General features: G+C 51.3%; 53 protein-coding genes (2 of these 53 running past the window's edge). 25 read left to right on the forward strand and 28 right to left on the reverse strand.

Annotated elements, in window-relative coordinates; translation table 11 throughout:
* The 4 genes from shc to trmD all read left to right on the forward strand — a co-directional run.
* On the forward strand, positions 1–1,338 hold the 3' portion of the coding sequence (gene shc / locus L3556_RS12990) for a squalene--hopene cyclase (RefSeq protein ID WP_277867761.1). 579 nt of this gene lie to the left of the window's left edge; only the last 1,338 of its 1,917 coding nucleotides appear in the window; its start codon lies beyond the left edge, outside the window; its stop codon occupies positions 1,336–1,338.
* Positions 1,339–1,345: 7 nt separating this feature from the next.
* Positions 1,346–2,389 carry a DMT family transporter gene (locus L3556_RS12995; RefSeq protein WP_277867762.1) on the forward strand — a complete coding sequence of 348 codons (1,044 nt, stop codon included), beginning with the start codon at positions 1,346–1,348 and terminating at the stop codon, positions 2,387–2,389.
* 116 nt (positions 2,390–2,505) lie between these two features.
* Positions 2,506–3,339 carry a metallophosphoesterase gene (locus L3556_RS13000; RefSeq protein ID WP_277867763.1) on the forward strand — a complete coding sequence of 278 codons (834 nt, stop codon included), beginning with the start codon at positions 2,506–2,508 and terminating at the stop codon, positions 3,337–3,339.
* A complete protein-coding gene (gene trmD / locus L3556_RS13005; RefSeq protein ID WP_277867852.1) occupies positions 3,330–4,031 on the forward strand; it encodes a tRNA (guanosine(37)-N1)-methyltransferase TrmD in 702 nt (233 codons plus the stop codon). The genes L3556_RS13000 and trmD overlap by 10 nt, the downstream gene beginning before the upstream one ends.
* Here the strand turns inward: trmD and L3556_RS13010 are convergent.
* The 3 genes from L3556_RS13010 to L3556_RS13020 are packed head-to-tail and all read right to left on the reverse strand — an operon-like array spanning position 4,028 to position 6,784.
* Positions 4,028–4,936 (reverse strand): AAA family ATPase, encoded by a 909-nt coding sequence (locus L3556_RS13010; RefSeq protein WP_277867764.1) that lies wholly within the window; start codon positions 4,934–4,936, stop codon positions 4,028–4,030. The genes trmD and L3556_RS13010 overlap by 4 nt on opposite strands.
* A 13-nt stretch (positions 4,937–4,949) precedes the next feature.
* Complete coding sequence (locus L3556_RS13015) at positions 4,950–5,894, reverse strand: bifunctional riboflavin kinase/FAD synthetase (RefSeq protein ID WP_277867765.1); 945 nt, start codon at positions 5,892–5,894, stop codon at positions 4,950–4,952.
* A gap of 11 nt (positions 5,895–5,905) precedes the next feature.
* On the reverse strand, positions 5,906–6,784 hold the full coding sequence (locus L3556_RS13020) for an MBL fold metallo-hydrolase (RefSeq protein WP_277867766.1): 879 nt from the start codon (positions 6,782–6,784) through the stop codon (positions 5,906–5,908).
* A gap of 139 nt (positions 6,785–6,923) precedes the next feature.
* Here L3556_RS13020 and pgsA point away from each other — a divergent pair, with 139 nt between their 5' ends.
* Entirely contained in the window at positions 6,924–7,469 is a 546-nt protein-coding gene (gene pgsA, locus L3556_RS13025) for a CDP-diacylglycerol--glycerol-3-phosphate 3-phosphatidyltransferase (RefSeq protein ID WP_277867767.1), read from the forward strand.
* Here the strand turns inward: pgsA and L3556_RS13030 are convergent.
* Positions 7,456–8,067 carry a pentapeptide repeat-containing protein gene (locus L3556_RS13030; protein ID WP_277867768.1) on the reverse strand — a complete coding sequence of 204 codons (612 nt, stop codon included), beginning with the start codon at positions 8,065–8,067 and terminating at the stop codon, positions 7,456–7,458. The two genes, pgsA and L3556_RS13030, sit on opposite strands and share 14 nt — an antisense overlap.
* Before the next feature lie 92 nt (positions 8,068–8,159).
* On the opposite strand from L3556_RS13030, the gene L3556_RS13035 reads away from it, so the two are divergent.
* Together L3556_RS13035 and L3556_RS13040 are read left to right on the forward strand one after the other, a co-directional pair.
* Positions 8,160–9,743, forward strand: a complete 1,584-nt coding sequence (locus tag L3556_RS13035) for a bifunctional aminoglycoside phosphotransferase/ATP-binding protein (protein ID WP_277867769.1) — start codon at positions 8,160–8,162, stop codon at positions 9,741–9,743.
* An 81-nt stretch (positions 9,744–9,824) separates the two neighbouring features.
* Positions 9,825–10,556, forward strand: a complete 732-nt coding sequence (locus L3556_RS13040) for a glutathione peroxidase (protein WP_338405745.1) — start codon at positions 9,825–9,827, stop codon at positions 10,554–10,556.
* Between the two features lie 216 nt (positions 10,557–10,772).
* Here L3556_RS13040 and L3556_RS13050 read toward each other — a convergent pair whose 3' ends face one another.
* The 4 genes from L3556_RS13050 to L3556_RS13065 form a co-directional block, all read right to left on the reverse strand.
* Positions 10,773–11,159, reverse strand: a complete 387-nt coding sequence (locus L3556_RS13050) for a DUF1823 family protein (RefSeq protein ID WP_277867770.1) — start codon at positions 11,157–11,159, stop codon at positions 10,773–10,775.
* 11 nt (positions 11,160–11,170) lie between these two features.
* Positions 11,171–11,476 (reverse strand): hypothetical protein, encoded by a 306-nt coding sequence (locus L3556_RS13055; protein ID WP_338405746.1) that lies wholly within the window; start codon positions 11,474–11,476, stop codon positions 11,171–11,173.
* A 38-nt stretch (positions 11,477–11,514) separates the two neighbouring features.
* Entirely contained in the window at positions 11,515–11,880 is a 366-nt protein-coding gene (locus L3556_RS13060; protein ID WP_277867772.1) for a response regulator transcription factor, read from the reverse strand.
* Positions 11,881–11,979: 99 nt separating this feature from the next.
* Positions 11,980–13,746 (reverse strand): alpha/beta hydrolase, encoded by a 1,767-nt coding sequence (locus L3556_RS13065; RefSeq protein ID WP_277867773.1) that lies wholly within the window; start codon positions 13,744–13,746, stop codon positions 11,980–11,982.
* Between the two features lie 192 nt (positions 13,747–13,938).
* Between L3556_RS13065 and ilvN the strand changes: the two genes are divergently transcribed.
* The 4 genes from ilvN to L3556_RS13085 are packed head-to-tail and all read left to right on the forward strand — an operon-like array spanning position 13,939 to position 16,694.
* A complete protein-coding gene (gene ilvN / locus L3556_RS13070) occupies positions 13,939–14,457 on the forward strand; it encodes an acetolactate synthase small subunit (protein ID WP_277867774.1) in 519 nt (172 codons plus the stop codon).
* A gap of 1 nt (position 14,458) precedes the next feature.
* A complete protein-coding gene (locus L3556_RS13075; protein WP_277867775.1) occupies positions 14,459–15,673 on the forward strand; it encodes an ABC transporter substrate-binding protein in 1,215 nt (404 codons plus the stop codon).
* Between the two features lie 24 nt (positions 15,674–15,697).
* Positions 15,698–16,078, forward strand: a complete 381-nt coding sequence (locus L3556_RS13080; RefSeq protein ID WP_277867776.1) for a DUF6464 family protein — start codon at positions 15,698–15,700, stop codon at positions 16,076–16,078.
* Entirely contained in the window at positions 16,065–16,694 is a 630-nt protein-coding gene (locus L3556_RS13085) for a ribonuclease HII (RefSeq protein WP_277867777.1), read from the forward strand. The genes L3556_RS13080 and L3556_RS13085 overlap by 14 nt, the downstream gene beginning before the upstream one ends.
* A 46-nt stretch (positions 16,695–16,740) precedes the next feature.
* Here L3556_RS13085 and L3556_RS13090 read toward each other — a convergent pair whose 3' ends face one another.
* Complete coding sequence (locus tag L3556_RS13090) at positions 16,741–17,007, reverse strand: ssr2422 family thylakoid membrane protein (protein ID WP_277867778.1); 267 nt, start codon at positions 17,005–17,007, stop codon at positions 16,741–16,743.
* 246 nt (positions 17,008–17,253) lie between these two features.
* Between L3556_RS13090 and L3556_RS13095 the strand changes: the two genes are divergently transcribed.
* From L3556_RS13095 to recF, 7 genes are all read left to right on the forward strand, one after another.
* Positions 17,254–17,775 carry a hypothetical protein gene (locus L3556_RS13095; protein ID WP_277867779.1) on the forward strand — a complete coding sequence of 174 codons (522 nt, stop codon included), beginning with the start codon at positions 17,254–17,256 and terminating at the stop codon, positions 17,773–17,775.
* Positions 17,776–17,991: 216 nt separating this feature from the next.
* On the forward strand, positions 17,992–18,474 hold the full coding sequence (locus L3556_RS13100) for a GNAT family N-acetyltransferase (RefSeq protein WP_277867780.1): 483 nt from the start codon (positions 17,992–17,994) through the stop codon (positions 18,472–18,474).
* A gap of 120 nt (positions 18,475–18,594) precedes the next feature.
* Positions 18,595–18,759: a hypothetical protein gene (locus tag L3556_RS13105; protein ID WP_277867781.1), complete on the forward strand. Its 165-nt coding sequence runs from the start codon at positions 18,595–18,597 to the stop codon at positions 18,757–18,759.
* Positions 18,760–18,886: 127 nt separating this feature from the next.
* Positions 18,887–23,527 carry an EAL domain-containing protein gene (locus L3556_RS13110; protein ID WP_277867782.1) on the forward strand — a complete coding sequence of 1,547 codons (4,641 nt, stop codon included), beginning with the start codon at positions 18,887–18,889 and terminating at the stop codon, positions 23,525–23,527.
* Between the two features lie 53 nt (positions 23,528–23,580).
* The gene (locus L3556_RS13115; protein ID WP_422110787.1) at positions 23,581–24,459 is read left to right on the forward strand and encodes an ABC transporter permease; all 879 of its coding nucleotides are present in this window, start codon (positions 23,581–23,583) and stop codon (positions 24,457–24,459) included.
* A gap of 5 nt (positions 24,460–24,464) precedes the next feature.
* On the forward strand, positions 24,465–24,812 hold the full coding sequence (cutA, locus tag L3556_RS13120; protein WP_277867783.1) for a divalent-cation tolerance protein CutA: 348 nt from the start codon (positions 24,465–24,467) through the stop codon (positions 24,810–24,812).
* A gap of 73 nt (positions 24,813–24,885) precedes the next feature.
* Positions 24,886–26,016 carry a DNA replication/repair protein RecF gene (gene recF, locus L3556_RS13125; RefSeq protein ID WP_277867784.1) on the forward strand — a complete coding sequence of 377 codons (1,131 nt, stop codon included), beginning with the start codon at positions 24,886–24,888 and terminating at the stop codon, positions 26,014–26,016.
* Between the two features lie 110 nt (positions 26,017–26,126).
* Here recF and rpsN read toward each other — a convergent pair whose 3' ends face one another.
* Positions 26,127–26,429 (reverse strand): 30S ribosomal protein S14, encoded by a 303-nt coding sequence (rpsN, locus tag L3556_RS13130; RefSeq protein WP_277867785.1) that lies wholly within the window; start codon positions 26,427–26,429, stop codon positions 26,127–26,129.
* 304 nt (positions 26,430–26,733) lie between these two features.
* On the opposite strand from rpsN, the gene L3556_RS13135 reads away from it, so the two are divergent.
* A complete protein-coding gene (locus L3556_RS13135; RefSeq protein ID WP_277867786.1) occupies positions 26,734–26,919 on the forward strand; it encodes an NblA/ycf18 family protein in 186 nt (61 codons plus the stop codon).
* A 221-nt stretch (positions 26,920–27,140) separates the two neighbouring features.
* On the opposite strand, the gene L3556_RS13140 is transcribed toward L3556_RS13135, so the two are convergent.
* Complete coding sequence (locus L3556_RS13140) at positions 27,141–27,488, reverse strand: hypothetical protein (RefSeq protein ID WP_277867787.1); 348 nt, start codon at positions 27,486–27,488, stop codon at positions 27,141–27,143.
* 478 nt (positions 27,489–27,966) lie between these two features.
* Positions 27,967–28,623, reverse strand: coding sequence for an ABC transporter ATP-binding protein (locus L3556_RS13145; protein ID WP_277867788.1), 657 nt, complete (start codon positions 28,621–28,623; stop codon positions 27,967–27,969).
* A 23-nt stretch (positions 28,624–28,646) separates the two neighbouring features.
* Here L3556_RS13145 and L3556_RS13150 point away from each other — a divergent pair, with 23 nt between their 5' ends.
* The 3 genes from L3556_RS13150 (at position 28,647) to purB (ending at position 32,068) form a co-directional block, all read left to right on the forward strand.
* A complete protein-coding gene (locus tag L3556_RS13150) occupies positions 28,647–29,546 on the forward strand; it encodes a Sll0314/Alr1548 family TPR repeat-containing protein (RefSeq protein WP_277867789.1) in 900 nt (299 codons plus the stop codon).
* A gap of 59 nt (positions 29,547–29,605) precedes the next feature.
* The gene (locus tag L3556_RS13155) at positions 29,606–30,694 is read left to right on the forward strand and encodes an LOG family protein (RefSeq protein ID WP_277867790.1); all 1,089 of its coding nucleotides are present in this window, start codon (positions 29,606–29,608) and stop codon (positions 30,692–30,694) included.
* A gap of 78 nt (positions 30,695–30,772) precedes the next feature.
* Positions 30,773–32,068, forward strand: a complete 1,296-nt coding sequence (gene purB, locus L3556_RS13160; RefSeq protein ID WP_277867791.1) for an adenylosuccinate lyase — start codon at positions 30,773–30,775, stop codon at positions 32,066–32,068.
* 110 nt (positions 32,069–32,178) lie between these two features.
* Here purB and L3556_RS13165 read toward each other — a convergent pair whose 3' ends face one another.
* The 13 genes from L3556_RS13165 to L3556_RS13225 all read right to left on the reverse strand — a co-directional run bounded on the left by L3556_RS13165 (position 32,179) and on the right by L3556_RS13225 (position 52,008).
* Positions 32,179–35,685: an AAA-like domain-containing protein gene (locus L3556_RS13165; RefSeq protein WP_277867792.1), complete on the reverse strand. Its 3,507-nt coding sequence runs from the start codon at positions 35,683–35,685 to the stop codon at positions 32,179–32,181.
* 86 nt (positions 35,686–35,771) lie between these two features.
* Positions 35,772–36,644 carry a helix-turn-helix domain-containing protein gene (locus tag L3556_RS13170; RefSeq protein WP_277867793.1) on the reverse strand — a complete coding sequence of 291 codons (873 nt, stop codon included), beginning with the start codon at positions 36,642–36,644 and terminating at the stop codon, positions 35,772–35,774.
* A gap of 129 nt (positions 36,645–36,773) precedes the next feature.
* Positions 36,774–37,559: a pseudouridine synthase gene (locus tag L3556_RS13175; protein ID WP_277867855.1), complete on the reverse strand. Its 786-nt coding sequence runs from the start codon at positions 37,557–37,559 to the stop codon at positions 36,774–36,776.
* A 51-nt stretch (positions 37,560–37,610) separates the two neighbouring features.
* Entirely contained in the window at positions 37,611–38,141 is a 531-nt protein-coding gene (locus tag L3556_RS13180; protein ID WP_277867794.1) for a chemotaxis protein CheW, read from the reverse strand.
* Complete coding sequence (locus L3556_RS13185) at positions 38,131–41,337, reverse strand: hybrid sensor histidine kinase/response regulator (RefSeq protein WP_277867795.1); 3,207 nt, start codon at positions 41,335–41,337, stop codon at positions 38,131–38,133. Before L3556_RS13185 ends, L3556_RS13180 begins: the two co-directional genes overlap by 11 nt.
* 6 nt (positions 41,338–41,343) lie before the next feature.
* Complete coding sequence (locus L3556_RS13190) at positions 41,344–44,079, reverse strand: methyl-accepting chemotaxis protein (RefSeq protein ID WP_277867796.1); 2,736 nt, start codon at positions 44,077–44,079, stop codon at positions 41,344–41,346.
* A 60-nt stretch (positions 44,080–44,139) separates the two neighbouring features.
* On the reverse strand, positions 44,140–44,673 hold the full coding sequence (locus tag L3556_RS13195; protein WP_277867797.1) for a chemotaxis protein CheW: 534 nt from the start codon (positions 44,671–44,673) through the stop codon (positions 44,140–44,142).
* Positions 44,674–44,722: 49 nt separating this feature from the next.
* Positions 44,723–45,085: a response regulator gene (locus tag L3556_RS13200; protein ID WP_277867798.1), complete on the reverse strand. Its 363-nt coding sequence runs from the start codon at positions 45,083–45,085 to the stop codon at positions 44,723–44,725.
* A 73-nt stretch (positions 45,086–45,158) separates the two neighbouring features.
* The gene (locus L3556_RS13205; RefSeq protein ID WP_277867799.1) at positions 45,159–46,382 is read right to left on the reverse strand and encodes a response regulator; all 1,224 of its coding nucleotides are present in this window, start codon (positions 46,380–46,382) and stop codon (positions 45,159–45,161) included.
* 371 nt (positions 46,383–46,753) lie between these two features.
* Positions 46,754–47,677: a methylenetetrahydrofolate reductase gene (locus L3556_RS13210; RefSeq protein ID WP_277867800.1), complete on the reverse strand. Its 924-nt coding sequence runs from the start codon at positions 47,675–47,677 to the stop codon at positions 46,754–46,756.
* A 17-nt stretch (positions 47,678–47,694) separates the two neighbouring features.
* Positions 47,695–49,641: a hypothetical protein gene (locus L3556_RS13215; RefSeq protein ID WP_277867801.1), complete on the reverse strand. Its 1,947-nt coding sequence runs from the start codon at positions 49,639–49,641 to the stop codon at positions 47,695–47,697.
* Positions 49,642–49,679: 38 nt separating this feature from the next.
* A complete protein-coding gene (ftsZ, locus tag L3556_RS13220) occupies positions 49,680–50,873 on the reverse strand; it encodes a cell division protein FtsZ (RefSeq protein WP_277867802.1) in 1,194 nt (397 codons plus the stop codon).
* 157 nt (positions 50,874–51,030) lie between these two features.
* Positions 51,031–52,008, reverse strand: a complete 978-nt coding sequence (locus L3556_RS13225; RefSeq protein ID WP_277867803.1) for a cell division protein FtsQ/DivIB — start codon at positions 52,006–52,008, stop codon at positions 51,031–51,033.
* 165 nt (positions 52,009–52,173) lie between these two features.
* Here L3556_RS13225 and L3556_RS13230 point away from each other — a divergent pair, with 165 nt between their 5' ends.
* The 3 genes from L3556_RS13230 to L3556_RS13240 all read left to right on the forward strand — a co-directional run bounded on the left by L3556_RS13230 (position 52,174) and on the right by L3556_RS13240 (position 55,741).
* Positions 52,174–52,797 (forward strand): hypothetical protein, encoded by a 624-nt coding sequence (locus L3556_RS13230; RefSeq protein ID WP_277867804.1) that lies wholly within the window; start codon positions 52,174–52,176, stop codon positions 52,795–52,797.
* Positions 52,798–52,822: 25 nt separating this feature from the next.
* A complete protein-coding gene (gene hisB / locus L3556_RS13235; RefSeq protein ID WP_277867805.1) occupies positions 52,823–53,464 on the forward strand; it encodes an imidazoleglycerol-phosphate dehydratase HisB in 642 nt (213 codons plus the stop codon).
* Positions 53,465–53,599: 135 nt separating this feature from the next.
* Positions 53,600–55,741, forward strand: coding sequence for a polyribonucleotide nucleotidyltransferase (locus L3556_RS13240; protein WP_277867806.1), 2,142 nt, complete (start codon positions 53,600–53,602; stop codon positions 55,739–55,741).
* A 67-nt stretch (positions 55,742–55,808) separates the two neighbouring features.
* Here L3556_RS13240 and L3556_RS13245 read toward each other — a convergent pair whose 3' ends face one another.
* The 3 genes from L3556_RS13245 to L3556_RS13255 all read right to left on the reverse strand — a co-directional run.
* Positions 55,809–56,114: a hemagglutinin gene (locus L3556_RS13245; protein WP_277867807.1), complete on the reverse strand. Its 306-nt coding sequence runs from the start codon at positions 56,112–56,114 to the stop codon at positions 55,809–55,811.
* Between the two features lie 62 nt (positions 56,115–56,176).
* Complete coding sequence (locus L3556_RS13250; RefSeq protein ID WP_277867808.1) at positions 56,177–57,379, reverse strand: sensor histidine kinase; 1,203 nt, start codon at positions 57,377–57,379, stop codon at positions 56,177–56,179.
* A 113-nt stretch (positions 57,380–57,492) separates the two neighbouring features.
* On the reverse strand, positions 57,493–57,671 hold the final stretch of the coding sequence (locus L3556_RS13255) for a response regulator transcription factor (RefSeq protein ID WP_277867809.1). The gene runs 499 nt beyond the window's last position; 179 of the gene's 678 nt are visible here — the last part of the coding sequence; the start codon falls outside the window, past its right edge; the stop codon is at positions 57,493–57,495.

The following is a 57,671-nucleotide window of genomic DNA, read 5'->3' on the forward strand; positions in this document are numbered from 1 at the left end:
ATTACTCTTGATGAACTCTACGCAGAAGGGCGGGAAAATGTCTCCTGGAGTTTACCCCGCAAGGGGGACTGGACCGATGCCTTTATTGCCCTAGATCAGGTCTTTAAGTTCTGCGAGCAGATGGATCTAGTTCCACTACGGGAAGAAGGCCTGAAGGCGGCGGAAAAATGGGTACTAGAGCGACAGGAAGCCAGTGGCGATTGGGGCGGCATTATTCCGGCCATGCTCAATTCCCTATTGGCATTGCGGGCCCTCAACTATGGGGTCGATGATCCGATTGTGCAGCGGGGATTAGCCTCTGTGGATCGCTTTGCCATTGAAACCGAGACGGAGTACCGGGTTCAGCCTTGTATTTCACCGGTGTGGGACACTGCCCTCGTGATGCGGGCCCTGGTAGATTCTGGATTAGCTCCGGATCATCCGGCCCTGGTAAAGGCAGGGGAATGGTTATTGTCGAAGCAAATTTTAGACTATGGCGACTGGGCGGTAAAAAATCCAGGGGGTAAGCCGGGAGCCTGGGCCTTTGAATTTGAAAACCGCTTTTATCCCGATGTGGATGACACCGCAGTGGTCGTCATGGCCCTGGATGCCGTACAGTTGCCGGATGAAGCGGTGAAGCAAAAGGCGATCCATCGAGCCGTGGATTGGATTGTCTCCATGCAATGTCGGCCCGGCGGCTGGGCAGCCTTTGATATTGACAATGATCAAGAGTGGTTGAACCTGGTTCCCTATGGGGACCTCAAGGCAATGATTGATCCGAATACGGCGGATGTCACGGCCCGCGTCCTGGAAATGGTGGCTCGCTGCGATTTGACCCTAGAGAGCGATGTCATCGATAAGGCCCTGGCTTACCTGCGAACGGAACAGGAACCGGAGGGCTGCTGGTTTGGCCGCTGGGGTGTGAACTATATCTATGGAACCAGTGGGGTTTTAGCCGCCCTAGCCCTCATTGCCCCTCGCTACGATCGCTGGCGGATTCGCCGGGCCGTGGAGTGGCTAGAGCAATGTCAAAATACGGATGGGGGTTGGGGAGAAACCTGCTGGAGCTACAATGATCCCTCCCTCAAGGGCAAGGGTAATAGTACCCCCTCCCAAACCGCCTGGGCCCTGATTGGTCTTTTCGCCGCCGGGGACAGTATGGGCGAGTATGCCGAAGCGGCCATTGAACGGGGGATGGCGTATCTTTTGAGTCATCAACAGCCAGAGGGAACCTGGAATGAAGATTACTTTACCGGTACTGGCTTTCCCTGCCACTTCTATCTGAAATACCACCTCTATCAACAGCATTTTCCCTTGACGGCCCTAGGGCGATACCGGCGTTGGCAACAAACCTCGTGAGATATTCGTGAGATACCCTCGCCTATTGGCTGCCATTCCGGGTCGGGTTTATTTACTCGTTGCGGTCATTCTTTTTGCGGCCTCCAATTCAGTGGTGCGCTTACTGACGGACTTGGGCCAGGCCCATCTCATGGATGGCAGAAACCCCATTACCTTTTGCAATGTCCTATTTGTGGGTAATCTTTGTGCATTGCTTGCCCTAATAGCCCTTTACTATCCCCAATTACAATGGACTCAGATCAAGCCATTGACGAAAAAGGATTGGTTAGGGCTACTGGGGGTGTCTATCCTAGCTGGGGCGATCGCCCCGGCGTTGTTTTTTAAGGCCCTAGAACTGACGGACGTGAATAATGTTGTCCTCATTAGTCGGGTGGAGCCGCCCCTGGGGTTAGCTTTGGCAGTGTGGTTCCTGGGATCGCCCATTAATCGCTGGGTGGGGGTGGGAGCAGCAATTTCATTTTTGGGCGTTTTTCTAGCCATTGTCTGGCCCTCTGCCCAGGGGGATGGGATGCCCTGGCTGGAGATGACCATCGGCCGCGGTGAACTCCTGGCAGTCTTGGGGGCCGTTGCCGCCGCGATCGCCACGATCATTAGTAAACTGTCCCTCAATGCTATTTCCTTTGGCATCTTCAATGTTCTGCGTACCGCCATTGCCACGATTTTGTTCTTTGTTGTGGGAACAGTGCTTTTTGGCATTGAGCATTTTATGGATGCCTTCTCTCCCTTTGTTTGGCAATGGATGATGATTTATGGGTTGGTCATTGTTGTCGCAGGGCAGTTGAGTTGGTTTGAGGGTTTGAAGCGAACCACCGCATCGGATGTTTCCCTGATCAGTTCCTTTAGTCCCATTGCCGGAGTCTTCGCCGCCTATCTGCTTTTGGGTGAAGTCCCTACCCTGGCCCAATATATAGGGGGCGGAGTCATTATTTTGGGGATGATGATTAATCAGGTGGGTGTGGTCAAGCTATCGGAATCCCGCCAAGTGGCTCCATCCCTGGCATTTCAGAAAAGACTAGATGCTGATGCGGGGACGGGTTTTAAGGGCCTTTGATACCTTGTAAGCTCAGACTCTTCTTAAGCTAACCCTAATCTTAATCTGCATACACTGAACAAGACGCTAGGGTATAACCTCTCGTGTTCGTTGCGATCGCCTGTGAGGAGTTTGCTATGGGTCCGTTATTTTTTTCGCCCCTGAGTGTGGAGCAGCCCGTTGTCGGCATTCGAGACCTGCCCGCGGATCTGGCGGGGACGCGGATTGTCCAATTATCGGATCTCCACTTTGACGGTCAGCGGTTGAGCCTTAATCTGTTGCAGCAGGCTATTAACCGTGCCAATGAAGCAGAACCCGATCTCGTTGTCCTCACCGGAGATTATGTCACCGATGAACCGGAGCCAATCCATACCCTGGCTCGCCACCTCAAGGCCCTAGAAAGTCGCCTGGGAACCTACGCAATCCTTGGCAACCACGATCTCTACTTTCCCCAGTCCCAGGCCATGATTACCGATGCCCTAGAGCAGGCGGGGATCCATGTTCTTTGGGATGCGATCGCCCATCCCTTTGGGCCCCAGTTCCCCCTTGTTGGTCTGCGGGACTATTGGAGTTTTCGCTTTAATCCCGGCCCAGTGTTTGCCCAGCTATCGGCGGAGACTCCTCGGCTCGTTCTCTCCCACAACCCTGATAGTGCCCATGTTTTACGGCAATGGCGTGTTGATTTACAACTATCGGGCCATACCCACGGCGGTCAAATTGTTTTACCAGGCTACGGCCCGCTGGTGGCCTGCCTCAAACCCCTGCGGCGGAAAATCCCCAAGAATTTGCGGCCCCATTGGCGGAAAATGACCAAAGGCAGTGAGACCACGGTACAGTATTGGCAATGGGCCCAGGGCTTGCACCAGATTGATCAGAACTGGCTCTACGTGAATCGGGGGCTGGGAACCTACTGGCCGGGCCGGATTAATTGCCCACCCGAACTTACCATTCTGACCCTCGAATGCGCCTAGATATTGTCACCCTTTTTCCAGATTTTTTTAGTTCTGCCCTCACCTCTGGGTTACTCGGTAAAGCCCTAGCCCGGAATATTGCCCAGGTATACTTCACCAATCCCCGGGACTTTACGACCGATAAACACCATCAAGTGGACGATGAACCCTATGGCGGTGGTGTCGGTATGGTCCTAAAGCCGGAACCCATTTTTGCGGCGATCGCCTCCCTACCTCGACTGCCCGCCCAGGAAATCATTTACGTTACACCCCAGGGGGAACCCCTCAACCAACGCCATCTTTGGCATTGGGCCGAGAACCTAGAGCAATTAGTCATTCTCTGTGGTCACTACGAAGGGGTTGATGAGCGGGTTGTGGATCATTTAGTCACCAAGGAGATTTCCCTAGGGGATTTTATTCTCACCTGTGGTGAAATTCCCGCCCTGGCCATTCTCAATGGGGTGATTCGCCTGCTGCCGGGAACGGTGGGTAAACCCGAGTCTCTCCGCCAAGAAAGTTTTGAGACGGGCCTGTTGGATTACCCCCACTACACCCGCCCCCCGGAGTTTCAGGGTTGGACCGTACCCGATGTCCTCCGTTCTGGCCACCATGGGGATATTGCCCGCTGGCGCAAGGAGCAACAACTACAACGCACCCGCGATCGCCGCCCCGATCTCTATGCCCGCTGGTTAGCCGAGCAATCCGAATACTAGGGAATCATCACCGTATCCAGAAGCTCTTGGACAATGGCCCCATTTAACCGCCCCCCCGCCGTAATCAGACGATGGGCGAGAACCGATGGAGCCAACGCCTTCACATCATCGGGAATCACATAGTCCCGATTTTCTAAAAATGCCAGACTTTGGGCCGCCCGTTGCAGCATCACCGTCCCCCGGGGACTTGCCCCCAAGGTAATGCGATCTCTCTGGCGGGTGGAACGCACCAGGGATAAAATATACTTCTGTAAAATTAGCTCAACCCGTACCCCTAGGACATTCTGCCGCAGGTTTTCCACGTCCTCTAAGGATAGGCAGGGCTGAAGGGAACTCAATTGCATTCCAGACTGCACCCGTTGCAGCATTTGTAATTCTTCATCTTCGCTGGGATAGCCCAAACTCAAGCAAAGGGCAAAGCGATCTAGCTGCGCCTCCGGTAAGGGAAACGTCCCCTGGTATTCCACCGGATTTTGGGTGGCAATCACAAAAAAGGGCTGGGGTAATGGATAGGTGGTGCCATCGATCGTGACCTGATGCTCCTCCATCACCTCCAACAGGGCTGACTGGGTGCGGGGGGTGGCGCGATTAATTTCATCCACTAACAAAATGTTACTAAACACCGGGCCTGGACGAAATTCAAAGGCTGCCGTCTGGGGATTCCAGATATTAGTGCCGGTCAAATCCGTGGGCAGGAGGTCTGGTGTCGCCTGAATCCGCTGAAATTTACCATCAATGGAGCGAGCCAGAGCTTTCGCCAGCAGAGTTTTGCCGACCCCTGGCACATCATCTAAGAGGACGTGGCCCCCCGATAAAAGCGCGACCAACACCCGCTGAATCGCCCGTTCTTTGCCCACCACCACTTGATTCAGGTTGGTCATTAAACGCTGCAAGGGTTCACGCATAGGGATTCAACCTTTATACCAAGGAGGTGAGTAATTGACGGGTGCGATCGCAATCGCGGGCAATCTGCTGTTTTAGATCCGTGAGAGAGGCAAACCGTTGCTCCGGGCGGAGAAATTCCCAGAGGTGGAGCGTCAAGGGCTGGTGGTACAGATCCCCCTGCCAGTCCAAAAGATGAACTTCCGCCGTTAAGGTGGGCGTGCCAAGGGTGGGGCGAATGCCAATATTGAGGACACCCACCTGGGGTTGGGACAGCATCGGCCCTTCCACCCAGACCGAATAGACCCCCCAATGGGGCAAAAATTTATCCAGAGGTAGCAACAAATTAGCGGTGGGAAATCCCAGTTCCCGACCCAGTTGTTGCCCCGGTTGGACGATCCCTGTAAGGCAATAGGGCCGTCCCAGGAGTCGCCGCCCGCGCTGAACATCTCCTTGACTGAGGGCTTCCCGAATGGCAGAGCTACTCACCCGTTCATTATCTAAACAGTAGGGGGGGACAATGGTGACGGGAATACCAAAACTGGCGGCGATCGCCCGTAGATCCTCTGCTGTGCCGGAACGACCGCGACCAAATCCAAAATCAAAGCCGACGCTGATGGCCCGGGACCCTAGCCGCTGGACAAGGATCTGCTCGACAAAATCAATGGGGGAGAGTTGGGCAATTTCGTCGTTGAAGGGCAATAGAATCAACTGCTCAATGCCCAGCCCATGCAAATACTGCTCCTTTTCCTGGAGGGGGGTGAGGAGCGCGCGCCGTTGCCCCGTAAAAAATTCCTGGGGATGGGGCGAAAATGTAACCACCGAGGGATGGAGAGAATTACACTTTCCTGAAAAATTTTCCGAAAATAAAGACTGGATCACCTGCTGATGGCCAAGATGGACACCATCAAAATTACCCAGGGCGATCGCCGTTGGGGTCAAATCGTCCTCACTCGTTACTGATACCCGCACAGGGTACATTCTGGCATAACTTAACAGAACTTTGCAGGAATGCGATGGGTACTCGTCTGGGGATAGAGGGATAGGACTAACCCCTCCCGCGCCAAAATGGTTTGGGGGAATGCCTGTCGTGCCTGAATGCCAATCTCATCGAGGAAATCATCATCATGGCTGGGATCATGGTGAAAGAGAACGAGTTGTTTCACCTCCGCTGCCCGGGCTAATTTAACCGCCTCTTGCCAGGTAGAATGGCCCCACCCCACCTTACTTTGGCGAGGATGGTCATATTCTTCGTCCGTATAGGTGGCATCGTAGATCATCACATCGCTTTGGTGGGCCAACTTAAAGGCCCCTGGATGGATCTCTGCCCGTAAATGCTCAGTATCGGTGACATAGCTAACACTAACCCCCTGCCAACTAATTCGATAGCCGACACCACCCCCAGGATGGTTCAAGGCCTGATTTGCTACGGAAACACCGCCAATCTCTAGGGACTGTCCCACCTCTAGATCATGGAAATTTAAGTCACCACCCATAATCTGTAAGGGCACTGGAAAATTGGGGTGGAGCATCTGGTCATTGAGACGGCGTTCAATACTCTGACCATTCTGACCAGGCACGGCATAAATGTGAAACTCGTTACCCGGAACAAAGGCCGGCTGGAAAAAGGGAAACCCCTGAATATGATCCCAGTGGGTATGGGAAAAGAACAGATGCGCCTCAATGGGCAATTCCGCCATCAGCCGTTCCCCTAAAACCCGCAAACCCGTGCCGCCATCAAAAATCAATCGCTTGCCATTGGCTTGAATTTCCACACAGGGGGTATTGCCACCGTAGCGAACGGTATGGGAGCCTGGGCAGGGAATGCTACCACGCACCCCCCAAAAACGAACGGTTAATGGGTTAAGCATCTGGGTTTAAGGTATAAGTTGACTAAGCTAATCTTCTATAAGACTAATTTAAGGTGACTCAGTTGCAGGGCTTAAAACCCTAGTATCTCATTCCCCCGGGCGATCGCCTGTGATGGGGATCAATTCTTCTCGGTGATCCATGAATCTACCCAATCTCATTACCATCGGGCGACTTCTCCTTGCCCCCCTACTGATCTTGGTTTTAACCCTTTGGCAGGCAGATACGGCCCGCTGGTGGGCCCTAGGCATATTTTTATTAGCCGCCTTAACAGATTGGTTGGATGGCTACCTTGCCCGTCGCCTGAATCAAATTACCGATCTGGGTAAGATACTGGATCCCCTCGTGGATAAAATTCTCATTTTGGCCGCCCTCTTGGTACTGGTGCAATTGGGAGATGTGCCCGCTTGGTCGGTGTTTATCATTTTGCTTAGAGAAATGTTTATTGCCAGTTGGCGCGTCAACCAAACCCAGGTTCAAGGGGCTAATATTTGGGGGAAACTGAAAACCGTGGGCCAAATTCTGGCGGTGGCCCTCCTCCTCGCTCCCCTCGCTCCTGTTTGGGACATACCCATCCTGATGATCTATGGCGGGGCGATCGCCCTGACTGTGATTTCAGGCTTAATTTATATCAAGGAATCCTACTCTATACCGCCAATCATCCCAGATACCATCAATAATACTTAACCCGATAGGGCATCACTGGCTGATAGGCCCCTTCGAGTAGATTTGTATCCGGGAGCAGGGCGCGATTGAGGCGGGCAAATTTTAAATTAGTCTGCTGTAGATTCGCCCCACTCAGATTGCTATGGCGTAGATCCGCATACTGAAGATCTGCCCCAGCTAGGTTGGCCCCCTGCATATTGGCCGAGTGGAAAAAGGAATGTCGTAAAGCCGCCATGACGAGGGTGGCATCGGTGAGATTGGCGCGATTGAGATTCGTGCGATCCATGTAAACAGCGGTGAGATTGGCATTACTCAGGTCTGCCCCCTCCAGATTAGCCAAGAGTAGAGACGAATCCTGTAGATTCGCTCCCCTTAAATTGGCTCCCTGGAGATTTGCCCCCGCCAAGTTGTATCCCTGCAGATCCACATTACTGAGATCACAGCTAGGACAGGCATTGGTCTGTAAGAGTTGGGCCAGGGCATTGGGGTCTGCGGCCAGGCTTGTTTTCGGGGCGATCGCCAAACCTAGGGCAATCAAGCCAACCATGACATACTGCTTCACTGGGGACATTTCCTCACGGGCACGAACGATATTCAGGCATGCAAAAACAAAGTACATTATAATCTTTTTCCCTCGATGCCCATCCAAATTATCATGGGTTGTGTGTTGCCCATCTAGTCCTACCGTTATCAAAGGTCTTAAGTCTTTTTATGGATGCTGCCCTCCCCCCCTTTGTCCAGGCATTATGCCAGGAATCCGCCTATGCCCATGCCGTAGAACAACCGATTCAATTGCTGCAAACCCATATTTCCTATGTATTTTTAACGGGTGAGTATGCCTATAAGGTGAAAAAACCCGCAGATTTTGGTTTTCTCAATTTTACGACCCTAGAAAAACGACTCTTTTATTGTCAGGAAGAACTTCGTCTTAATTCTCGACTGTCTGGTGAACTTTACTTAGCGGTTGTGCCCATTTTTGACCTCGGCAGCGATCGCTATCGGGTGGGAACCCCAGAGGAGCTAACCCATACCAACCCCACCGATAAAATTGTTGACTACGCCGTACAGATGCGTCAGTTTCAGCAATCCCAATTATTTTCCCAATTGTTTGCCGCAGATCAACTCACCCCGGAGTTAATGGATACCCTAGGCAAAGAATTAGCCCATTTTCACCAAACCGCTGCCACCAGTCCGGACATTTCTGCCTTTGGCTCCCCTGAGGCCGTGGCCCAGGTGGCCCGTAATTCCTATAGTCTGGGGGAGAATTTCATCGGGCGATCGCAAACCCAAGCCCAATTTACAGCCACCAAAGCCTTTAGCGATCGCTTTTTTGCGGAGCATCACGACTGGCTCGAAAAACGACAACGGGATCATAAAATTCGCGAATGCCACGGAGATCTACACCTCAACAATATTTGCCTCCACCATGGCAAGGTTCAAATCTTTGACTGCATTGAGTTTAATCAAGAATTTCGTAATATTGATGGGATTTATGATGCCGCATTCCTGGTGATGGATCTGCAATTTCGCCAGCGACCAGACCTGGCCCAGCGGTTTCTCAATGCCTATCTGGAATGGAGTAACGACTATGAAGGGGCTGTCCTATTGCCCTTGTACCTGTCCATGCGGGCCTACATTCGCGGTAATGTCAATTCCCTCGCCCTCAATGATCCGGCTATTCCTGCCGCAGACAAGGAAACGATTCAGGCCACGGCGGCGGCCTATTTTAAGGCGGCCTATGACTATACCCAAGTTCAACCTGGCAAGCTCTATGTCACCTGCGGCCTCTCAGGGGCGGGGAAAACAACCCTAGCCCGATACCTATCCACCCAAATCGGGGCCATTCACATTCGTTCCGATGCGGTGCGGAAGCATTTAGCTGGAGTTCCCCTTGACCAACGCAGCCAGGGGAGCGAGACCTTTGCCGGTGGAATTTATACCCCAGAGATGACCGCCAAAACCTACGATCTCCTCCTAGAACTGGGACTATTTTTAGTCGCCGCCGGTCAAACGGTGATTTTAGATGCCAAGTACGATCGCCAATTCCACCGTGAACGGGTCATTGAGGGGGCAAAGAATCAAGGAACGACCCTGGAAATTCTCCATTGCCAGGCACCTATGACCGTGATGCAGCAACGCCTGGGCGATCGCCGTGGTGATATTGCCGAAGCTACCCCACCCATCCTAGAGCAGCAGGCGGCAGATTTTGAGCCATTTACCACCCCTGAGCAGGCCTATGTCCGCAGCATTGATACCACCCAACCCATCCATCACCTGCACCTATTGGAAAAATAATCTCGGCTCCTTGGCACAGGACTTGACAAATCAAAGTCATAACGACTACGATTTAGCTAATAACCTTTTAAGGAGATGCAGATGTTGGTTAATCGTGAAGGACAACGGGTTCCCCAGGTAACATTTCGGACTCGCCAAGGGGATCAATGGCAAGATGTCACCACCGATGAACTGTTTGCCGGTAAAACCGTGATTGTCTTTGCCTTGCCAGGGGCCTTTACCCCCACCTGTTCCTCGACCCATTTACCGGGCTATAACGAGCTTGCGCCTGTCTTTCACAAAAATGGCGTAGATGACATTGTTTGCCTGTCCGTGAACGATACCTTCGTCATGAATGAGTGGGGAAAAAGCCAAGAAGCGGATCATGTTCGCCTCATCCCCGATGGCAATGGTGAATTTAGTGAAGGGATGGGGATGCTAGTGGATAAGGAGGATCTCGGTTTTGGCAAACGTTCTTGGCGATACTCCATGCTGGTTAAGGATGGTGTCATTGAAAAAATGTTCATTGAACCGGAAGAACCGGGGGATCCCTTTAAGGTATCTGATGCGGAAACCATGTTGAACTACATCAATCCCCAAGCCCGCAAACCATCCTGTGTATCCCTATTAACCAAGCCCGGATGCCCTTACTGCGCCAAGGCTAAGGCCCTGCTCACGGAAAAAGAGATTACCTATGAAGAAATTGTCCTAGGGCAAGATGCCACAATTCGTTCCCTGCGGGCCATGACTGGGGCTACCACCGTTCCCCAAGTCTTTATCGACGGTAAATTGATTGGGGGGTCTGAGGCCCTAGCAAGCTACTTTGGGGATTAAAATACAAACTTTCACCCCATCGGTTGATGGCAATGATCACCATAAACAGGGTTAATGGTGAAATCAAGAAAGTTACGGGGATTCCCCATGTCCATGTACACTGAGTCCTTGAAACGGTCATTGTTTTTGACAGTCTGTGCCTTGACCGTGTCAGTTTTTCTTTCGTTCCTGATGGCACTGTGAACGGATGAAAATATCCCATCCCGATGGGGGATGTCAACCCTCTGCTTGGCTGCGTAGGTAGGCTAAGAGCCAGTTTGCGGCGGTAGCCCGGCGGGTTAGGCGGGGGTTGAGTTCCTGGACACTATAACCCTCAAACCCCAAGTCTTCCTTCAGGAGTTGCTTGTATTGTTGGGGAATGGAGCGGGTCAACTTAACCGTTGCGGGGCGACTACCGATAAAGTCCGGTGGCTCAGGGTAAGTAGTACGCCAATCCTCGGCCACATCAGTAATATCCCAGGCATTATTCGCGGCATCGTAGCGGTAGCCAAGGGCCCACCAGACCAACTCATTGACGGTTTCATCGCCCAACTCATTTCTTAAAATCTGCCAAATTGTGGATGGGGTTAGGGGCAACAGGGATGGGTCAATCATATCTGGCATGATTTGGATGATTATTTGCTGCTACACCACCATTGGCGATCGCCGATGGATAGACTTTCATTATAAAGCGTCAAGATCATGATTACCCCCGTATCCAGATGACGCACCGCGTAGGAGGGATGCCCCTTAGCTGCCAGATCCGGTGTCAACCGGCGGCCAATTCTGCGCCAACTGGGTTCCTTACTCCGCCAGGCAATACGACAGCAGGGCCAAGGCAACTGTTCTCGGTCAAAGAGACGACAGCAGGGCCCCTGCACCTCATAGCAAAAATGCTTACCAGGGCTATAGAAAATATGTCCGCAGGGCCAAGGATGCACAATCAAAGGGGGGCGAGAAAATTAAAGTAAAACTCAACTTAGGTCTTGAGTAATTCTTTGACCTTCGCAATCAAATCCCCTGGCTCAAAGGGTTTAGTGATATAGGCATCAACCCCTTGTTTTTTACCCCAGTGAATATCAAAATCTTCACTTTTCGTGGTACACATGATCACCGGCACATCCTTGGAGGCCGCCTCCCCCTTGATCCAACGACACAGTTCGTAGCCATTCATGCGCGGCATCACCACATCTAAAACCACTAGATCGGGACATTGGGCCTTGATTTTTTCTTGGGCAATTAACCCATCCTCTGCTTCGACCACTTGTAGCCCTTGGCTTTGCATGATCTCAACAATCATTGCCCGCAATGTGGGGCTATCATCAACAACCATTACTGTTGCCATACTACTCCAGTTTGGTGCTGCCAATAACTAGGACGATGTATATATTAAATGGAATTTTCCACTCATGGTTAAGGGTATCATTTCTGGAGCCATCCCGCTCTATCTCTCGGTCGGATTAACGGGGTAGAACAGGGCGGGGAAGGCCGAAATGGGTGGCCCCTCAAGGATGGGTTGACTTAGATCTTGGCTGAGATTCAAAGGTTGATCCCTATGACTCAAAGCTTGGGCAGCGGCGGCGGTTAGAAAGGCCCGATCCTGCTCCTGATTAAGAAGATGGGTTCGCAAAAAGGCGAGGCTCATGGCCATCAGATAGGCCCGAGACCTCGGCGTAGAACCAATCAGGGCCCGGGGAATGGGCATTGCAGCAGTATTGGGCAAGGATTCGCCAATGGTGGAAAAGTGGGTGGCATGATCCACTAGCACGAGGTAGCGATCGCCACTGGTCAGCCAGGTAAAGGGGTACACCTGTTCTGAGACGGGCGGGGCAATGGCATCGGCACTTCCGGCCATAATCATGACAGGGGTTTCAATGGCGGCCAGACTGGCGGGACTAAAGACCGCACTGGTAATGGGATTAACGGCTAAAACGGCCCGAACCCGGCGATCGCTGAGATGATAATTTCGATGGGGCAGAGTTGTCGCTTGGCATTGCAAAATCAGGGAGATATTTAAGGTAGTAGCAATATGGGCGGGACATATCTGGTGAAGATGGTCAAAATCTAAGCTGGCTCCCGCCAGGGTGAGGGCCGTATAGCCACCAAAGGATTGGCCAATCACTGCAACCCGATCCAAATCCAGCCGCCCTGGCCAAGGTTGCAGTTGACTGGGAAATTGATGCAATTGATCTAAAATAAACGTCACATCTAGGGGGCGATCTAAAAATTCCTGGGCCGCGGTATAGGCCGTTGTATGGCCGGCGGGAAAGGAGAGTAAACGTTCACTGGAACTACCCGGATGCTCAAGGGCAAGAACAGCAAACCCGTGGGAAGCCAAATGGCGACCCAGGTAATGATAGCTATAGCGATCGGCCCCCAATCCATGGGAAATGACCACCACCGGCACAGCTTGACTGAACTGGTTTGGCGACAGCGTCGGTAAGTAGAACGTAGCCTTTAGGGTGCGGGCATGGCCCGTCAATTGAAGACGGCGTAGACTCTGATCCGTCATTGTCCAAGGCATTTCAATCCATCGCAGTGGCCCCAACTCCGTCAGGGATTGCACCATGGGAACGGCTCCATGAACCGCAACAGCCTCTATATTGGCTTGGTAGCGCACCGCATCTAAAACCGTTTGGGTCTGGAGAATCAGCTCCTGGAAATTTTTCAGAATACTGAGGCCCTTGGCTAAATCCACCCGTAGGGAGGAAGACGGGTAGTGGCGAATTATCGTCAGGGCCGTTAATCCATCAGAGTCAGCGGCGGCTAGAATTAATGCAGAGCGTAGGGCATAATTATTCCCGCGACGAGATCCCGTTTGCATCACGTCGCCAATTTGGGCCAGGAGTTCTTCCCCAAGGGGAGAATAGAGCAATTGGGCCACAGCAACGGGGGAGAGTGTTAATTTTTCTTGCAGGGACGAACGAATTTGCCGCCGATGTTCAGGGGGTAACAGACGCAAATAGGCCCGTAATTCCGACGAAGCCTGTCCCGTTGCTGCGTAGTCTTCTAGGTCATTAAGATCCACCGATCGCTCTAGAAAACCATAGCGAAAAACCACTTGATCCGCTGCCGAAACCGGCATTGCTACAACCATAGACAGCAACAGTCCAAGTGCCCCCACAGTCCAAGGAAGCGGTATGGAATGGATGGATTGCCGACTTTGAACCATCGTTGATGAACCATAGCGGACAACGGCAAGGCGAATCACAGCACCTCTTCGTCACCTCTCAGTATAGACCTGCCTTTTCTAGACGACCATAGCTCAAAATACCGGTGAAGAATATCTAGCAAGGCAATAGGTAAAATCTGCTACAATTCGATAATCACTTCATCTATTTTGATGATAGTAACCTTACCCCTCTAGATTGATTGAATTGATCAGAAACGCTGTCACAACGCTATGAAACATACATTATCGGTATTGGTGGAAGATGAGGCAGGGGTACTCACCCGTATTGCCGGACTCTTTGCCCGACGGGGCTTTAACATTGAGAGTCTTGCCGTGGGCCCGGCGGAGCAGTTGGGAATTTCCCGGATCACCATGGTGGTGCCTGGGGATGATGGGATTATTGAACAACTAACGAAACAACTCTACAAGCTCATCAATGTCCTCAAGGTTCAGGATATTACCACCACCCCCTGTGTGGAGCGGGAATTAATGCTTCTCAAGGTCAATGTAGCCCCAGGAAACCGATCAGAAATTTTAGAATTAGTTGAAATTTTTCGAGCGAAGGTGGTGGATGTATCTGAGGATTCTTTAACCATTGAGGTTTCTGGGGATCCAGGCAAAATGGTGGCGATCGTGCAAATGCTCAGTAAGTTCGGTATTCGGGAAATTGCCCGCACCGGTAAAATTGCCCTAGTGCGGGAGTCCGGTGTCAATACTGAGTATTTGAAATCCCTTGAGGCCCGGTTGTAAGTTGAAGATTCGCCGGTTTACCTTTCTAGGGCTGGGTTTGCCCGTTCTCCTAGGGGCGATCGCCCTGGGTTTAGGGGCTTGCAACTCTCCGCCAACGGATCGGGCAACTAGCGATTCCATTCCCCTGGGGGTGGCCCTAGCCCAGTCTGGCAATGCGGCCTTGTTTGGCCAGGAGGCGGTGCAGGGGGTTCAGGTGGCCGAACGCTGGATCAATGAACAGGGTGGTATTGATGGGCGATCGCTGCGTTTAGCTCTCCAGGATACGGGCAGTGACGAGGCCGGGGCAGTGAATGCCTTTCAGACCCTAATTAACCGCGATCGCGTTGTTGGTATTGTTGGCCCCACCCTTTCCCAACAGGCCTTTAGTGCGGATCCCATTGCCGACCAAGCGGGAGTTCCGGTCATTGCCCCCTCCAATACAGCGGCGGGTATTCCCCAAATTGGTGAATTTATTAGTCGGGTATCGGCCCCCGTGGCGGTTGTGGCTCCAACGGCCTTGGCGGCGGCCCTGAAGATCAAACCAGATATTCAGCGGGTGGCGGTGTTTTTTGCCCAGGATGATGCCTTTAGCCGCTCCGAAAGTGAGATTTTCCAGCAAAGCATCAGGGATTTGAATCTAGACCTAGTAACGGTTCAGCAAACCCAAACCAGTGATACGGATTTCCAGACCCAGATCAACAACACCCTCAACCTCAATCCCGATCTAATTGTGCTGTCCACCTTGGCGGCGGATGGTGGTAACTTAATTCGGCAGTTACGGGAACTGGGCTACGAGGGTCTGATTCTGGGGGGGAATGGCTTAAATACCATGAACGTATTTCCGGTGTGTCGCCGTTTTTGTGATGGGGTGCTGGTGGCCCAAGCCTATAGTCCAGCCTACGAGGGGGCAATGAATGTGGCCTTTCGCCAAGCCTTTGAGGCCCAATTCCAGCAAACCCCCTCCCAATTTAGTGCCCAGGCTTTTACGGCGGTTCAGGTCTTTGCCGAAGCACTCCAGGTCTTGGCTCGTCAAGAGGATTTAAGTGCGCTACCCTTGGATGAACTGCGTCAAAAGCTGAATCAGCAACTACTGATGGGTCGCTATGAAACCCCCCTAGGGGAGTTAAGCTTCTCACCGGAGGGAGAGATTGATCAGAAGCAGTTTTATGTGGGACAAATTCAGATGGATGAGGATGGCCGGACGGGGCGCTTTACCCTGCTCCAAAGTACGGATTAAGGCTTCTAGTTACTGCGATCGCCTATGGCTGCTGTTGATTTACCGACGGAGTTACATTTAATTCATCCCCGCCGTGTCCTGGGTCATGTCTACTTAGATTGGATGCCCCAGCCCGGCTGTTTAATCCATCATCAGGGATCCACCTATACGGTACTGGAACGCCGCCATCGCTATCAATTGCGGGCCAGTCGCTACCAATTGGAAAAAATCACCCTCTATCTCCAAGTGTGTGAATTTAGGGGCGATCGCCACAGCTACCAGGGAGAATGGATTTTGGGAGATCCCAACTGCCAATTTAGTGCCCACTCCAGCCTGATTCGCTGCGCGGTTAATCCCAGCGGCCCCTGCGAGGGCTGCCCCCAGTTTCAACCGATTGCGATTACCCCTGAGGATGAATCACCCTAAAAAATCCCGTTCCCCCCTAATTCTTCCCTCCCTAGTTCAGGAACAAGACCATTGGCAGCAGGGCCGCGATCGCATTGCTGGCGTGGATGAAGTGGGGCGAGGTTGCTTGGCGGGGCCTGTGGTGGCAGCGGCCCTTATTTTGCCCAAGGGTTGCGCCATGATTTCCGGTGTCCAAGACTCAAAAAAGGTATCTCCCTCCCGACGTTCCCGCCTAGATCCGCTGATCCGACAGCAGGCGATCGCCCTGGGGTTTGGCCTAGCTACGGTGTTAGAAATTGAACAACTCAATATTTTGCAGGCCACCTATTTGGCGATGAAACGGGCCCTAGATCGGGTCAGCCCCTGGGATCATGCCCTCATTGATGGCAAATTGACGGCGGATGCTGGATTTTCGGCAGTAACGGCCATCGTTGGCGGCGATCGCCATTGCTATAGTATTTCCTGTGCGGCCATTGTGGCGAAAGTTCGTCGCGATCGCTTGATGGTTCGCCTTGGGGCGCGGTACCCCGGCTATGGCTGGGAGCGAAATATGGGCTACGGGACAAAGGAACATTTTCAAGGGATTAAAGCACTGGGCCTGACTCCCTGGCATCGTCGTACCTTTATTCACGTTTGAGTGTAGCCTTGTTTTAAGTGCGAATTTGATCCAGTTCCAATCCCTATTACCCTCCCTGATGGGCGATCGCCGTTACCAAAGCGGTAATTGCCGGTGAAAGGCTCGAAAGTACCACCACTGACGCTGAAGCAATAATAATCGTGGTCGCCATTCGTACCATTGCCTCAGAGCCTTTCTGGTAGGCCTCAAACCGTATCCCTTGCTCTTTCACATCAGCCTCAACCCTATCCAGCCGTTGATTGACCTTGCCAATGTCCATCCTGAGAGCTTCAAACTCACTCAGAACCTTGACTTGAAATTCTTGCTCACTCATAACCCATCTCCTAGAGGTTTATGGCACTTGTGGGCAGGATGTTCCTTGGAACTTTATTCAGCACTACAACGAAACATTGCATTTGGAGGTAGCAATGGCATGAGTCGCTTGTTTCTCTCTATCATTTATAAAAATAGACTACCCCAGCGTTTTAATATCTCAGTAATTTGCGATAGCATCATATTAAATATGTAGTACAATCAATCGTTATGCTTTTAGTGCTTATGTAAGGAGAAAACTATATCCATGAATACTAAAATTAAGTGGCTCATCCACGATAATTATTATTGTATTGTCTTGAGCATATTTATAATCTTGATTATTTTTGTGCCTGTTCTTTATGTATGTGGCAAAGATTGGAAAGTTCTTCTTACACTCGTCGGCAGTTTGCTCTCATTCTTCTATTTTCTTCAAAAGCAACAGCTTGATGAAGCCAAATTTCTCAATGAATTGTTCATCCAATTTAATCAAAGATATGATCGCCTAAATGAAGAAATGAATGATATTCTTGCCAACGATAAAATATCAAAAGAAAAAGAATTGGAAGACAATGAAATTGATACTCTCAATGATTACTTCAATCTCTGTGCGGAAGAATATCTGTTTTATCGAAGAGGTTATATTTATCCCGAGGTGTGGAAATCTTGGGTAGCTGGAATGAACACTTTCTACGATGATAATAGAATTCAGAAATTATGGTTAAAAGAGTTGAGTGCACAATCTTATTACAGCTTTAATGTAAGTAATGAAATCAAACAATTGCCTTAAAGAGTTAAGCATAACAAATAGTGACTATTTGGTTTGTGCAGGTGAGTTGACTGTTTCAGATTATTTTCCATTGCTGTAAAATATTATCGATGTGTTCGAGGGTAAATGAGGGTTCTGTCTAGATACATATATCTTCTTATGGTTCATAAGTGAAGATGCCCAGTTATCAGCAGCCGAAATAGATATACTGCAACAAATGTCGTGTTTGGGAAAATAATGGAGCTACGTTTCGCCACTTCCGATGATCTGGAGTTGCTGCGTCACTGGGACAATCAGCCGCATGTCGTAGCTGCAGACCCAAACGATTATTGGGACTGGGATGTAGAACTTGGTAGGTCGCCCGATTGGCGAGAACAGTTTATCGCGGAGGTTGACGGTCGGCCGGTCGGCTTTCTCCAGATCATTGATCCGGCTTTGGAGGAAACACGCTACTGGGGTGATGTCCCGCCCGGTCTTCGCGCAATTGATATCTGGATCGGCGAGGAAAACGACCTCGGAAAGAGCTATGGAACGAAGATGATGCGCCTGGCGATCGCTCATTGTTTTCAGTATCCGGCGGTGTCTGCGGTAATTATCGATCCTCTTGCCAGTAATATCCGGGCACATCGCTTTTATGAGCGACTGGGGTTCCAGTTTGTTGAACGCCGTCGCTTTTGTCAAGACGAGTGCTTTGTTTACCGCTTGGGACGCTGCCAATAATGTTTAAGCCGCCCAACCAGGTTTTGCAGCAGACCTTCAGCGATTGGCATGCGGCTGTATCCCAAGCGTTAGTCCGCCATACCAACCTCAGCACATCAGGAGAAGAAGCAGAATGAGCGTATGGCTACAATTGTCAATAACCTTACTGTTCTGGCGATCTCCGCCGCCAAGGATGTCCGTCGATTCGCCCCCACGGGTGTGGGGACAATGCAGGGAATTTATCTCTATATTTTTTGTATCCTGTACAAAAATGCAATACCCCTAAACCTTAGGACAAGAATTTAATACTTGGCAATAGACAATAAAACTGTCGCAATTTTAGCAGCCTTGTATTCTTAATTACGTTAAGGTGGTAGGCAGTCTTAAAGCAATTATTTTTACTCTTGGCGATCCTTCTCCACATTCATGGCAAATGTCCAACAGTCCTTTACTTCCCCTATTGGTTCAACGTGCCGGGGCTTCCATGGTTTCAGCAACGGATGTCCTCCTAGACACAGTACTTAACTATAGTAGTGAAGGCATTTTTCTGGTTGGCGTAGAGCCAACACAGCAGACTCCAGCCCATCCCTATCATTTTCGCATTCTCGCCATTAATCCACCGGGGCGGCAGTTACTCGGCTTAGATAGCTTGATTCCCCTAGGGGGCGAACTCCACCAGTCCTTACCAGGGGATTTGGGGGTTTGGCTGGAGGCCCAATTACACCAATGTTGGCAGCAGGGAACCACCCACCGCAGTGTTAGCCTATCGGTCTCAGTGACGCTGGTTCCGTTCTTTAACCATGGGGATGAGTCAGGCTTTATTGTCGGTCTTTGTCAGCCCGTATTGTTCCCGGCACGGTTAATGGAAAATCCTGGCCGGCTGGGGCAACTTCTAGATATGTTACCCGGTCTCGTTTTTTCCTTTCGGAATGTACCGCCTTGGCCGATGCAGCATCTCAGTCAGGGTTGTTATGGGGTGACGGGCTATACCAGTGCTGAACTTCTATATCGCGGCGGCGGTGGTTTTAACCAGATTACCCATGCCCAGGATCTACCCCAGGTACTCCAGACCATTGATATGGCGATCGCTGAGCAAACCCCCTACGAAATTGAATATCGTCTCTTTTCTAAGGATGGTCAACTCCGCTGGGTACGGGAACAGGGGATGCCCGTGCTAGGAGAAAATGGCGAAGTGGTGGCGGTCGATGGTTTTATTGCCAATATTACGGATTGGAAGCAACTGCACCAGGCCCTTCAGGATCCCTTGCAGGGGGTAGCGGCCGCCGTAGGGGATGATTTTTTCCGGAATTTAGCCCTTTACCTGAGCCAAACCCTAGAGGTGGACTATATCTTGATCTGTGAGTTGGCTGAAGCAGATATGGTAACAACGATCGCCCACTGTCATCGAGGTCAAATCGAAGCCAATTTCTGCTACAGCCTCAGGGATACCCCCTGTGAAACAGTGGTCAACAGTCCCGGAGCCTGCCTCTATGCCAACGATATTCAAAACCGCTACCCCAAGGATCAAAGTCTGCGGGAGATGGGAGCCGAAGCTTACATTGGTGTCCCCCTGCGGAATGCCCTCGGCGAAACCCTGGGACTGATCGTCGTCCTCCATGGCCATCCCCTAGAGAATTTATCGTTTATTGAAGCCCTGCTGCAAATTTTTGCCTCCCGCCTCACCGCCGAATTGGAACGCTGCCGGGGTGAGCGGATTTTACAGGCCGCTGAAGCCCGTTGGCGATCGCTGGTGCAACATGCCGCCGATCTCATTTCCATTCTGGACGCGGACAGTTTGGTTCGCTACCACAGTCCTGCCCTTACTCGGCTATTGGGCTATGACCCAGAGGAACTCATTGGTCAGGAGGCTCTGCGCTTCATACATCCCAATGATCTGCCTAGGATGCAGAATCAGTTTAAGCACCTCTTAGCCAACCCCAGCCAAATAGTGTCCCTAGAATTTCGCTATCGTCATCGCCAGGGCCATTGGTGTCACTTGGCCGCTACCGCTCAAAATTTATTGGCAGACCCCACCATTCGTGGCTTAGTGATTAATAGCCGTGACATTAGCGATCGCAAGCGGCAAGAGACTAATCTACGGGATCAAATTCAGTTTGAGCAACTCATTACCACCCTCACCACCCAATTTATTAACCTACCCCTGGAAGACATTGATACCGGCATCGAGGCGGTCTTAAAAGTGACCGGAGAATTTACCGCCGCCGATCGCAGTTACGTCTTTCAGGTGTGTGAACCCAATTCCTACTGCGTCAAAAACACCCATGAGTGGTGTGCCCCAGGTATTGAACCCCAAATTGAGAATCTACAATATTTGCCCCTAGAGGAGTTTCCCCTTTACCGCGAAACATTTTTAGAGATGCGGCCCCTGATTCTGACCGCCGTAGATGAACTGCCGGAGGATGCCCCGGAACGACATCAACTCGGGGTTCAGGACATTCAATCCCTGATTGTATTGCCCCTAGGCCAAGCAGATCACTTTACCGGCCTCTTGGGTCTAGACTATGTTCAGTCTAAAGTTGACGATTTAGAAGCTCTTTTACCCCTGATGCAGGTGTTGGCGGAGGTTTTTACCAATGTCTTCGAGCGGCAGCGATCGGAGGCGGTGTTACGGGAAGCGGAGGCCAAGTATCGCAGCATTTTTGAAAACGCTGTGGAAGGAATCTTTCAATCAAGTCCTGATGGCTGCTACCTGAGCGTGAACCCGGCCCTAGCCCGGATGTACGGCTACGACTCCCCCGAGGAACTAATCGCCTCTCTCAACAATATTGGCCAGCAACTCTACGTGGATCCAAAACGACGTAGTGAGTTCATCCATGCCCTAGAGCAAGAAAGTACCCTGTCCAATTTTGAATCTAGGGTCTATCGCAAGGATGGCACCATTATTTGGGTCTCTGAACATGCGCGGGTGGTACGGGATAACCAGGGCCAGGTGTTGTACTACGAAGGCACCGTTGAAGATATTAGCCAGAGCAAGGCCGCAGAGGTCAAACTACGGCAAACTACATCGGAATTGGAAGCCATTTTTCAGGTACATCCAGACCTTTACTTTCGCATGGCCGCCGACAGCACGATTTTGGATTACAAGGGTGCCAAGGATTCGGATCTGTATGTCTCTCCCCAGGATTTTCTGGGGCGACGCATGGTGGAAGTCCTTCCCACCGAGGTGGGGGACATTTTTCGAGGGGCGATGATTCAAGTTTTAAGGGGTGAGACCCCTGTTTTGATTGAGTATGCCCTGCCCTACCCGGAGGGACCGCAATACTTTGAGGCGCGGCTCTTACCCTTTCCCCCCAATCAAGTGGTTACGTTTATTCGCAATATTAGCGATCGCAAGCAAACGGAAGCAGAACTGCGTCAGGCCGAAGCCAAGTATCGCAGTATCTATGAAAACGCCACCGAAGGAATTTTCCAGTCCAACCTAGAGGGAAATTACCTGAGTGCCAACAATGCCCTTGCCCGCATTTATGGTTACGATTCCCCCGAGGATCTGCAAGCAAACCTGACGGATATTGCCGCCAGCCTGTATGTTGACCCCAACCGCCGCCATGAGTTTACCCGCCTATTGGTGGAGCAGGGCAGTATTACGGAATTTGAATCCCAGGTCTACCGTAAAGATGGCCAGATTATTTGGATTTCCGAAAATGCGCGGGCGGTTTACGGTGCCCACGGGGAACTCCTCTACTTTGAAGGCACCGTGATTGATATTACGGAGCGGAAGCTGTCGGAAAATACGATCCATTACCAGGCCTTCCATGATCTGTTGACGGGCTTACCCAATCGGGCCCTCTTTGACGATCGCCTCCCCATTGCCCTGGCCGATGCCCGCCGACGCGGGGATTTAGTGGCTGTCATGTTCTTGGATTTAGATCGGTTCAAGACCATTAACGATACCCTGGGCCATGCCGTGGGCGATCGCCTGTTGCAGGATGTGGCGGAGCGGATTTCCCATTGCCTCAGGGAAGTGGATACGGTGGCCCGTTGGGGCGGGGATGAATTTACCCTATTGCTGCCCCACTTGCGCTATCCCGATGATGCCGTCATTGTCACCGAACGCATTCTCCATGCCCTCAAGCCCGGCTTTTATCTAGAAGGCCACCATCTCCATGTCACCACCAGTATGGGCATTGCCCTCTATCCCGGCGATGGAACCGATCCCGATACCCTACTCCGCAACGCCGATGCCGCCCTCTATCGCGCTAAGGAATCCGGTCGCAATAATTATCAGTTCTATACCGCTAATCTCAATTCCAGCAGTTCCGAACTGTTGCGCCTGGAAAATCAACTCCATCAGGCCTGCGATCGCGATGAATTGCGACTTTACTACCAGCCCCAAATCGCCACCACCAGCGGCGATGTCACTCACCTAGAGGCCCTGGCCCGCTGGCAACACCCCGAACACGGCCTCCTCAGTCCAAAGCATTTCATTGCCATTGCCGAAGAAAACGGTTTAATTGTCAGTATTGGTGAATGGGTACTGCATCGGGCCTGTCAAGATTGTAGCCATTGGCAAAACGAAGGTTTGGGCGGGATTGGTGTATCCGTAAATCTATCGTCCCGTCAATTTTTGCATCCCAACCTAGTAAACGATATTCGCCATTGCCTGGAAACCCATCGCCTTTCCCCCCACCTGCTGACCCTGGAAATTACGGAAACCATTGCCATGCAGAATCTAGAGATGACGAAAGGGATTTTGATGCGGTTGCGGGATATTGGTGTAGGCATTGCCCTGGATGATTTTGGCATGGGATATTCTTCCCTGAGCTACCTCAAGCAGTTCCCCCTCACCAGCCTGAAAATAGATCGCTCCTTTGTTCAAGATTTAACCGAGAATGATCAGGACGTGGCCATTGCCCGCGCCATTCTTGCCCTGGGTAAAGGCTTAAATCTCAATGTTGTGGCAGAAGGGGTGGAAACCGTTGAGCAATTGGACATTCTAAGGGAACTGGGCTGTGATCTTATCCAAGGCTTCTTCTATTCCCGGCCCATTCCCTACGATCGCCTATTCCTTTGGTTGCAAACCTATAATAATAAATTGAGTAATCAAATAAAATAAATCGAGAAGGGCCTTCGTCCTTTACTTGTCCTAATTTTTGTATCTGAAAATCCATGAGTTCTCCCCTTCTCTCCTTCGACTCAAAAAAAATAACCGCCCCAGATGCAGAAATGCCGGGTCTAATTTCAGGGGAATTTTTTCAAGAAACCTTAGCCCTGACTCGCAGGCTGTTTATTCAGTTACAGCGTCGTCCTTCTACCCTCATTGCCGGGATTATTCAACCCCTGATGTGGTTGATCCTCTTTGGGGCCCTGTTTCAGAATGTTCCCCAGGGTCTTTTTGGCGAAAGTGAAAACTATGGCCAGTTCCTCTGTGCTGGGGTGATTGTCTTTACCGCCTTTAGTGGTGCCCTGAATGCCGGCTTACCGGTGATGTTTGACCGGGAGTTTGGTTTTTTGAATCGGCTGCTGGTTGCCCCCTTGGCCTCACGGTTATCCATTGTCTTGGCCTCGGCCCTATTTATTACCAGCTTAAGTTTAATTCAGGTGGCGGCGATCGCTAGTCTCGGCTATTTTTTAGGGGCGGGTCTACCGGCTCCCCTGGGACTATTACTGGTCATGGCGATCGTCCTCTGTTTAGTGCTAGGGGTGACTGCCCTGAGCTTGGGATTAACCTTTGCCTTGCCCGGTCATATTGAGCTATTGGCGGTTATTTTCGTCATTAATTTACCCCTCCTCTTTGCCAGTACGGCCCTCGTTCCCCTCACCTTTATGCCGGGATGGTTGCAATGGGTCGCCAGTTTGAATCCCCTCAGTTTTGCCATTGAACCCATTCGCTATCTCTACCTCCACCCCGATTGGACCTTTGCCAGTGTGGTGATGGCCGCCCCCTGGGGAGAGGTGAGCCTCGTCCAAGCCCTAGCCCTTTTATTGGGGTTTGATCTGGTGGTATTGGTGAGTATTCAGCCCCTCCTTCGCCGCAGTCTTTCCTGAAGCCTATGGAATCTCAACAGACCCATCCAGCGGATTCCATTGCGGATCGCTTTATTGTTGTCATGGTGACAACGGCCTCGGAGGTGGAAGCCCAGGGCATTGCAACGGCCCTCGTGAATGAGGGGTTAGCGGCCTGTGTCAACTTTCGTGAGGTGCAGTCCATTTATCGCTGGAAAGGGGATACCTGTCATAGTAGGGAGTGGCATCTATTCATTAAAACAAAATCCGCAAAATTTGATGCCCTAGGGGCGCGGATCCAGGCCCTCCACCCCTACGATGTACCGGAAATTATTGCGGTGCCGATTGTGCGGGGGGCCCAAACCTACTTAGATTGGTTAGATCAAGAAACATGATCCCCATAATCCTACCCTCGATGACCTTACCCCCAATGATCTCATCCTCAATGAACTTATCCATTGTTGTTTGGTGTACTTAAATCATTTATTGCTGCAAAACTTTCGTAATTATGCCTACCAAGACGTATCGTTTATTGCCCCGAAAACGATCCTAGTGGGGGATAATGCCCAAGGGAAATCCAATCTCCTTGAAGCCGTTGAGTGGTTAGCCAGTTTACGATCCCATCGCACTAGCCGCGATCGGGATTTAATTCAGCAGAACACCGACTACAGCCACATTTCAGCGGGAATTCAACGGGATAGTGGCCCCCTCGATCTATCCGTCACTCTACGGCAAACTGGACGGCGATCGCTGATGGTGAATAGTGAGCGAGTGCGGCGTAATGTAGATTTTTTAGGTCACTTAAATGCGGTGGAGTTTTCCTGCCTAGATATGGAACTGGTGCGGGGCAGTCCAGGGGAGCGGCGAGATTGGTTAGATCGGGTGTTAATTCAGCTTGAACCCATTTATGCCCACCTCCTCCAGCAGTATCAGAAGGTCTTACGTCAGCGCAATGCCTTTCTGAAGCAATCCGTACCCCATCCCCCGGAGGCATCCCAGTTAGCCCTTTGGAATCAACAATTGGCGATCGCTGGTACTCGATTAATGCGACGACGGCATCGACTAATTCAGCGGTTAACGCCCATTGCCCAACATTGGCACCATTGCTTAAGCCAGGGCTGTGAAATTCTCGGGATTCATTACCAATCCCATGTCCCCATCCAGCTAGACACAACCGAGGCGATTTTAGAAAGTTTTTATGAGCAGTTTCAACGCCGGGCGATCGCGGAACAACACCAAGGAACCAGTTTAGTCGGCCCCCACCGCGATGATGTTAGCTTAGAGATTAATCAAACACCGGCCCGGCAGTATGGCTCCCAGGGACAACAGCGCACCCTGGTTTTGGCCCTTAAGTTAGCGGAATTGCATTTAATCGAGGAGGTGATCGGCGAAGCTCCCCTGCTATTATTGGATGATGTCTTAGCGGAACTGGATTTACATCGACAAAACCAGCTTTTAGCCACCATTGAACATCGATTTCAAACGATCATTACCACCACCCATCTGGGAAACTTTACTGCCCCCTGGTTGGATGCGGCCCAACTTTTAACGGTGCGATCGGGCAAAATTGTGGAATATACAGATACTAGGACAGGCTAAAATTTTCCTGTTAATATATTAAAATTTTATCAGGATATTAAAATGCTTAAACTTGCATGTTGTTGAATATTTGAGCGTGCAATGTCCGTATATTGCCCTAATTCAAAACCTTACCAACTGGACTTGACCACTCCAGGTAGTAAACCTTGATGAGCCATATCCCGCAGCGCATTGCGGCAGAGACCAAAATCACGGAAGTAGCCCCGGGGACGGCCAGTTAACCAGCAACGGTTCCGTAGACGAGTGGGGGAGCTATTGAGGGGTAGGCGTTGCAATTGCCGATGGAGTTCTAAATTTTCCTCGGGGGTTTCCGCCATGGCCAATTGTTCTTTAATGGCCTGACGCTTTTCCGCGTACTTGTCCACTAAACGCTGCCGCTTCTTTTCCCGCTCAATCATACTTTTTTTGGCCATGGAGGTGATGCTATCCTTCTACATTTTGTTAATTCAGCATTTTTTATCTTAACAAGCTACCCTCAAAAATGGCAAATTTCTCGCTCGAGCCTATGCACCTTGCACTAAAATCCCCCTATTTTGACCCGTAATCAGCGATCGCTATGGCAGAGTTTAGAAAAACTTAAGGAATAATTCGGCAAAATGTTCAAGCCGAACATCATCTTCTTGATAGCAGTGTTATCCATTGAGTGGCAACTTTGTCAATCATTTGTTATATTTTGTAACATCTAGAGACGACAATGTTCTTAGAGGAGAATAAGCTATGGATTCAAAGTTTCCTGAACTGAGTGTCGATCTCAGCTACGAGCAGCAGTTTCAAATGCGCCTGATGGAAGAACAGGTGGATACCATGAGCCACCAGCAAACCCGGGATCTGCTCTTGCAGGCATCTCGACTGCTGATGATGAAGGACAATGTGATCCGTTCCCTAGTGCGACGTGCTGCCTAGTTGATCTGTGACGTGTTTTATTTGGGACGGACGACCTCCCTCTCTCGCTAGGGTTCCCCACCGGGAAAAAAGCAGGGGACACGGGGCCGCACCACCCAAATACAGCAGACCTTTCCTAATGATCTACTCCAGGGAGCCTGAAAATTATTTCCGGCGAATCACATCACCCACCACATTTACACAACACATCCATAAAACATCAAATACACAACACGTCATAGCTAATAGCTAAAGGCCATCATGGGTGTGGCAGCCATAACGTCCTGAGGAGCCTTTCCTGTGCGCTTGAGTCCCAATATCCAAAAAATTTGATCTTCTACTTTTTTCATTTGATCGGGTTGTTTGGCTTGGGCCAGGACTTGGTGAGAGAGTACCAGTTTCTCCAATTCATTGATCTGGTCAGCAATATCTTCTTCATCCAGGTACAGGCTTTCAATCACTGCATTTAAGTCAATTTCGGGATCAGCCACCAGGCAAGCACCCTCGGCAACCACGGATTTCAACTGGGATTGGGATGTCCGTAGCAAGCGACGAATGTAGTAAACGGTAACAGGCAACAAAAGTTTCATCGATCCCCCCTAATTAAAGAGTTACTTTAAGAAATAGATTTAATGTGTTCATCAGCAAAAAAAACAAAACCGTGATGGTTAAATATCTTCAGAAAATTTGTCTATCGAGGGAGAAGTTTCGTAATAGTTCTTAACAACTCATCGATAATCTGAAGTTATCTGTAGAACATATTTCAATATTATGAATGTCGTCCCGGAAACAGCATCCGTAAATTTACCTAGGGATCGTCATCGACAATGACTGGGATCACACAAACCCAGTGATTTACAGCCTTAGAGGAAAATGCTAAGAATCATGAATAAAACCAGGATGAATGTTAAATACCTGCAATCTTTAATTCGCTAGATGAAGATAGATGACCAGTGATCCCAGGGCATGGTAGTCATTACCACAGAAATAGTTACAGTCTTTAATATTCACAGTCCTTGGTAGCCATTGAGATATTCCTAGGGTGTGGGGAACGTAAGGGGAAAGTCTTTAGGGTTTGAGGCAGGAAGAAGGGGATAGGGGGATCGCCTCTAGGTGGCCCTGGGTGAGTTGCCAGCAGCGATCGCTAATGGGGAGTAACTCCTTGGCTTCGTGGCTAACGACCAATAAACTCCAATGCTGTTTTAGGCGACCGAGGACGGTAATCAATTGTTGCCGCATAGACCAATCCAGTCCGGCGGTGGGTTCATCTAGGAGGAGTAAATAGGGCTGGCGAATGAGCTGGACGGCTAGGGCGAGGCGACGTTGTTGACCGCCACTGAGGGATTGGGGACGGCCGTGGAGGGGGAGGTGATCTAAGCCCACATCGGCAAGGGCCCTGTCAACCCGATCGATCCCCACGTCGGGATGGCCAAAGCGAATTTCTTCTAAGATGGTACTACCGCAAAAATAGCGATCGGGAAACTGAAAGACTAAGCCAGCCAACTGCTGTAACTCTAGGGCTGAAAGGTCTTGATTTTGCCAAGAGATGGTTCCCCGATGGGGTGTGGCTAACCCCGCTAGAATCTCAAGTAAGGTGCTTTTCCCGGATCCGCTCGGGCCGATAATCAACCCCAATTCTTGGGGCCCTAGCTCTAGGGTCAACTGATCCAAAATGGGCTGGGGGGTGGCCGGGGGATGATAGCTAATATTTTTAAGGGAAAGCAAAGTAAACTCCTGGAGGATGATCAATGCAGCCGCACGGTTCCATTTCCATCATGACCCGTTGTTGTCGGGCCGCTGTCTTGGCGATCGCCCCCTGGATCATGACGATTCCTGCGTGGGCGGCGGATCCATTTCGTTCCGGAACGCAGGCCCGGCCAATTTCCGATCAAACAGAAGCAGTTTTTGAGGCTATCTTCCGTGATGGTCATTATCGCAAGGGAAAAGACTTATTGCCAGCGGCCCTCCAGAGCGATCGCCGCGAACCCCTCACCCTCACCCTTGCGGCGGGAATCGCCTACCTAGATCAGGATTGGGAAACCTATCGTCAGTTTAGTGAACAAACCCTGCGGGCCGCCCAAAATCTGGGCGATCGGGATCCCCTGCGGAGCAATTTATATCAGGCTGTGGGACATTTTTTACTGGCGGCCTACGAAATTTCCGATGCTGGGGCTGGGCCCTTTTTAGGGGCATCGGCGGCCCTGTTGCGGGTACAGCAAATGTTTCGATTCCTTGACCAAGCGGAGGCGATCGATGCCAATGATCCAGAACTTAATTTGATTCGCGGCTATATTGAGTGGGGCGTTGCCAATAACATCGGTTTTTTTGATAGTGAAGCAGCGGTACAGCGACTTCAGAACCGCGCCGCTCCCACCTATCTCAGCTACCGGGGAACGGCCCTAGCCTACCGGGATTCTAACCAACTGCCCCTGGCTCTAACCGCTGTGGATCGGGCCCTAGGGGCAGCCCCCCATAACCCGGAGTTGCTTTACCTGAAGGCTCAAATTCTCAGAATGTCGGGAAACTATGAAAACAGTCGCTCCTACCTGGATCGGGCCCTGGCCCAACGGGATCAATTACCCAGCGAGGTCGTGCGGGAAATGTTGGCCGCCAGTCAGGAAATCGATGCCATAGTGGAGCGCCAGTGAACCCTGCCTGATAGTGAACCGCGCCTGATAAAATAGGGTGTTAACATTAGCAGGGTGCCATGACCATTACGGCTGAAGCGTTGCAAGCCCTGAAGCAACAATTAGTAGATTTAGTTGATGGCCTAGATAGCTCTCCCCACGGCGAACTGATTTATCAAACTTTAACCACCTTTGCTCACCTAACTGAGGAAGAGTTAGAACGACTCGACTGGAAGATTTTGCGCTCCTCCCTGCGGGACATGCACCAGGCCCTACGGGTCTTTGCCCCCTATCGCCATACCCGTAAAATATCCATCTTTGGCTCGGCCCGTACCCCCAGCGATCATCCTGCCTATGCCATGGCAGCGGAGTTTGCCCAAAAAGCCACCGCCCAAGGATTTATGGTAATGACTGGCGCGGGCGGAGGCATTATGGAAGCGGGTAACAAGGGAGCTGGTGCGGAAAATTCCTTTGGACTCAATATTGACCTTCCCTTTGAACAGGGGGCCAATGCCTATATTGAAGGGGATCCACGCCTGATTCATTTCAAATACTTTTTTACCCGCAAACTCTTCCTATTAAAAGAAACTGATGCGATCGCCGTCTTTCCGGGGGGATTTGGAACCCAAGATGAAGCCTTTGAATGCCTGACCCTGTGCCAAACGGGAAAAGCACCACCCACCCCCATGGTTCTTGTGGATGCCCCCGGTGGAACCTATTGGCGCGATTGGGATCAGTATATCCAAAACCAACTCAGTGCCAATGGCCTGATTAACCCGGAAGATCGGCAGCTTTATACCATTACCGATGATGTGAGCCAGGCAATTGAGTCCCTCAGCCAGTTTTATCGGGTCTACCACTCCTGTCGCTATGTCAAGGGGCAACTGGTACTCCGTCTCAATCAAGAGATTACGGATGAGCAGCTAGGGCAACTCAATCAAGAGTTTGGGGATATTTTACTGAGTGGACAGATTGAAAAAACCATCCCCCTGCCTCGGGAATTGGAGGATGAACAGCCCCTAACCCAAACCAACTTTATCCGCACAGTTCACCTTCCCCGTTTGATGTTGCATTTTAATCAGCGGGATTTTAGTCGTCTCTATCAACTGATCCACTGCCTGAATCAAATGGCCACCAGTGAAGCGGCCCAGCATCCTGAGCGCAAATAGTTCTGGACATTCAGCTTTTTCAACGTTTTGAATGTTTTTGTTATTTTCGTTATTTTAGTTTCTTTTTGAAGACATCCTATGATTGAACGCTATACCCTGCCCCCCATGGGAACATTGTGGACTGATGGTTATAAATTCAAAACTTGGCTCCAGGTTGAACTAGCGGTTTGTGAGGCCCAGGCCCAGTTGGGATTGATGCCCCTCTCTGCCCTAGAGACGATCAAAGCTAAGGCGGACTTTGACCCCGATCGCATCCTGGAAATTGAAGCCGAAGTCAAGCATGATGTGATTGCCTTTCTCACCAATGTGAATGAGTACGTGGGGGAAGATGGCCGCTATATTCACCTCGGTCTGACCAGTTCCGATGTCTTGGATACGGGCCTGGCCTTACAATTGATGGCCAGTCTCAACTTGCTTTCCCAGCAACTGGAAACCTTGATCCAGGTGACGCGGGCGAAGGCCCAGGAGCATCGCTATACCGTCATGGTGGGACGAAGTCATGGTATCCACGCTGAACCCATTACCTTTGGCTTTAAGTTAGCGGGTTGGTTGGCCGAACTATTGCGCCATCGCGATCGCCTGTGTCAACTCCATAAAACCATTGCCGTGGGAAAGATCTCTGGGGCGGTGGGAACCTATGCCAATATTGATCCCAAGATCGAAGCAATTGCATGTCAAAACCTAGGACTGCACCCGGATACCGCTTCAACCCAAGTGATTTCCCGCGATCGCCACGGTGAGTATGTCCAGGTTCTTGCCCTATTGGCCGCATCCCTAGAACGGTTTGCCGTGGAAATCCGTAATCTTCAGCGCACCGATGTTCTGGAGGTGGAAGAGTTCTTTTCTAAGGGACAAAAAGGCTCCTCCGCCATGCCCCATAAACGGAATCCGATTCGCTCCGAGCGGTTAACGGGTTTAGCCCGAATCCTACGGGGCAATGCGATCGCTGCCCTGGAAAATATGGCCCTGTGGCATGAACGGGATATTTCCCACAGTGCCGTCGAGCGAGTGATTCTGCCCGATAGTTCCATCCTGACCTACTTCATGCTCGTGGAAACTACCGAGTTGATTCGCACCCTTCAGGTGTACCCAGAAAATATGCAGCGGAATATGAATCTCTATGGTGGGGTCATTTTCAGTCAGCGGGTTCTATTAACCTTGGTGGAAAAAGGAATGGTGCGGGAAGATGCCTATGCCCTAGTGCAACGCCATGCCCATGCCGCCTGGAATCAAGAAAATGGTAACTTCTTAGAAAATCTCAGGGGAGATACCGCCGTTACCGCCCAATTATCGGCGGATGAACTGGCCAATTGTTTTAATCCCCAGCATCACTTGCAGCATTTGGAAGAGATTTTCCAGCGGTTAAGTATTTAACCTCTACTGTCCGAATCTACTGCCTGAGTCTAGGGGTTCACTTTACCGTTTAGGAGAATCGTTTAGCCGTCTTCTTCGGAGCAGCGGATGAGGATCTCAACCTGAGGATATTAACCAGGGCAAACCTGAGCAACATCTTTATTTTGGTAGCGATAGTCCCGTAGCCAGTCACAGGCATACTGCAAGAGTTCCGGCAACGGATAGAAAGCCGTGAGAATAATTTGATCATTTTGACCGGCGATCGCCACCACAGGAGGATTTGTGGCTGAAATATCTACGCCGTAGGAGACACCGGGAACTGCTGTTGTTTGCCCCAGGGGTTGGCCACTGCGGGACCAGAGACTCACGGTACGATCTTGGGATGCGGCGGCAATCATCTGACCGTCCGCACTCAGACCTAGGCTGAGAATACTGCGTAAATGGCCACGAAACTGTTGATGGTTTTGCCCCTGGCCATTCCAAACATTAATCCAGCCCCCGTCCCCCCCCGCAATCAGGGTTTGACCATCTTGACTAAAACGCACCATCGCTAACCAGCCTTGGTTGGGTTCTAAGGTTTGCGCTAGGGTGCCGGCCTCAATGTTCCAGAGTTTGACACTGCCCCCTTCGCCGGTACTGGCTAAAAGTCCAGTCACGGGATTAATGCTTAAACTCCAAATACTTTCCCCCGAGCCACCAAAGCTCAATTGACTCTGATCCTGAAGATTCAACCGATGAATCATCCCCTGACCATCCCCCGCCACCAGATAACGATCGTCGGGACTGACTGCGACGGTGTAGAGTCTTGCCTCACTGTGCCAAAGTTTTTCCGGTGGATCCATCTGTTCCTGTTGCCAGAGATAAATATCGTGACTCGCGGCGATCGCCACCTGTTGACCGCTGCTGGTAAAGGCCAAACTATTAATCCCCGCCGGATCCAGGATCGGTGTTTCCGCTAAAAAGGTACCATCCTTTTGCCAGAGACGTACCCGACCATCTTTTCCTCCCGTGGCCAGGGTTTCACCATCCGGGGCAAAGGCCAGGGCCCAAAGACTCTCTTGATTCGCCGGCCACACCCGATGACGCTGGTTCTTAATCTGCCATAGGTAGATGCCACCGCCGCGATCGCTACTGATTAACCATTCCCCCTGGGTATCAAATTGCACACTATTGACAAACTGCTCATGGCCCCTTAGCTCCGTGTGCAGTAAGCCATTCTCATTCCAGAGGCGAATCACATTATCGTTACTGAGGGTAATTAAATAGCCACGGGGATCATAGCCGACGTAGTACACGGGCGCGGTACTGACTCGCCACTGATTTCGTTGCTGACCATTGCTATCCCATAGTCGTAAAATGCCATCGACCCCCACCGTCGCCAACAGGCCATCACCTAAAAACGTCAAACTATTTTGATCTACCGGCTGATTGGGGGGAGCCTGCCAGTCCGCCTGAAGTTCTCCCCCTAGATTCCAGCGGCGAATATGGCCATCACTACCGGTGGTTGCCAGAAATTGACCATCGGGACTGTAGCTCATACTGTATCCCTGGCCTTGGTGGGCTGAAAATTCCCCCAGTAATTCTCCCTGGTTATTCCAGCGATAGACCCGCCCCTCCTTGCTCAAGGCGGCCATTTCCGTGTTGTCGGGACTAAAGCGAAAACTGACAATTTGGCTGTTGGCTCCCCCTAGTTTAGCCAGGAAGGTGATATCCGGTTTCAGTTGCCAGAGTTCCACCATGCCGGACGTGGTTAACAGAGCGAGGCGATCGCCCTCTCTATGGAAACGGACACCACCAATATCGTCTCGGTTGAGGGGAAATTCAGCCTGGGGTAAACCAGCCTGATTCCAAAGGATTAATTCTCCCCCCTCACTAATGGTGACAATGGTTTCGGCATCGATAAACCCACTCCCCACCATGGAATTTTCTCGGGTATTCCCTGGGGCTTGCCACTGATTGCGGGCGTGAATCTGACCCAGTAGGGTATTCAGGGCAAAGATCGGCCGGGTGGTGGGGTAGTCACTCAGGGGAGTATTCCCAACCAATTCATCTAGAGTACGCCCCGCGGCGATCGCACTGACAAGGGCCGGTAATTCCTGGCCAGAAAAGCGACTTAAGCTATCAATACTCTCCTGTTCTAGGGTCAGACTAATCCGCGAGGCGCGCAGATCATAGTTGGTTTTAATGAGGACGATACCCACCCCCAGGGAGAGTAACGACACCATGGCGAGGGCCGTCATGGCTTGGCGCATCAACCGTCTAGCCCGGTGTTGGGCCTGATCTAAAATAGCATTGGCCGCAGCGATCGCCTGCTTTTCCTGGCGTTCCAGGAGCAAGGTATGCTGCATTTCCCGCTGATTTAGATCTTGGCTGGCGGCAAAAAATTGATAATCTAAGTCCGACAAACTCTTGCCATTGGCCCACAGGAGGGCATCCTGGAGAGCCTGTCCCCGCAACAGCCGTGAACTATCCTGGCCCCCCGATCGCAACCACGCCTGAAAACTATCACTGTAGGGACGTAGCTGGGCGAGCTGCTCCTCCACCCAATTTCCATTGAACACATGGGCATAAATGGGATTAAAGACCTGCAACTGCCCCCACCGCTGGCATACGAGTCCCGTCAAACTTAACGAGCGTTCCTCCGGACTATTATCCAGGGGAATACTGCCCTGCTCTAGAATTTTTTGATACATTCCCAGTAGACGGCCACTCCGCTGTTCATCGGCCAATAGACGGTTTCGTAGGGTTTTTAGATGCTCTGGCTCATCCTGCCGTTCCCAGTCCTGTAAGATCATTTTCTGAATGAGTCGCTCAACATGATCCTCCGCCTCTCCACTAGGGACAAACTGATCCCGAACCTGGAGAAGACGGCAAATTTTCTGGGTGAGAAAGGGTTGACCACCCGTCCAGGTTAAGACTGCCCTTAGGAGTGCTTGGGGCTGATCACTGAGGGAACGAATTCCCTCTAGGAGGGGTGTTGCTTCCTCTAACTGAAACCCTTCTAGGGAAATGGCCCGGCCAATATTAAAGGGGGTGCGTTGTTTATCTTCAATCAGGCGATCGGGGGTGGCTACCCCCAAAAGGGCAAAGGTCAACCGCTGGTAACTGGGATCATCGGCCCGTTGGTTATAGCAGGAACGGATCCAGGCAAAAAAGTCATCGGTGGAAAAGGGCAAGCTCAGGAGGCTATCCACCTCATCAATGAAAATCACCAGGGGACAGGTGCGATGGTGCAGTAAGACCTGTTCCATAAATTCCCCAAGGCGATGAATGGGCGACATGAGTTGGCGATCGCGCCACCAAGACCGTAGATTAAACACATCCGCCAACTGAAAGCTTTGGACAAGGGCACCAATCAGACTGGCATACCACTGATCCGCATTAATATTTTGACTACCGATTTTTGTAATATCTAAGGCCGCACAGGCATAGCCATCCCCCTGAAGCCGCTGCATCACCTGTACCCGCAGGCTGGACTTCCCCATTTGCCGAGAATTTAAGACATAGCAAAATTCACCTGCTCGCAAACCACCGTAGAGGTCGCGATCGGCTTGGCGTTCTACGTAGGTTGGACAGGCACTCGGTAAACTGCCCCCTACTTGGTAGGGGACGGACAGATCAATTTCAGGACTAGACATTAATCAAATTATCAATCAAATTAAAATCCTTTGACCTAGAATCATTCACCCTAGGGATCATTCACCAGGGCGATCGCTGATCATCCCTAGTAGGTAGATGACGTAGAATCTGGGACAGTAGTTGCTTGATTATTCATAGAATTGTTCACAGAGGTCTCCCCAGACCCACTCGGGCCATACTCCTTAACCTCCACATCTCCCAGGGCCCCCATCTTCTCTGCTGGATTATTGTTGTAGGCAATGTTCACGGCTCCCGCATTCCCCGAACGCACAATAATGCGTTCCTTGCCTTTCCAGGTTTGCTCACTGCCGGTTTCCATCATGCCCACAAAAACCATGGTGCCATCCACCTCAACTTCAATCCAGGAATCTCCCTCTAGGGTGACATCCACTTGTACCGGCTGATCGGCGAGGGGGGGAGAGGATTCTGGGCTAGGGCTAGGACTGTTTTGGACTGTTTCCGGGAAAGTTGTGGCAGCGGGAGAGGGACTCGCTTCAGGGGTAGCGGTAACGTCTGGAGCGGTATCCCCATCGGCAATACCTTGGACGGTGGGCTTAAAGATGTAGGCAAGGGCCGCCACTGAGCCAATTACTAGGAAAAAGTAGGCTAAGTATAGGTGAATCGGCCGCAGTTGGGGGGTAGATAAGCGGCGCGGACTCTCTTTCTTTTGCTCAACCGTGTAAACATGGGTTTCCGTCGGATATTCCGATGCGATGACTTTACCCTCTAGGCCAAGGGCATCGGCAAAGCGGCGAATAAACCCTTGGGTATATATTGGCTCCGGCAGGTGGGCGATCGTGCCGGCTTCAATGGCCTCCAGAATGGATTGGCGAATCATTGTTTTGGCGGCAATTTCATCTAGGGGTAAGCCAAGTTCTTGACGCTTTTCTTGTAAGAACGCACCGATTTCCGCCAGTTTTGCTGCCCGATCTTGATCGAGGTGATTCAGATTTGGCATAGCTGTAACTCTCCTTATAGCGACTCTCAGTAAGCATCAGGAACAACCACACATCATGACTTATGATTCAGCCTAGACTATTTCTAGGTTTTAGGATCAATTTGCTAATCCTACCTGCTAAGGGAACCTTCACCCTATGATAGGGGGAAATTCCCCCTTTGAATGTCCGGTTTGTTCTAGTTGGTTTAGCTCATGGTTGGACAATACACGCACCTGGCCCACGTCTAATTTCCCCTGACGTTTGCAACTCAGTTGAATCGGGCCAATGGCCAGGCGATGGAGCGCAAGGACAGAATAGCCTAAGTATTGAGCAATCCGACGAATTTGTCGATTCCGACCTTCGTGGAGGACAATTTTGAGCAGGGTTCTTGGGGTAGGCTGGTCGGATTTTTTAAGGACATTCACTTGGGCGTTTAGGGTTTGCTGGCCATCCAGAGGAATGCCATTTCGCCATTGTCGTAATGCTGACTTCGATGGGCTTCCCTCTACCCAGACATGATAGGTCTTGGGAATATGGTGGCGGGGATGGCTGAGGCAAAAGGTTAGTTCACCGTCGTTGGTGAGAATCAGGGCACCGGTACTGTCCGCATCTAAACGGCCCACGGGATGCAACCCAGGGGTTTCCTGGTAGTGCTTCGGCAAAATATCGAGAATAGTAACCCGTCCCTGGGGGTCATGGCAGGTGCAGATCACCCCTAGAGGCTTGTGGAGGAGAAGGTAAACCCGATCGGGTGGATACTGGGGATTGAGCCATTTCCCGTTATATTCAATGCGATCGCGATCGGGGTCGGCGCGATCGCCCAGGTGGGCCAGTTGACCATTCACCCGAACCCGGCCAGCTTTAATCCATTCTTCAGCTTGGCGGCGAGAGGTAATTCCCCATTGGGAAAGAATCTTCTGAAGACGCTGCTCCATCATTAATCGGACTACAGCCGAGAATTTTTAAAATAGTTATGTCTGAGAATATTATGTTTGCGAAGTGTTCATCTCGGCAAGGGATGCCAGAATTTGCTCTAGGTCAATCACAAAAATAGGGGGTAAATTGGCATTCTCTGGACTGGTGATCATGCGGGAACTGACACCATGAATATTTCCCCAATGTAAGTAGTTCTTTGGCAGGGGCGCAACCTGATCTGCCGGAACCCGCTCCAGAGTGGGTGGATCTGCAATGGGTAAACCAATTAACTCATGATCGCTACTTTCTTGACGTTGCAATAGCAGGAGAAAACGCTGTTGATCTACTTCCGGGGACATCATTGCATCCCTAAATAGGCAGCACCCAATATCAATCACAAAAACTTCTTGATTTTGGTACGTGATGAGGCCAATCCCGCCCCTTTCCGGATCCCCATGGATCTGATGGAGGGGAATAACTTTAAGAACCGTTTCAATGGGGAGGGCAAACTGTTCCTGACGAATGGTAAAGGTGAGAAATTGCCGCAGGATAATCTGTTTGGCCTGACGATGGCGGAGCCGACGGGGGGAATTAATGGCCATGGAGGGTTTCCCCGTTAATGAGTTGGCGGAGGGATTTGAGGAGTTCGGTTTCCCGGAAGGGTTTGCTAAAGTAGGCGGCGGCCCCCAGATTAAAGGCGAGTTGACGGTGTTTATCGCCAGTGCGGGAGGTGAGCATGGTAATGGGTAGCTGTTGGCGATGCCCTAGGGTTTTGACATGGGCCAGAAATCCATAGCCATCGAGGCGGGGCATTTCAATGTCACAGATGACGGCATCGACCCGTAAGTCGGTTTGCAGTTTGTCGAGGGCCTCTTGACCATCCTTGGCCTGTTCCACATGGTACCCTGCTTTTTCCAAGGTATTGGCGAGGAAACGACGGACATTGATGGAGTCATCTACCACCAGAATGGTTTCTTGCTGGGGCAGATTCAGGGTTGGGGCGGGTGGGCGGGCCGGGGCCCCATCTCCCAAGGAGGCGTGATCAAACCAACGCAATAGGGCCAGGGTATCAATGAGGGGGACAATCCGACCATCTCCCAAAATGGTGCAACCACTAAAGCCAGGGGGGAGGCCCATATCTCCGTCCACTTGGCGAATAGTTACTTCCTGTTCTCCCCAATAGCGATCGATTTCAATGCCAATTAAATCATCCCCTTGGGCCAGGAGCATGACGGTGGGATCGTTAATCGTGGGAATGGCATCCATATCTAAGGAGCGATGGGGCCGGCTAAAGCGGAAATAGTCCTGTAGTTGCACGAGGGGAATCATGTAGCCTTGCCAGTCAAGAATTTTTTGACCGACGGTTTCAATAATCGGGTAGCGATCGCGGAGCATCATTTCTTCGATCGCCTCGGTGGGAATCGCCACCAACATCCCTGCCACCTCGGCCAGGAGTACCCGGACAACGGATAGGGTATAGGGCACGGTGATTGTAAAGGTTGTCCCTTCCCCTAGGCGGGTTTCCACCCGGACATCTCCCCGCACTTGGCGCAGGTTGGTACGGACTACATCCATGCCCACGCCCCGGCCCGATAGGGAGGTGACTTGACTGGCGGTACTAAACCCTGGCTCAAAGATGAGGTCAATTAACTCGCGATCTCTGGCACTATTCAGGGTTTGGGAATGAAATCCCAGTTGAAGTGCTTTTTGGCGCAGTTTTTCCGGATCAATGCCGCGGCCATCATCGGTAATGGTGATCACGGTTTGGTTGCCCCGGTAGGTGGCCCGCAACTCAATGTGCCCTTGGGGGGATTTCCCTTGGCGTTGGCGATCGCTGGGGGATTCAAGACCATGGTCAAAGGCATTGCGGACAATGTGCATTAAGGGATCACTCAAAATCGCTAATACCGAGCGATCGATGAGGGTATGGCCCCCTTGAATATCCAGTTTGACCCGTTTACCATGTTCTTGGCAAAGGTGCCGAATTAAGCGTGGATAGCGATTGGCTAAGTCCGCAAAGGGTCGCATCCGAATTTGGGTAAATCGGGTTTGAAGTTGTTTCGCCGTGCGGTTGAGATCTCGGCTAGTATGCTCCGTATCCTCTAGGCCAATTTCTAAATCACTGGTGATTTCCTGGATCTGAACAATGGATTCCATCACCTCTTGGGATAACAGGTGCAGATCACTGTAGCGATCGAACTCTAGGCTATCAAATCCCTGATGCCAATCTCCCCCCGGCAGGGAAGGGGTTAGGGGAGTCGGACTTCGCCCAGGGACAGTACTGAGGGATTCCACCGCGTTCCCCACCACCTTAACTCCACTGCCAAAACGGTCGTAGCCTGTCCGCAAACGAAAATTAGACTGCTCTAAGGCCCGTACTTTGCCCTTGAGCATTTCCAGTAATTGATGGAGCCGTTCCAGTTGTAAATCTAACCCATTCCGTTCAATGGTTAATTCCCCAAACAGATCACTGAGGTGATCCAGTTGTTGAACCGCCACCCGCACGGTCATATCCTGAATTTCCGGGGCGATCGCCCCTGGGGATGGGGTAGCAGGCTGGGATAGTGTTTGCTGATCAGTGGTCTCTTTTTGAGTAGTTTGGCTGGGGAATGAATCTACCCCTAGAATGGTTTCGATGTCATCATCGTCCGTCTCGTCCTCAGCCGTCTCGTTGTCAACTGGCTCACCTTCAACTAGTTCATCGTTCATTGCGGCCAGGCTACCGCTATCCTCCCCTAAGGGGGGAACCTCTAGGGGGAACTCGCCACCGAGGACATCGGCCAAGCCTTCGAGATTGATTTGCTCCAATTCAAAATCCGCAAAGGATTCGCCATCAAAGCTATTCCCTAGGGCTGGTTCGGGGCGATCGCCGGTAACCGTCCCCTCGCCTAATTGGGGAACCGTTGAGTCTTCAAGTTGAATAACCGAAAATTCGTCTTCATCCCGTGCATCAACCTGATCAACTTCATCAATAAAGAGGGCATCCGCTGTCACGGTGGTACTTGATTCTAGGGGCATTACTGGCATCGCGGTGGGATCAAAGTGATCCGGTAGGGCCGTGAGTTGACCAATCAAAACCAAGGCCTGCGATCGCCGCCATTGCTGTAATACCTGGGCTGCCAGAGTTCCCAGGGGAGTGGGGTTACTCTTGAGATAGTCATTGACGGAGGCGCAAAAAGACGTAAAGGCCGGTAGCTCCAGAATTTGACCGAGGCCTTCCAGTTCTTGGGCGGCAATTTCTAGCTCTTCTCGCAAACAGGGTTGGGCCGGGTCAGCAATCACCGCCTCAAGACGCTGAAGACAGGCTTCTACCTCTGACTCAAAGAGCATCACCCGCATATCATTGCCCCCATCTTCCGAGAGCAGAGCCATTTCATCTTCTGCTTGGGGGTCGCCTAATATCTCCTGTAAATGGTTAAAGATGGGATCTGCTTGGCTACTCAGCCAGGAGGGTTTGGGTTCCGTGCCCTGTCGGGTTAGGGTAATGACCTGTTGCAGTTGATCCACTGCCCGGAGCAACTCCTGCTGCACAAAGGCATCCACGGGACGGCCGCCCCGCAAAACCTTAAAGAAATCCTCCATGCGGTGGGCCAATTGACTCAGGTTTTGGAACCCCATCATTGCCGCCCCGCCTTTAATGGAATGGGCCGCCCGCAAAATCCCATCCAGCCGCGATCGCCGCTCCTGCTCAGGAATATCCCCTAGCTCTAGGAGGCCGGTTTCAATCACCTGCAAATAATCCTGGGCTTCCTCCAGGAATTGCAGCCGTACCAGTTCATCTACACTAACGTCGGGCATTGTGATCTAGCCCTCCGCACTCACCTTAAAGGTGTCCACTGAAGCCTGTAGGGTTTGGGCGACGGCTACCGTTTCTTGCAGGGAATCGGAAATATGTTGAGAGGTGGCGGACATCCCCTCCGAGACCTTGGCAATGTCCTTCATCAGCGTGTTCACCGTATTGGAGGTGTGGGACTGGGACACGGTGGATTCGGAAATAGACTGCACCAGTTCATCAATGTGGTGGGACACTTCCACAATTTCCTCCAGGTTTTTCTTGGCGGTTTCCACGAGGCGGGTTCCCTCCACCACCTGGGATGTGCCGGTTTCCATCGCCGCTACTACTTCGTTGGTCTCCTGTTGAATCGCTTCCACAATCTGTTCAATTTCCTTGGTTGCCGCCGCCGATCGCGCCGCCAGTTCCCCCACTTCTTCCGCAACCACTGCAAAACCACGGCCTTCTTCCCCTGCCCGCGCCGCCTCAATACTAGCGTTAATGGCTAAAAGGTTTGTTTGTAGGGCAATCTGGTTAATCAGCGAAATCACCTTAGAAATCTGTTGGGAGGACTCCCCTAATCGCTTCACTTTTTTAGCGGTTTCGGCAACGGTTTCCCGGAGATGCATAATACTCTGCACCGTTTCATCCATCGTTTCCCCACTGGTTTGGGCGGTTTCTGAGGCATGACGGGCAACCTCAGCGGCTTGGTTGGCACTGTGGGTCACGGATTCAATAGAGGCAGACATCTCTTCGATCGCCTCCAGCATCCGATTAATTTTCTTGGCCTGGCGCAGGGATTCCTTCGCAAGCTGGCCCATGGCGGTTTCATCTTCACTGAGGGACGCATTCACTTGACTGGTGGCGGTTTTTACCTGGATCACCACTTCCCGCAGACTTTCAATCAGGGAGTTAAAGATGTCCGCCACCGTGCCAATTTCCCCGGCGGTAATGTCAGCCCGCACCATCAGGTTCCCCTGGGAGGCTTCTTCAACCTCCGAGAGCAAGTTAATCAGTTGTAGTTGAATATCTTCCGTTTGACGTTGGCGATCGGCCGCCAGGGTTTCTGCTTTTTGGCGGGCGGCCTCCGTCTCCCGCAGGAAGTTGGCCCGCTCAATCACTAAGCCGAGTTGGGTTGCCAATTGGGTGAAGAAATCAATTTCCGACTGTTGCCATTGGCGGGGGGCATCACACTGGTGGGCAATGAGGAGGGCAACCAGCTTCTGCTCGACGAGCATGGGGGCGACAAGATTGGCTTTCACGCCTAGGGGCTTTAATTGACCCAAGTAACACTCGTTTAAGTTGGCGGCATCAATGTCGGCGGTGGCCTGTACCCGCCCTTTTTCATAGGCCTTAATCCAGTTTTTGCGGAAGCAAGGATCGTCAATGGTTTGCTCTAGGGCCTTGGGCCAACCCTCGCCCACGGACTCTGCCACCACCGTACCGACCCAGTTGGGATCAAATTCGTAGACAATGACCCGATCGCTTTGGAGTATCTGGCGAATGTCGGCCACCCCCTGGGCTAAAATTTCCGAGGTGGATTTGAACTGGGACAAGCGCAGGGTTAAATCCCGGAGAAACTTGGCCCGCTGTGCTTCTAGGGCCTGCTGGGTATTGGCGGCTTCCGTCCGCGCTAAAAGATTGGCCCGGACGAGGGCTAACCCCACCTGGGTGGCCATCTGGGTAAAGAAACTCACTTCAGCGGTTTGCCATTGGCGCGGCCCAGAGCATTGATGGGCAATTAAAAGAGCCACCAGTTTTTGATCGACGACGAGGGGAGCCACCAAATTTGCTTTTACCCCTAGGGGTTCCAGTTGCTTTAGGTAGCAGTCATTCAGATTAGCCTGGTAAATATCGGCGGTGGCCTGAACCCGTCCCTTTTCGTAGGCCTTAATCCAGTTTTTGCGGAAGCAGGGGTCATCAATGGTTTGCTCTAGGGCCTTGGGCCAACCGTCCACCACGGACTCTGCCACCACCTTGCCAGCCCAGTTGGTGTCAAATTCGTAGACAATGACCCGATCGCTCTGGAGAACCTGCCGGATTTCGGTGACGGCGGTGTCCAAAATGTCGGTGGGCGTTTCCTGCTCGGCAATACGGAGGGTCATTTGGCTTTGGCACTTCCCTAGGTAGGCCTCTCGGGATTGTTTAGAAAGAATGCCTTGAATTTGTATGGCCATGTGGTTGATGTTTTGGCCAAGATGGGCTACCTCATCTTCCCCAGTTACGGATAAACGGGCGGAGAAGTCCCCCTGGCTCAATTTTTCAACGGTTTCATTGGCGGCAATCAGGGGCCGTAAACTGCGCTTGATCAGGTAGGCGGCGATCGCCCCAACCCCCAAGGCCGTAATCAGGGTACCGCCCACCACCACCCATTGCAAATGTTGCAGATCATTGACCCGTTGGCGTAGATAGATTTCAGCGGCTGGGTTTTCTCCCTGTTGGCTGCGGGCACGGGCAACCGATTGCTCCATGGACCAGTAGGCCACGCCGCCGACTGCGACCACCGGAATCACCCCTAGGGCAAGGGCCGTGGCTAGTAACTTGGCCTGCAAGCGGGCCCTGGGTGGAGATGGTTTTTCGGCAAGGGGAGAAGGCTGAATATCCGTTGTCCCTGGGGCTTGACTAGACACGCCATTGCTACCATGACCATTGGCTCCATTGGTAACTTCGGGATGGGCATTCAAAACCGAATCGGGTAAAACCGGGGGCTGAATTGGGGCCGTAGCTCCTTTTTTGGAGGGGTTAGGATTGGGTTGGGTACGGGTCATCGTCGCATCACCTAAAAATTAATAATTTTCAAATAAAATAAAGAAAAGCAACAGGAATCCTTAGCCGCGCATCGCCAAAATATCTGCCCCAATAATCGCCCGCGGATCCAGGACAAGGAGCATCTCACTATCGAGGAGACAGCACCCACTCAGGTAAGGGACGAGGGCGGCGGGCACAGTTCCCACAGGGGATTGGATGGCATCGGGCATCAGGCGAATCACGCCCCGAATTTGACTCACCGCTAGGGCCAAGGGCTGCTGATCAACCCGAACAATGGCGATCGTCTGTTGGGGCATATCCATGGGCAGACTGGGCAGGTCGAGCAGATGGGGCAAGTCCACGACCCAAACCACCCGGTTGCGGTGATTTAGCAGGCCAATGACGGGGGGCGGCATGTTGGGCATGGGCGTAAGGCGCAGGGAGGGAACTACCAAGACCTCTTGGGTTTGTTGCATCGGCAGAATGGCACTCAGACTATCGCTCAGTTGTAACCGTAAATAGGCTTCCCCTTGACGGCGCGATCGCCCTGATTCATCCAAGGTGGTGGCAAAGGATGCTAATTGATCTTCGCGGGAAATAATCTGGCGATTCATACTCCTAACCGATACAAGCCATTACAAGCCATCACAAGGAATACCCCACCTAGATCACCACGGACTTGAGGGCCCGCAGGAGATCATCCCGATTAAAGGGTTTGGTGACATAGGCATCCGCCCCCTGTTTCATCGCCCAGAGACGATCCAGTTCTTGGTTTTTTGAAGTACACACAATAATTGGCAGCTTTTCCGTGTCAGGGTTTTTCTTGAGACTGCGGCACAGTTCAAAACCACTCATTCCCGGCATCACCACATCGGTGACCACCACATCGGGCTTAAATTGACTCACTTTTTCCAGGGCTTCCTTTGCATCCGTTGCACTGATTACGGAGTAACCACTGTCCTTCAAAAATGAGGTGATTAAGGCCATTTCCGAGGGGGTATCTTCAACGACTAACACCGTACTCATGCAAAACTCCTGATTTGAAAAGTATTCATATTAAACCCTAAGAAGTCTATCCCTCCCTCACTCAGATATTGCCCTAACTTAGATATTGAAAGACCATTTTCAGGAGTTCTGCTTGGGTGAATGGTTTCGTCATGTAGTCCGTGGCCCCGACAAGGCGTGCCTTGGCGCGATCGATTAAGCCGGTATTCCCTGTCACCATAATGATCGGTGTTTGCTTAAATCGCTCATGGTTGCGAATGACTTTACAGAATTTATAGCCATCAATATTGGGCATACCCACGTCTAGCAGGATCAGATCCGGCTTGATCCGCATCACATCCATCAAGGCTTTGACGGAATCATTGAGGGTGACAACGGAAAAGGCATCATCGGACAAAAATCGGCTCAGTTCATTGAGCATCGTCGGGCTGTCATCAATACAGACAATGGTGTATTGCCGCTGGAGATTGGCGATCGCCGGAAAGCCGGTACTCAAATCTCCCGAATCATCCAGATCTACGGGAGCGGCATCCTCAAAGGAGCAGGTATCAAATCGGGGTAATTGATCAAAGGGGGCCTGGGGTTCCCGCACGACAATGACACCCCCACCAATGAGGGGATAGAGGCTCTTGACTAACTGAAATTCATCCTGGTTGAGGATCACAGCCAAATGCCGGAAACTAAAGCCCCGCAGCAAACTGCCCAGGCGTTGTTGTTGCTCAAGGCTGAGATTGCCCTGGCCACCATGACCAAAAAAGTAGGGCCGCTGGAAGGGAGAACTGATTTTTTCACCCCAGGCCTGCCATTTGCGAATATTGGCTTTACACTCATCAACTAATATCCCTGGGGTAAACTGGGCGACCACCGGCACATCCAGAAAACGTACCAGTTGGTGAGTCCCCTCCCGTAAACACAGGTAAGATTCCAGTACCTCTAGAATCAGTTGACGGATCAGTTCACCGGCCTCCTCCACCGCAAGAATACCTTCATTCACTAACCAGCGAATGCTTTCGTACTCACAAATGGGGGTGGGGGTTTGGGCTAAATCCCATTGCTGTCGTACCTGGGCCCGAAATTCCCGGGTTAAGACCTCATTCCTTTGACTGAGCCGACGCAGATGTCGCTCAAAGCGATCGCCCGGATCAATGGTATGGGTCGCATAAATCAAAAATCCCTGATCAAGATAAAGAAACCAATGGTTCCCCTGACTGGTCAGTTGCAGACAGCCTGTGCCCCCAGATTCGGCTAACTGTTGCAAGAGACGTTCAGGATTGAGCATCATCTGGGTTTGAGTATTAATATCAATAGACTGAACCATTAAATTTTCCCCCTAGCAATAAGGCGATGGACTCCTAGGGCTGCTGAATAGGTTGAAGTTACATTGATTACTGACACAAATGAGTGCACATCAGTAATACAAACAGGCAGCAACACAAACTGGTTAACCCTATCATTCATAAAATAGGAATTCTTAAAAAAAGATTAACTTCTCAATATATAGCGAATTATTATAAAAATACCAAGGAAATTAATCATTCTTTATGTTGTGTGCTGATGGGTAAACCCCCTTCTTTGTCAATGATCCCCTAGTCAATGGAATCATTCAAGCCATTGTTTTTGATGCCAAAAAAGATCGAATTATTGCCGGATGATGACCCTTAATCAGTGCCCTTCGTGGCTATTCTCATTTTATGACGATTTGGATGAGGATTTCCCTACGGGAGCAATGCCGGCCCGATCCAAAATTTTTGGGATCAGATCCTCACGGCGCACCGCCATGACATGGACACCTTGGCAAATGTGGCGGGCCTGTTGAATTTGTTCAGCCGCGATCGCTATCCCCTCCTCTAAGGGATTGGCCGCCGCCGCCAGACGTTGAATGATGTTTTCCGGAATCGTTACCCCCGGCACCATCCGATTAATAAATTGGGCATTTTTTGCAGATTTGAGCAGAAAGATACCCGCCAAAATGGGGCGATCGCACCCCGCCGCAATCTGGGTCATAAATCTATCGAGGCGATCGAAATCGGTAATGAGTTGGCTCTGAAAAAACTTTGCTCCCGCCGCCAGTTTACGCTCAAAGCGTTGTTGCAGACCTGACCAACTGGCAGACTGGGGATCCACCGCCGCCCCCGCAAATAATTGGGTTGGCCCATCGGTGAGGGGGGCATCTTGGGCATCAAAACCCTGGTTGAGGCGACCGATTAACTGCAATAACCGCACGGATTCTAGATCAAAGACGGCCTTTGCCTTGGGATGATCCCCCGCCTGGATGGGATCTCCCGTCAAGGCTAGGATATTTCGCAAACCTAGGGCATGGGCCCCCATTAAATCCGCCTGGAGAGCAATGCGGTTGCGATCGCGGCAGGTCACTTGACAAATCGGTTCTAGACCCTGTTGTTGCAGGATCACCGTTGCCGCCAGGGAACTCATCCGTAATACGGCCCGACTGCCATCGGTGACATTGATCCCGTGTACCCGACCCTTTAGGCCTAGGGCTTGGTCAATCATTTTGGAGGCATCACCGCCCTTGGGGGGACAAACCTCAGCCGTTACTAAAAAGTCGCCGCGCTCAATGGCTGCCTGAAATGCGGATTGTTCACTGGAACCCATTCCCGAAAATTACCCATTTAGTTTGGTTGGAATCCTGCCATTGTACGCTTTTCCCGGCTTCCAAAACGATGGGGGTGTGGCTCAGTCTCTTGTTTGGGGTAAAGTTGCCATACCCGGACAGGGCCCCTAGCGGGGGAACGATTCGGTGTGCGATAAACCGTTGTTATGGCCTGGGGATTGTCGTATATCAATTCCCCTAGGGTAAATCCAGGCAGGTCTGTGGGGGGATCGGCCAAGGTGGTGAGAAGATAGGCTTCCCCAGGGTTGGGCAGGTCTTGGAGACTGCGGTACACCGGCCGCGGGGCATAGGCTAAACTCACACGGGGCCCGTCAATGTAGAGATGGGCCTGGGTTGGCAGCAGGGTATCTAAGCGTTGATAATCTTCGATGAGGGCAACTTTTTCTGTGGCAAAGTCTAGGGGTTTTTGCTGGCCAAGCACCACGGGCATAAATTGGAGACTGTAATACAATTGCAAAATTAGCCAAGGTAAAAAGCATAAACTAGTGAGCCAAATAACCAGGGATGGGGGGTAGGGGCAAAGCAAAAATTTTGTTTTTTCCTGTTTTTTAGTTTTGATCATTACATCGGTTGGGCTGCCATAGCCGAGCACCGAAAAGATAAATAAACCGTAGGGTAGACCACTATAAAAGCGAAAATCCGCAAATAGAAAGACCAGAATGACTAGGGTCTGCACTAACAATAAACCTAGGGCCAAGAGGCGATCGCCCCAGAAAATTCGTTGATTAAAAAAGAGGGCAACAATGCCGATCCCCAGCAATGGAGAGTAATTGGGTAAGCCATGGGACAGGCTAGAGAGAACACTCGCCGTTGCACTCAGACTCGCTTTCGTTTCCTTGAGTACCTGTTGAATCGGAATCGGCTCACCCTCATAAATTGACCAAGGGGAAAAGACATGGCTGAGCATTGGCCCGAAGGGAGAACCGGACTGAAAAAAAGTCCACAGGAGAATGGGGGCATAGAGGATCAACCAGGGAATTATTGCCCGCAGAACTAACCCCAGGATTGAACCGAGGGGGGGTGTTTTTTCCATGGATAGGATGGCGACAATTATGGCCAGTAACACCATTGTGCCGCCCAGGGGCAGTAAGGATACCTTGGTGGCAACGCCGGCCAAACTTAGGATAGAAACCAAGGTTACATAATCTTTCCCGCCCATCTTCCGGAGGAGGGATCGGTGGAGCAGGAGGGCAAGGGTGGCGGCGGCGATCGCCAGATCCCCCATGGCATGGGCCCCACCCGTGACGTGCCAAACCGTTGGATAGAGACCGACAATCACCGTGGCGGAGGCGATGAATATCCACACCGATGGCAAACGGGCGATCGCTAAAAGATAGGCACAAAACCAAACCAACGTTAAACTTAAAAACCAACTCACCACATTGCCGGCATCGGGAACCCCTAGGGCATAGAGGGGGGTAAGGCTCATTTGATAAATGCCATGGGCATAGACGGCTCCCTCCCAAGGCTCGCGATAGAACAGGAGCGCGTGATCCAGGAGAATCCGACTGGGGATCACCATGTGGTAGTACAATTCGTCGATTTTCGTAGATGGGGCGATCGCCACCATCAAATTAATCAACAGAGCCGCACCACAGATGATCAAGGGTAGCAGCTGCCACGAGCGGGTCAATTGCATCCCCGGCGGCATCAAGTCCCGATAGCCTCGGAGCATTTTGGCACTGCCAACCATCAGCAGACCGCCCCACAAACTGATTAAAACCCAGGAGTACGCCAGGCCCGTAAAGCCAAGGAGTTGAACCCCTAAACTAACCGTCAAGAGTCCCAGCAAAATAGCCGTAACCTGTCGCCAAGGTGTGGGAAATTTTAACCCTAGAGCCTCAAGTAACAGGAGGCCAAACCCCAACGTGGCGATCGCCGTTATCAAGCCAACCAGAAAAACCAAAAACGAAGAGTAGTGACTAAGGGCGGTAAATGAGGTCATTCCCATTCAAGAGTGAAACAAGCCAAAGAACCAATTCCCTAGGACTTAGATCGCCGCCGTTGTAGGAATGCAGGAAGATCTAGTTTCGGGTTACTCTCCTCGGCATCCGATTTTTCCTCAGTCCCCTGAGGCTCTGGTGCCGCCGGTGTGTCCGTCGAGGCAGGACTCGGATTCCCGCCACTACTCTTTTTCTTTTGTTGATTCACGCGGGTTTTCAGGACAGGTTCCCCGGAAAAGCCAGTGGCAATGACCGTGACTTGGACTTCCCCCTGAAGAGAATGATCCACAACGGCCCCAAAAATAATGTTGGCATTGGCATCCACTACCTCGAAAATCACCTCAGCAGCCGCATTCACTTCATGGAGGGTGAGATCTGCACCACCGGTAATATTAAAGACAACTCCCTTGGCTCCCTCAATGGAGGATTCGAGTAGGGGGGAGGAAATAGCTGTCATCGCCGCCTCCCGGGCCCGAGATTTACCGGAGGCAACGCCAATCCCCATCATGGCGGATCCCGCATCGGCCATCACCGCCCGAATATCGGCAAAGTCAACATTAATCAGACCGGGCAAATTAATAATATCGGAAATGCCCTGCACCCCTTGGCGCAAGACATCATCGGCAATCTGGAAGGCATCCTGGACAGAGGTTTGCTCCGAGATCACCGATAGAATTTTATCGTTAGGAATAACAATTAACGTATCCACCCGGCTTTGCAGGGCTTCTATTCCTTCATCAGCTTGATTGGCGCGCCGCCGTCCTTCAAACAGAAAGGGACGAGTCACCACCGCAATCGTTAAGGCCCCCTGTTCTTTGGCTACTTCCGCCACAATTGGGGCTGCCCCGGTTCCGGTTCCACCCCCCATGCCACAGGTAATAAAAACCAAATCGGCTTCTTTGACGGCATTGGCTAATTCTTCCCGAGATTCCTCCGCCGCCTTCTGGCCAATGGCCGGATTTCCCCCTGCCCCTAGGCCACGGGTTAATTTCTGTCCCAGTTGTAGAGATTTACTGGCTTGGGATTGGGCGATCGCCTGGGCATCAGTATTGACAGACCAGAACTCAACTCCGGCCACATTACTGGCAATCATCCGGTTGACGGCATTACCGCCACCACCGCCAACGCCAACGACCTTAATACGGGCTGCTGTTTCTAGCAAGGTATCATGACTCCTCTGTGCATCGGTGGCAAAGTTGTATCCATTATCACTAGAATCAACAGGATCACCCATCAACGTCTCATGGGATAGCCCTTCACTGATTTGCTGATCATTTTCCATAGGGTCGTAGATATTCAGAACCGTAACCCAGCCACCAGCTAGGCGCAATTATGAACATACTATAGGCTATGTCACCCTAAACACCAATTAGTCCAAAAAAAATTAAAAATCAAGGGTTACTCCCAGGGGATGGACTGGGTTGGGGAGATGGCGGCTTTACTGTGGCAGTTTTCATTTGCAGTAGGGGTTCCGCCGGATTCACTAAGTCAATGTGGAGTAATTGGCTGGTATCGACAAACGTGGGCAATTCCTTCAGGCTATTTAGGGCGCGTAGTTGTTCCCGCAGGCGATCGCCCATGATGGCATAGGGTAAGGTTTGATGATTTTCCTGGAGTTGGGTTCCATAGGCCCCTAGATGAACAGAGCCTAGGGCGGTTTGCACAATTAGGTTCTCCGGTTTTCGCCAGTCAATCGTCGTAATGGGTACCTCTGCTTCCCCCAGATGACTAAATAATTGCTGCCATTGCTGTTGACGTTCCTGGGGCAGGGCCACTGCGCGGGGAATGGTTTCTGGGGGTGGAGAGAGGGGCAACAAATAGCCAACAACGGTCAATGGGGGCGGATCGGCGATCGCCTCGGCTTGGTAACTGGCCACCGCCGCCGCCATCCCGGCCCCATCAACATACCAACGACTGGAGGGCCCCTGGCTTAAACCATTGGGGCTGACAAGGGTGCAGCGATCGCAGGTGGTGATGGCCACGGGAAATCGCTCCTGTACCTCTACGATCAGCGTGGGTGGAAATAACTGCCGCGAAATGGTAACCCGTTGTAAGGGCAAAGCGGTTTCTAGGCTCTGAACTAGGGTTTGGGGATCAAGTCGGAGCAGGGACTGGGGATAATTGAGGGGAAGTTGGGCTTGAATCGCCTCCGTCCGCAGCAGTTGATTGCCGCGAATCCTCACTTGGTCAGGCCGACGCAGCATCCAATCCGGTAAGGTGAGTCCCCAAATCAATCCCCCCGTTAGGGTCAGTAAAAAAGAGGTACGCCAGATCCCTGACAGTAACCGGAGGCGACGCTTTCCCTTTAATTCTCGCCGTCGCTGATGAATAGCGTCAATGGAGGATGGGTTAGACTGAGCAGGATTCATGGCAGATTTAGTAATGCAGATTTAGTGATTTAGTCAACACCGAACAATTTTCCAAACAACCAAAATTTAACTAAATTTAACTATACGCCTAGCTTGGTGATAAGATACCCGTTGTCAATACTCCGACAGAGACTGACTGCCTCTATCTTAATAAAGGGACAGCTAATGGCCGCCTTGAGGATCGCTAATTTACCTGTACGCTGGGTTATCACCGGGATGACTGTCCTTGGTTTTCCCCTTCTTTCCAACCCTGGTTACGGACAAACGCCCCCACCTAGTCAACCTCCAAATGTTGAATTTGTTACGCCCACCCCTCCTCCCGGAGGGAGTAGCATTTATACGATTGAAGGGGGAAAACGACTCATGGACGAGGCGGCCAGTGCCGTCAGTGGGCAAAACTATACCGTGGCAGCCCAAAAACTGCTCCAAGCCCGCACCGTGATGAATCAATTGTCGAACTACTACCAATCCCTGAGTTCCAGTTTCTTGGGCATTGATGGCTCTGCCTCCGATAGTAGTCGTCGCCGGGCCCTAGAATCGGCCCAAATCCGCGACCAGGCCACCTACCAGTTAGCACTGGTTTATCGGGCCAATAATCAACCGGAATTGGCGATTCCTCTGCTAGTAGAGATTATCCGCAGTCAAAATCCGACCCGGGACTTGGGACAAAAGTCCTATCAACAATTGCTAGAATTAGGATTCGTGGACATTCCCTTTCCTCGTGGTGGCACAGTTCCCATGGATACCTCTACCCCTAGTGCGCCGCCCCCTGTCCCTCCCCAAAGTTAAACATTCTCGGATTTGATCTGTGCCTATGCTGTCCTCGATTGAGTCTCCTTCCCTAGGGATAACGGAATGTCCGCCTCGGCAGGCGATCGTACACCGCAAAACCGGTGAGACGGATGTCCATGTCCACCTTAATTTGGATGGTTCGGGCCAGGGCCGTAACAACACAGGTATTCCATTCCTAGATCATATGCTCGATCAACTCTGCTCCCATGGTTTGGTGGATCTTCAGGTGCAGGCAAAGGGGGATCTGCACATTGATGATCACCATACCAATGAGGACGTGGGCATTACCCTTGGCCAAGCCCTAGATCAGTCCCTGGGCGATCGCCGGGGCATTTATCGCTTTGGCCATTTTGTCGCCCCCCTAGATGAAAGTTTGGTACAGGTCGCCCTTGACTTTTCTGGCCGCCCTCACCTGAGCTATGGCCTTCAGATTCCCAGCGATCGCGTCGGTACCTACGATACCCAACTGGTACGGGAGTTCTTTGTGGCCTTAGTGAACCATAGCCGCATGACCCTCCATATTCGCCAATTAGATGGACTGAACTCCCACCACATCATCGAAGCAACGTTCAAGGCCTTTGCCCGATCGCTGCGAATGGCGATCGCCCTAGATCCACGGCGTAGTCAACAAATTCCCAGTTCAAAAGGGGTGATTCAAGCCTGAAAAATGGCTAGATATTGGCTAAATATTTGGGTTGGGTTTGGGGCTATTCTTCCCTGAAACTGTAGGAGTTGCCGGCCAAGTGCCATTTTCTCTCTAACCTTGTAGAGTGGAAAAAGAACAAACGGTAAAAAACACATGAGTGGTATGGAAAAAGTCATCTCGCTAGATGGGCGGGATATAAGTTTGACGCTACAGAAATTTGCACCCCAGGCGGCTGGTTCAGTATTAGTACGTTCAGGAGATACGGCGGTTTTAGTGACCGCTAACCGGGCAGGTGGACGAGAGGGAATTGATTTTTTACCTCTAATTGTGGATTACGAAGAACGTCTTTATGCCGCTGGACGCATCCCCGGCGGTTTTTTACGGCGTGAAGGTCGTCCCCCCGAAAAAGCAATTTTAACGGCGCGGCTGATCGATCGCCCCCTGCGTCCCCTCTTTCCCCAATGGTTGCGGGATGATTTGCAGGTCATTGCCACAACGGTTTCCATGGATGAACAGGTTCCCCCCGATGTTTTAGCCGTTACCGGGGCATCCGTGGCCGTGCTGTTAGCCCAAATTCCCTTTAATGGCCCGATGGCAGCGGTACGGGTAGGACTAATTGGCGATGATTTTGTGATTAACCCCACCTACGCTGAAATCGAATCTGGAGATTTAGATCTGGTGGTCGCCGGAACCCCCGATGGCGTTGTCATGGTGGAGGCGGGAGCCAACCAACTACCAGAGCAAGACGTGATTGAGGCTATTGATTTTGGCTACGAAGTGGTACGGGATCTGATCCAGGCCCAGCGAGATTTAATGGCCCAGTTGGGCATTGAACTGGTTACAGCCACCCCTCCCACCATTGATCCCACCCTAGAAAATTTTATTTCCGAACGGGCCGTGACTCCGGTGACAGAGATATTGGCGCGGTTTGAGAAAGATAAAAATATTCGCGATGCGGCCCTAGATGAGGTGAAGGGGGCGATCGCCAATGAAATTGCCACCCTAGGGGAGGATCATCCTGTAGCCATTGCCGCCCAAGAGCAACCCAAGGCTCTGGGCAATCTCTTTAAGGGCATTACTAAAAAATTAATGCGTCAACAGGTGATTAGTGACGGCCTGCGGGTGGATGGCCGCAAACTAGATGAAGTGCGGCCCATTAGCTGTGATGTTGGAATTTTGCCGCCACGGGTTCATGGCAGTGCCCTCTTTAACCGAGGCTTAACCCAGGTTATGTCCGTTGCCACCTTGGGAACCCCAGGAGATGCCCAAAACTTAGACGATCTTCACCCCGATGATTCCAAACGCTACCTGCACCACTACAATTTTCCTCCGTTTTCCGTGGGAGAAGTGCGGCCGATGCGATCGCCCGGTCGTCGAGAAATTGGCCATGGAGCTTTAGCGGAGCGGGCCCTAAGCCCAGTTTTGCCACCGCAAGAAGACTTTCCCTACGTTATTCGCGTCGTCTCCGAGATCCTTTCCTCCGATGGCTCCACCTCCATGGGATCCGTGTGTGGTTCAACCCTGTCCCTCATGGATGCGGGGGTTCCCATTACCAAGCCCGTCAGTGGTGCGGCCATGGGCCTCATCAAAGAAGGGGATGAGATTCGGATTCTCACCGATATTCAAGGGTTAGAAGACTTCCTTGGGGATATGGACTTCAAGGTAGCCGGAACCGATAGCGGCATTACCGCCCTGCAAATGGATATGAAAATTACGGGTCTGCCCCTAGACGTGATTAAACAAGCGGTAGAGCAAGCCCGGCCTGCCCGTTTGCATATCCTCGAAAAAATGCTGGCAACCCTGGATGCTCCTCGGGACGAACAATCTCCCTTTGCGCCCCGTCTCGTTACCCTGCAAATTCCACCGGATATGATTGGTTTGGTGATTGGCCCAGGGGGGAAAACCATCAAGGGCATTACGGAGCAAACCGGTGCCAAGGTGGATATTGGCGATGATGGTTTAGTGACCATTTCTGCGGTGGATGAAGATAAGGCCAAGCAGGCCCGGGCCATTATTGAAGGCATGACTCGCAAGCTCAATGCTGGGGATGTTTATCTGGGTAAAGTCACTCGGATTATTCCCATTGGTGCCTTCGTTGAGTTTCTGCCGGGCAAGGAAGGCATGATTCACATTTCCCAATTAGCGGATTACCGAGTTGGTAAAGTAGAAGATGAGGTGACGGTTGGGGAAGAAATCGTGATTAAGGTTCGGGAAATTGACAATAAGGGGCGGATTAATCTCACCCGTTTAGGCATCCATCCCGATGAAGCGGCGGCGGTACAGTCCAAGGCCTAAAATCCCATCTAAGTTGATCTTCAATATTTGAATAAACAAACCCAAGCCTGACCGCTTGGGTATTTTTTTACCCACGGTCAAACCAGAAAACCTTAAGCACACTTCCACCAATCAATGTCACCAGGCCCACAATGAAGCCCCATAACCTTGCATTAGTCGTTTTCTGCTGGGCAAGCAGTTCGGCGATGTCATCTCGCAGTTCAGATCGTAGGCCATCAACCTTGTCGTCAAGAGCTTTCACTTGAGCCTGAGTCACTTTGACCTCAATCGTTAGGGCCTGGATATCGGACTGCATCCCCTTCATATCCCCTTGCAGTTCCTTCAAAACCTCAAGAATTTGTCTGGCTTCTGAGCCTGCTATCGGCTCACTCATGGTCATCTCCCTTGGGTTTGCGCTCCCACCGTCTCGGAGTAGTTGCTTTTTGTGGGTAAAAACTATTTGACAGGGGTTGATTCCCACGGTAACGTCACGAGGACGGTTGTGCCCTCTTCCTCACTGGAGGAAATGGTTAACTGGCCACGGTGGGCGGCAATAATGCGATCCACGATCGCCAGGCCAAGGCCGGTTCCCCCCGGTTTTCGAGAATAAAAGGGTTGGGTGAGCTTGGGAATGTCCTCCGGCGGGATGGGACTACCAACGTTGTGAATGCTTACCCTAATCCAGCCTTCGCGATCGGTTTGCAGTTGACAGGTAATGGGTTGATAAGGTGTTCCTGCTTCACAGGCATTTTGAATCAAATTAAAAAAGACCTGTTTGAGTTTGTCGCGATCGCCCGTAATGATCACCGGTTGGGGAGGCATTTTCCAAAGGATGGGTTTATCCTCCGTTTCCGGTAAGTCTTCAAGGATATGGGTCAGTTCCAGGCCTAGGGCGGACATATCAAAGGGTTCTTGGTTGAGAATTTGGGGCTTTGCATAGAGCAAAATTTCACTGAGGAGCATTTCTAACCGTTTGGATTCCTCTAGGGCTAGGGTAAGACGTTCCTGGGAACTGGGGGGTAGTGTGAGTTTACAAAAATAATTTAATCCCATTTTTATAGTGGTAAGAGGATTCCGCAACTCATGGACAATCATGGCGGCAAATTCCCCGATCGCTACTAAACGAGCTTGCTCTAGAAGCTGGGCCTGGGCGGCTTCAAGTTGGGTAGTACGGGTTTTAATTTCTGCCTCTAAGCGACTATTAAATTCCTGTTGAATTTGGTAAAGCGCGTAATTATCAATGGCAGTGGCGGCTCGCTCTGCAAAGAGTTCGACAATTTGGATCTCTTCATTACGGTACTGGCGGGGCTGCATATTAAAGGAGCAAATTGTTCCCAAGATTTTGCCCTGGGGCGTACATAGGGGCACCCCCAAATAAGCTAAATATCCCTCTGGGGGTTCGCCAAAATCAGGATAGTGGCGAACATCTTCCACCCACAGGGCCTGGCCCAGTTGAACAACCCTATGGGTAATCGTGCCATGGAGGATATAGATTGGCTCCTCATCTCCTAAATCAAGGGTACTTGCTAAGACCCGTTCGTGGTCATCATCACAAAGGGTAACGACCGACCAATCGCTGGCAATTAATTGACTCACCCCATGGGCGATCGCCTGTAAATAGTCCTGCAAATTACCAGAACGATAACTGAGGGAAGCCAAAATCGACAAGATTCTCTGGCTTTCATTCCAACATTGTGGATTCACCAAGGCTAAAGAGTCCCCTGTTTCTAAGCTGAATCGTTTACTACATCAATTTTAATCATGGGGATCAATTAGGATTTACGCAGACTATAACCGACTCCCCGAATCGTATGGATTAAGCGCGGTGAATGGGCTGACTCCAGTTTTAAGCGCAGATAGCGAATATAAACTTCAATAATGTTAGAATCGCCCACGAAATCATAGCCCCAAACCCGACTTAAAATTTGTTCCCGTGCAAACACCTGTCGTG

The sequence above is a fragment of the Candidatus Synechococcus calcipolaris G9 genome (genome assembly GCF_029582805.1).
In the GTDB taxonomy this organism is placed as follows: Bacteria; Cyanobacteriota; Cyanobacteriia; order Thermosynechococcales; family Thermosynechococcaceae; genus Synechococcus_F; species Synechococcus_F calcipolaris.

What these genes read in the sequence shown, in the direction of transcription:
- purB (WP_277867791.1), top strand. Translation starts at nt 30,773, where the DNA reads ATGATTGAACGCTATACCCTGCCCCCCATGGGAACATTGTGGACTGAT.
- L3556_RS13170 (WP_277867793.1), bottom strand. Translation starts at nt 36,644, where the DNA reads ATGCCAAATCTGAATCACCTCGATCAAGATCGGGCAGCAAAACTGGCG.
- ilvN (WP_277867774.1), top strand. Translation starts at nt 13,939, where the DNA reads ATGAAACATACATTATCGGTATTGGTGGAAGATGAGGCAGGGGTACTC.
- L3556_RS13100 (WP_277867780.1), top strand. Translation starts at nt 17,992, where the DNA reads ATGGAGCTACGTTTCGCCACTTCCGATGATCTGGAGTTGCTGCGTCAC.
- L3556_RS13050 (WP_277867770.1), bottom strand. Translation starts at nt 11,159, where the DNA reads ATGCCAGATATGATTGACCCATCCCTGTTGCCCCTAACCCCATCCACA.
- rpsN (WP_277867785.1), bottom strand. Translation starts at nt 26,429, where the DNA reads ATGGCCAAAAAAAGTATGATTGAGCGGGAAAAGAAGCGGCAGCGTTTA.
- L3556_RS13105 (WP_277867781.1), top strand. Translation starts at nt 18,595, where the DNA reads ATGGCTACAATTGTCAATAACCTTACTGTTCTGGCGATCTCCGCCGCC.
- L3556_RS13205 (WP_277867799.1), bottom strand. Translation starts at nt 46,382, where the DNA reads ATGGTTCAGTCTATTGATATTAATACTCAAACCCAGATGATGCTCAAT.
- L3556_RS13115 (WP_422110787.1), top strand. Translation starts at nt 23,581, where the DNA reads ATGAGTTCTCCCCTTCTCTCCTTCGACTCAAAAAAAATAACCGCCCCA.
- trmD (WP_277867852.1), top strand. Translation starts at nt 3,330, where the DNA reads ATGCGCCTAGATATTGTCACCCTTTTTCCAGATTTTTTTAGTTCTGCC.
- L3556_RS13135 (WP_277867786.1), top strand. Translation starts at nt 26,734, where the DNA reads ATGGATTCAAAGTTTCCTGAACTGAGTGTCGATCTCAGCTACGAGCAG.
- L3556_RS13230 (WP_277867804.1), top strand. Translation starts at nt 52,174, where the DNA reads ATGGCCGCCTTGAGGATCGCTAATTTACCTGTACGCTGGGTTATCACC.
- L3556_RS13150 (WP_277867789.1), top strand. Translation starts at nt 28,647, where the DNA reads ATGCAGCCGCACGGTTCCATTTCCATCATGACCCGTTGTTGTCGGGCC.
- cutA (WP_277867783.1), top strand. Translation starts at nt 24,465, where the DNA reads ATGGAATCTCAACAGACCCATCCAGCGGATTCCATTGCGGATCGCTTT.
- L3556_RS13095 (WP_277867779.1), top strand. Translation starts at nt 17,254, where the DNA reads ATGAATACTAAAATTAAGTGGCTCATCCACGATAATTATTATTGTATT.
- L3556_RS13175 (WP_277867855.1), bottom strand. Translation starts at nt 37,559, where the DNA reads ATGGAGCAGCGTCTTCAGAAGATTCTTTCCCAATGGGGAATTACCTCT.
- L3556_RS13040 (WP_338405745.1), top strand. Translation starts at nt 9,825, where the DNA reads ATGTTGGTTAATCGTGAAGGACAACGGGTTCCCCAGGTAACATTTCGG.
- hisB (WP_277867805.1), top strand. Translation starts at nt 52,823, where the DNA reads ATGCTGTCCTCGATTGAGTCTCCTTCCCTAGGGATAACGGAATGTCCG.
- L3556_RS13010 (WP_277867764.1), bottom strand. Translation starts at nt 4,936, where the DNA reads ATGCGTGAACCCTTGCAGCGTTTAATGACCAACCTGAATCAAGTGGTG.
- L3556_RS13245 (WP_277867807.1), bottom strand. Translation starts at nt 56,114, where the DNA reads ATGAGTGAGCCGATAGCAGGCTCAGAAGCCAGACAAATTCTTGAGGTT.
- L3556_RS13110 (WP_277867782.1), top strand. Translation starts at nt 18,887, where the DNA reads ATGTCCAACAGTCCTTTACTTCCCCTATTGGTTCAACGTGCCGGGGCT.
- L3556_RS13225 (WP_277867803.1), bottom strand. Translation starts at nt 52,008, where the DNA reads ATGAATCCTGCTCAGTCTAACCCATCCTCCATTGACGCTATTCATCAG.
- pgsA (WP_277867767.1), top strand. Translation starts at nt 6,924, where the DNA reads ATGAATCTACCCAATCTCATTACCATCGGGCGACTTCTCCTTGCCCCC.
- L3556_RS13200 (WP_277867798.1), bottom strand. Translation starts at nt 45,085, where the DNA reads ATGAGTACGGTGTTAGTCGTTGAAGATACCCCCTCGGAAATGGCCTTA.
- L3556_RS13165 (WP_277867792.1), bottom strand. Translation starts at nt 35,685, where the DNA reads ATGTCTAGTCCTGAAATTGATCTGTCCGTCCCCTACCAAGTAGGGGGC.
- L3556_RS13080 (WP_277867776.1), top strand. Translation starts at nt 15,698, where the DNA reads ATGGCTGCTGTTGATTTACCGACGGAGTTACATTTAATTCATCCCCGC.
- L3556_RS13185 (WP_277867795.1), bottom strand. Translation starts at nt 41,337, where the DNA reads ATGCCCGACGTTAGTGTAGATGAACTGGTACGGCTGCAATTCCTGGAG.
- L3556_RS13155 (WP_277867790.1), top strand. Translation starts at nt 29,606, where the DNA reads ATGACCATTACGGCTGAAGCGTTGCAAGCCCTGAAGCAACAATTAGTA.
- L3556_RS13215 (WP_277867801.1), bottom strand. Translation starts at nt 49,641, where the DNA reads ATGACCTCATTTACCGCCCTTAGTCACTACTCTTCGTTTTTGGTTTTT.
- L3556_RS13140 (WP_277867787.1), bottom strand. Translation starts at nt 27,488, where the DNA reads ATGAAACTTTTGTTGCCTGTTACCGTTTACTACATTCGTCGCTTGCTA.
- L3556_RS13240 (WP_277867806.1), top strand. Translation starts at nt 53,600, where the DNA reads ATGAGTGGTATGGAAAAAGTCATCTCGCTAGATGGGCGGGATATAAGT.
- L3556_RS13190 (WP_277867796.1), bottom strand. Translation starts at nt 44,079, where the DNA reads ATGACCCGTACCCAACCCAATCCTAACCCCTCCAAAAAAGGAGCTACG.
- L3556_RS13000 (WP_277867763.1), top strand. Translation starts at nt 2,506, where the DNA reads ATGGGTCCGTTATTTTTTTCGCCCCTGAGTGTGGAGCAGCCCGTTGTC.
- L3556_RS13030 (WP_277867768.1), bottom strand. Translation starts at nt 8,067, where the DNA reads ATGTACTTTGTTTTTGCATGCCTGAATATCGTTCGTGCCCGTGAGGAA.
- L3556_RS13210 (WP_277867800.1), bottom strand. Translation starts at nt 47,677, where the DNA reads ATGGGTTCCAGTGAACAATCCGCATTTCAGGCAGCCATTGAGCGCGGC.
- L3556_RS13180 (WP_277867794.1), bottom strand. Translation starts at nt 38,141, where the DNA reads ATGGCCATTAATTCCCCCCGTCGGCTCCGCCATCGTCAGGCCAAACAG.
- L3556_RS13195 (WP_277867797.1), bottom strand. Translation starts at nt 44,673, where the DNA reads ATGAATCGCCAGATTATTTCCCGCGAAGATCAATTAGCATCCTTTGCC.
- L3556_RS13085 (WP_277867777.1), top strand. Translation starts at nt 16,065, where the DNA reads ATGAATCACCCTAAAAAATCCCGTTCCCCCCTAATTCTTCCCTCCCTA.
- ftsZ (WP_277867802.1), bottom strand. Translation starts at nt 50,873, where the DNA reads ATGGGTGATCCTGTTGATTCTAGTGATAATGGATACAACTTTGCCACC.
- L3556_RS13060 (WP_277867772.1), bottom strand. Translation starts at nt 11,880, where the DNA reads ATGGCAACAGTAATGGTTGTTGATGATAGCCCCACATTGCGGGCAATG.
- L3556_RS13090 (WP_277867778.1), bottom strand. Translation starts at nt 17,007, where the DNA reads ATGAGTGAGCAAGAATTTCAAGTCAAGGTTCTGAGTGAGTTTGAAGCT.
- L3556_RS13015 (WP_277867765.1), bottom strand. Translation starts at nt 5,894, where the DNA reads ATGTACCCTGTGCGGGTATCAGTAACGAGTGAGGACGATTTGACCCCA.
- L3556_RS13035 (WP_277867769.1), top strand. Translation starts at nt 8,160, where the DNA reads ATGGATGCTGCCCTCCCCCCCTTTGTCCAGGCATTATGCCAGGAATCC.
- L3556_RS13020 (WP_277867766.1), bottom strand. Translation starts at nt 6,784, where the DNA reads ATGCTTAACCCATTAACCGTTCGTTTTTGGGGGGTGCGTGGTAGCATT.